Raw genomic sequence first — 56,012 nt, 5'->3', positions numbered from 1 at the left:
GCCTGAAAAAGAAGAAACTCATGATCCGCGACCGGATCGCCATTCTGGAAGACCAGCTTTTCCCGGACATCATCGCCTGATCCTCAGGGGCTGAAAAATGCCGGATCGCAGGCCCTTGCGGCCTTGCGCCACGCCTTGCCGTGCCTATAATCCGCGCCTTCTCAAGGCTTGATGCGCCAGCATCTCAGAGGCTTGGCATAAGGAGACAGCATGGCAAACGGGCCCGCACCGGTCGCAATCATCATGGGCAGCCAGTCCGACTGGCCGACCATGAAACACGCCGCAGATACGCTTGACCGTCTGGGGGTCGCCTATGAGGCCCGCATCGTCTCCGCCCACCGCACGCCCGAGCGCATGTTCGACTTCGCCAAGGCCGCCCGCGGAAACGGGGTCAAGGTGATCATCGCAGGTGCAGGCGGAGCCGCCCATCTGCCCGGCATGACCGCCGCCCTGACGCCGCTGCCGGTGTTCGGCGTTCCGATCGAGTCACGCACCCTGAAAGGCGAAGACAGCCTTCTGTCGATCGTGCAGATGCCTGCGGGCATTCCGGTTGGCACGCTGGCAATTGGCCGCGCCGGCGCCGTCAACGCTGCCCTGCTTGCTGCCTCCGTTCTTGCCCTCACCGATGAGGGCCTCGCCGTCCGGCTCGACAGCTACCGCGCCGAACAGACGGCTTCCGTTGCCGATTTCCCGAGCGACGAGGCCTGAACCCGGATGAGCCACTTTCCTGACGACGGCCGCATTCTGAAGCCCGGCAGCACCATCGGCATTCTCGGCGGCGGCCAGCTGGGCCGCATGCTGGCCCTTGCCGGTGCCAGCCTTGGCCTGAAGAGCCATATCTATTGCCCCGAGGCAGGCAGCCCTGCCTTCGAGGTCGCGGCAACGCACACGCAGGCGGCCTATGAAGACCTTGACGCACTTGAGGCCTTTGCCCGCAGCGTCGATGTGGTGACCTACGAGTTCGAGAATGTGCCCGGCCCAACGGCGGCGCATCTCGCCTCCTTTGTGCCCGTCCGCCCTGGCCCGCGCGCGCTTGCCGTGTCGCAGGACCGGCTGAGCGAAAAAGACTTTCTCTCTGGGGCAGGCATTGCCCTTGCCGGTTACGCCGCTGTCGACAGTCTTGCGGATCTGAACGCCGCGCTCGACCGGTTTGGCGGCCAGGGTGTGCTGAAGACCCGGCGCTTCGGTTATGACGGCAAGGGTCAGGCCATGATCCGCGACCGTGCCACGGCGGCCGATGCGCTGGCGAAGCTCGGCGGCAAGGATCTGGTGCTGGAACAGCTCATCCCCTTCACACGTGAAGTCTCTGTCGTCGCCGCACGCGGCATCAACGGGGATATTGCCTGCTACGACATCACCGAGAACCATCACGAGCACCACATCCTGAAGACCTCTACCGTTCCGGCCAATGTCACGGCCGCCACGGCGGCAAAGGCTGTGGAGATTGCCCGGCGCGTGGTCGATAGTCTCGGCTATGTTGGCGTGACGGGCGTGGAGATGTTCGTCACAGGCTCCGGTGCGGACGAAGACCTTCTGGTCAACGAAATTGCCCCGCGCGTGCACAACTCAGGGCACTGGACACAGGACGCCTGCCTCGTGTCACAGTTCGAGCAGCACATGCGCGCCGTTGCAGGCTGGCCGCTGGGCAATCCGGCGCGCCACAGCGATGTGGTGATGGAAAATCTGATCGGCGCCGATGCCGAAGGCTGGGCCGCAGTCCTTGCCGAGGCCGGTGCGCGGCTGCATCTGTACGGCAAGGCCGAAATCCGCGCGGGCCGCAAGATGGGCCATGTCAACCGCATCCGCCCGATGGCAGGTGGCTGACGCAGGCCGCCAGCATTCAAGCCCCCCAAAAGGCCCGGCGGAACGCTCCACCGGGCCTTTTTCTGTTTCATCAAACTTGCCTGATCATGCTCCGGGCACCAGTCCCAGCCGCTCGCGTTGCGAGAAGCGCCAGATGGCCAGAGTTGCTGTAAAGGCAAGGCCCGTCGCCAGACCCCACCAGATGCCGACACCACCAAGCCCCACCACAAAGGCCAGCACGTAGGCCGTGGTCATGCCAACGGCAATGTAGCCGAGCAACGCCAGGACGAAAGGCACCATGGTGTCGCCAAGACCGCGCAAAATGCTTCCGCCGGCCACCTGCGCCCCATCAGCCAGCTGGAACACCGCAGCAACGCCCAGGAACACGGCTGCCAGCTCCAGAACCGGGGGGGTATCGGGCAGGTTCTCATCCAGGAACAGGCCAACGAGAAAATCCGGTATGGTCCAGAAGGCGATCGCAGCACAGGACATGGTGACGAGCGCCAGGCCAAGTGTAACCCAGCCAGCCCGAGCCACACCTGCCCTATCCCGCTGACCAGCGGCAATGCCAATGCGGCTCATGCCGGCCTGGCTGATGCCCATCGGTATCATGAAGGTGATGGCTGCCAGCTGCAGCGCAATGCCGTGTGCAGCGAGCGGGATCGTGCCAAGCCAGCCCATCATCAGCGTAGACCCGGAGAACAACAGCCCCTCAGCGACAATTGTTGCCCCAATCGGCGTTCCCAGCTTGATGATTGTGAAGAAGTCCGGCCAATCCGGACGCCAGATGCGGCCGAAAATGGCAAAACGGCGCAGGCGCCGGTGACGGATCACATAAAGCCCGAGCAGCAGAAAGCCGAAGGTCGAAGTCGCCACTGAGGCAATGGCCGCACCCACCAGCTCCAGACGGGGAAAGCCGAAATTGCCAAAAATCAGCAGATAGTTGAACCCGCCATTGAGAAAGGCGGAAAGCACCGTCACCCAAAGCACCACCTGCGTCAGGCCAGTGACCGTCAGGAAAGAGCGAAGCGCCATCACAGCCAGAGCCGGGAACAGCGACCACTGCATCACCCGGACATAGGCCCCGGCGGCTGCAGACACTTCGGGCTCCTGCCCCAGAACCAGCAGGATATCTTCGCTAAACCATAGAAGCAGCCATACCGGCACACAGTAACAGGCCACGATCCACAGCCCCATGCGCACGGAGCGGCGCATGGCACGGGCATCCTTGCGCCCGCGAGCGGCAGCGGCCAGCGGCACGATGGCCTGACACACGCCCATGCCGAACAGCCAGAACAGGATATAGACATTCTGGGCCAGCACCACGGCACCCAGCTCGATAGCACCCAGCCAGCCCACCATGATCACGTCAGTGGTGTTGATGGCCATCTGTGCCAGCTGGGCCCCCGCCAGCGGCAGGCCCAGCACGAGTGTCGGGCGGATATCACTGAGCCAGAGGCTTTTTGCCGGAAGAGCGGCAGGAGTGTTCGGGGATGAGGTCTGCATGACAGGCTCCGGAAAGCGCGGCAGGCACGTCTCCCGTCAGATCAATGGCATGCGGGGGCGGTGCGATGAAGGAACTCCCCACCGGCATGAAAAGCATGCCTGTTTGATGGGCAGAAAGACGTAGACCCTTTGGCAGCCCCTGTCTACCCGCAATGCTGGCGCACCCGCCGCACAACCAGTTCTGCCGCGGCGGTATCCGCCTGGCTCTTTTGCAAGCCCAGAACGCAAGCAGAGTGGACATTGCGGCCAAATTCTGATAACACGCGCGCCAGTGAGCGGTAGTGGCTGCGAGAATAGGCCTTTCAGGCCGGGGCGCGCCACAAGCCTAGCTTTCTAAACATCATGTCTACAGCACTCCTGCCTCAGGCGGGACGTGGAACGATAGGGTCAGACGCGTGCAGGTTCTGGTTCGCGACAACAATGTTGATCAGGCGCTTCGTGCGCTGAAGAAAAAGTTGCAGCGTGAAGGCGTATTCCGCGAAATGAAGCTTCGCGGCCACTACGAGAAGCCTTCCGTGAAGAAGGCGCGCGAGAAGGCCGAGGCTGTCCGCCGCGCCCGCAAGCTTGCGCGCAAGCGTGCCCAGCGCGAGGGCCTTGTGCCCGGCCGCGCCACGCACTGAGAACTGGTGATACACCGGCCAAGCGTGCTGCGCCTCTCCAAGGCACAGCTCTAACATTTTGGAAAAGACCGGCTGGTTCTCCGGCCGGTCTTTTCGTGTTTGCGCAAGTCCGTGAGAACCTTACGGCAGATGCTCAACACTAGCATTGTCAAAGCGTGTTTAAGACGGCAGGGTGAAGCCTCCTTGAGGCCTCTGTATCAGGACGGATGATTCGGATGGGCATTTTTGCAGGCATTGTTCCCCCGGCCAGCATCAAGCTGGCAGCGCGGCTGACGGGTGCTGCGGCACTCTGCCTTGCTCTAGCGGCCTGCCAGACCTCGGACATCTACACCAATGTGCCCATTGACCGGGCGGCCGGGTCCAGCGCCAATATCGATTCATTGACGGCGGTGATCCAGTCAAACCCGCGTGACGCCAGCGCCTACAATACGCGCGGCATTGCCTATGGCCAGGCCGGCCGTCTCGACAAGGCAATGGAAGATTTCAACGCCGCGCTGAAGCTTGATCCCAATTCCTATCAGGCGTTTGCCAACCGGGCGCTTGTCGAGCGCCGCCGAGGCAACATGCCCAACGCCGTTGCGGACTATGACCGCGCCCTGCGCATTAACCCCGGTTATGACACCGCGCTTATCGGGCGCGGCAACACCTACCGGCTTATGGGCCGCTACAACGAAGCCCTGCGGGACTTTGACGAGGCGATCCGCCGCAATTCCTATGACGCCCGCGCCTTCCACAATCGCGGCCTGATCTATCAGGCGCAGGGACAGCACAGCTTTGCCATCGAGGATTTCTCGACGGCGATCGTGCTCAATCCCAAGGCCGAAGAGCCCTATACCGCACGCGGCATCTCCTACCTGAAGATGAACGACCCTGCGGCAGCCCTTTCGGACCTCTCTGAAGCTGTCAACCTCGACAAGAACTCCGCCATGGCCTGGGCCGGACGCGGTGTGGCGCTGGAGATGCAGGGCAAGTACACCGACGCGGTGCGCAGCTACAATCGCGCCCTCGGCCTCGACAGCAACAACGACCTTGCCCGCGAAGGCCTTGGCCGCGCCCAGCGAGCCCAGCAGACCGCCTCGCGCTAACCCTGACCCTCAGAACGGCGCGGGCGCCTCGAACCGCAGGCGCTCGCCCGTGACCGGATGCGTGAATTCCAGCATCTGCGCATGCAGCGCCAGACGCGGGGAGGCCTTGCGGGCGGCCTCATGAGCATAAAGGCTGTCGCCGATAATGGGATGGCCGAGGCTGAGCATATGCACCCGCAACTGATGCGACCGGCCCGTTATGGGCGTCAGCAGCATGCGGGTGAAGCCGCCCTCAATCCCGCCATTGCGCCACAGGGTCACCGCCGGGCGGCCTTCCTCAAAGCAGATCTTCTGCTTCGGCCGGTTCGGCCAGTCGACGATGAGCGGAAGGTTCACTTCCCCCGCCTCATCTTCGACATGGCCATAGACCAGCGCCACATAGGCTTTGTCCGTCTCCCGCCTTTCGAACTGCATCGAAAGCTGCCGGTGCGCTTCCGCATTCAGCCCCATGACCATGATGCCGGATGTGTCGAGATCCAGCCGGTGGACGATCCTCGCCCCGCGCACCATCCGCGACACGCGGGTGGCGAGGCTGTCATCGCGCCCCTCCCCCTTGCCGGTGACGCTGAGAAGCCCGTGCGGTTTGACCACGACAAGCACATCCCTGTCCTGAAACAGGATCTGCAGGGGGCCTTGTGGCGGCGCATAATCAAAGGGGAGTGGCTGGCTCTGGTCCATGCCAGAGCGTATGGCGCGGCGCATGCCCATTTGCAAGAAAAAGCAGCCGCAAGCACCACCTTGACATGACAAAGCCCGCAGCACCGGCTGCGGGCTTTGCAGTATCCCATAGGGGGATGATCAGACGGTCAAGATCGCCAGAATACACGTCAGGGCGAAGACGGCAGCGGGCGGGATCCAGCCCTTTTCACCAAGGGCGAAGCCGATGCCGACAGTTACGAGATTGGCAATCAGCATGATCCAGCCGAGAACCAGAGCAGCCGTGCCGCCAAAGGCGAACATGAGCAGCGTCACGACGATGGACAACACCGAGATCGTGCCGATCTTCGAGGCGTTGATGAAGCCTTCGTAGGTACGCTCGTGCTCGGCGTAATCCATGGAAGAAGAAGAAGTGGAGTTGGACATCAGATTCCCCCGGTTCCGGTCATCCTTTTCTGCATGCATCGCTCTCACGACCGGCGCTGCCAGTCAAGCCCTGTGGTGCAAAGATATGAGACTGAGAGGCGACGGCTTTGCAGCCGTCAAGAATTCACACTCCAATTCATCCCCCTGGCACCAGCCCCGCGCTTTCCAGTGCCGCAGCCTGACGGGCGGCGACCGTTTCAACCTTGAAACCGTCGATCTGTTCGTTGAACAGGCGGAAGAAATTCAGCTCGGCGCGCAGATGCAGGAAAACTCCGCCGAGACCGATGGCGGCGCGGTCCATGAAGACGAACTCACGTGGCACGGTGACAGGCCCCAGCTTCTTCAGCGACTGCTGCACACGGAAAGCCTCCTTGCGGCCATATTCAGCCGGACTCACCCCGTCAGCGATGGAGCGCACGCGGTCGGTCAGGAGCGGGCCATAAATGAAACGGGCCCAGATGTTCAGCACATCGATCAGCTCCCGCGTCAGCCCCTTGAAACCCCAGCGCTCATAAGCCGAGACCACCCGTGCCTCATCCTCATGCAGGAGACCCAGATAGAGATCCACCACTCCTTCGACAAAGGCAGGCGGGAAGATGCGGATGCAGCCATAGTCGAGCAGGTTGATGCCTGCCGCCTCGCCGTTTTCCTGAAACACGGTGTAATTGCCAAGATGCGGATCGCCATGGATGACGCCGAAATGGCTGAACGGATGCCACCAGGCATGGAACATGGTGGAGGCCAACCGGTTGCGCGTCTCCAGATCCGCGTCCTTCCAGTCAAGCAGCGGCCCACCCTCCAGCCAGCCCATGGTCAGCAGGCGGCTTGTCGAAAGCTCCGGCACCACTTCCGGCACGCGGATGCGCGGCTCATCGCTGAAGATGGCGCGGTAAACCGCCATCTGCTGAGCCTCTCGCTGATAATCGAGTTCCTCGCGCAGCCGCTCGCCGATTTCCTTGGCGATCTCACGAGTGTCGATGGCCGACTGCATGCGCCGGTGCAAGGAGAAGAGCACGGAGAGCTGGCTGAGATCCGCCTCAACGGCAGAAGCCATGTCCGGATATTGCAGCTTGCAGGCCAGAGCGCGGCCGTCCTTCGCCTCGGCACGATGCACCTGCCCTAGGGACGCGGCCGCCGCAGGTTCCTTCTCGAAGATGGCGAAACGCTGCTCCCAGTCCGCGCCCAGTTCGGCACGCATGCGGCGCTTGACGAAGGCCCAGCCCATCGGCGGCGCATTGGCCTGAAGCTTCGCCAGTTCCGCAGCATATTCAGGCGGCAGCAGATCCGGGATGGTGGACAGAAGCTGCGCCACCTTCATCAGCGGGCCCTTCAGTCCGCCCAGCGCAGCAGCAAGGCTCTCGGCATCCTTCCTGTTGTCCGCCGCAAGACCGAAAAGCTTCGCTCCCGCCAGCTTGGCGGCGACGCCGCCCACATTGGTGCCCACGCGGGCATAGCGGCCAACGCGGGCCGAAAACCGGTTGGCTTCCCTGTCATTACCTGCGGACATCAAGGCTTCCTGACACACTGAACTCTCGTTCTGATCCCATATGGGATGCTGGCCTGTTTCAGCAAGTCAGATACCGTCTGCCATCAAACAAGACTGCCAAGATCTCTCACAAGCTGGTCGCGGTGCAGCATCAGGCCCTTGTAGCGCAATTGCGCCTCATCAAGGCTGCCAAGCTGCTCCGCCAGCCCTGCGGCCAATTCCCGCGCCCGTGGTTGCGCGGCAAGCAGGCGCAGCGGATCGTGATGGATCTTGATGGTGAACAGCAGATCGCCGCTTTCCGGCAGGCGGGAGAGTGTCTGCCGCTCCACCCGGATGAACGCGCCCGCCAGCATCGCGCCTTCGCCTTCCGCCATCTGCGGGGACATCTGCTTGGGACGGGAGTGGTGCAGCTCCGGGCTGTCATAGACCGACCAGTTGAGCCGGGCCACCAGCTGGCCGGGTTTCAGATTGTCGAAGATGCGGTCAATCGTCTGGCCCATGCGTCCGGCATAACCGGGCACATGCTCATGGATCTCAGCCATCGGTTTTGAGGCCTTGGCCACCAGCGACCAGGAGGACGGGAAACAGAGCGAGGCCGCAGCCAGCCGCCAGCCACCCTCCCCCTTGCGCATGAGGACAAGATCTTCCTGAACCGCCCGGCTGATGGTCTGCAGCGGCGGTTCGTCCGGCGTCATGTGACAGACCGTGCCATCCGCCTGCAACGCAATGCCGCCGCCCTCAGCCCGGTAGAGATCTGGATGCGCCACAGGCAGATGTGCCGCAACAAGCCCAAAGGCCTCCGCCTGCGCGGCCAGCGTCTCCGGCTCGCTGTGGATCACCACATCCGCCATAGCATCCATCAGCTCGCGCTTGCGCGCCAGCTGTTCGGCAAAACGCTCGTCCGGATCAAACCAGCGCTCCTGCGGCACCGGTTCAAGACCGATGGAGAAGGGACGCTTCGAACCGTCATAAGGCGTGTAACGGAACATCCCCTCTCCTCATTTTATCAATGGAAAACCGAACCTCAGTCTTCCATTGCCTCCAGCTCGTCGATGATGCGTTCGATCACCGACAGACCCTTCTTCCAGAACCCCGGATCGCTGGCATCAAGGCCAAAGGGCGCCAGAAGCTCCGAGTGATGCTTGGTGCCGCCGGCTTTCAGCAGATCGAAATACTTTTGCTGGAACCCGGCCTCGGCTTCCTCATAGACCGCGTAGAGCGAATTCACGAGGCAGTCGCCGAAGGCATAGGCGTAGACATAGAAGGGCGAATGGATGAAGTGCGGGATATAGGTCCAGAAGGTCTCGTAGCCCTCGCCCAGATGAATGGCGGGCCCAAGGCTTTCGCGCTGAACATCCATCCAGATCTCACCGATACGCTCCGCCGTCAGCTCCCCGTTCCGCCGCTCGGAATGGATGCGGCGCTCGAAGCTGTAGAAGGCAATTTGCCGCACCACCGTGTTGATCATATCCTCGGCTTTGGAGGCGAGCATGATCTTGCGGGTGCGCTTGTCTTCGGCCTTGTCCAGCAGCGAGCGGAAAGTCAGCATCTCGCCGAAAACACTCGCCGTCTCGGCCAGCGTCAGAGGCGTCGGAGCCATCAGCGGACCGTTGGGAGCAGCCAGTACCTGATGCACGCCGTGGCCCAGCTCATGGGCCAGCGTCATCACGTCCCGCGTCTTGCCAAGATAGTTGACCAGCACATAGGGATGTGCGCTCGGCACGGTGGGATGGGCAAAGGCACCCGGTGCCTTGCCGTCGCGCGCAGGGGCATCAATCCAGCCCTTGTCGAAGAAGCGCTGCGCGATCTCTGCCATCTCGGGCGAAAAACCAGCGTAGGCTGCAAGCACCGTATCGCGTGCCTCGCTCCAGGGGATAACCCGGTTGTCCGCCTTCGGCAGGGGTGCGTTGCGGTCCCAGTGGTTCAGCTTGTCCATGCCGAGCCAGCGGGCCTTGAGCGCATAATAGCGGTGTGACAGGCGCGGATAGGCATCGCGCACGGCGGCCACCATGGCATCCACCACCTCGCGCTCCACCCGGTTGGCCAAGTGCCGGCTGTCGGCAATGTCCTCGAACTTGCGCCAGCGGTCGGAGATTTCCTTGTCCTTGGCCAGCGTGTTGGTGATCAGCGTGAAGACGCGCAGGTTCGCCTTGAAGGTTTCGGCCAGCGCATCGGAGGCTGCCTTGCGCTTTGCCGGATCGGCATCCTGCAACAGGTTCAGCACCTGCTCCATGGCAAGGCTTTCCCCGCCAACGGTGAAACGCAGGGAGGCGATCGTCTCGTCAAACAGCCGGTTCCACGCGCCGCGTCCGGTGACGGACTTCTCGTGGAACAGCTGCTCCACCCGGTCTTCCAGCTGGAACGGCTTTTCCTTGCGCAGATCCTCGAACCAGGGGCGGTAATGCTTCAGGCCCGGATCTTCCAGCGCGGCCTCGATTACCGCATCATCAATGGAGTTGATCTCCAGTGTGAAGAACAGAAGGTGCGAACTGGCAGACGTGATCTTTTCCTGCACGTCGCCATAGAATTTCTGGCGGACCGGATCGGTGGTGTTGCCGGCATAAACGAGGCCCGCGAAGGAAATCAGCTTGCCGAGCAGGTCTTCCAGATCCTCAAAAGACTGGATCGCAGCAAGAAGGCCCTCTCTGTCTTCTGCGGCAAGCCGGGCGAGATGCCCCTTGTACGCGCCTTCAAACTGACGGGAGCGCTCGAGAGACGCAGCCAGATCGGCCTGAACCTGCGGCGCGTCCGGTGCCGGATAGAGGTCTGTGAGATCCCATTCCGGCAAGTCGCCCAGCCCTGTTGCGGTTGCGCGGGAGCTGGCGGCTTCAATACCCTTCATAAATCCTCCGGTTGCATCCGTGCGATGCGTCAAAGACATGTCTGCAAGACTATGCTTGCTGAAATTAGGGCGCAAACCCCGTTACAAGCAATCATCATTCTATCGAATGACGCCATGATTATGGACGATTTGTTTACTTGCGGCTGCGAATGATGACCCGAATTGAGACAGGTAAGGCCAGAACGTAAAATGGTAGCAGCCAGCGGACGCATCCTTGTTGTTGATGACGACCCGATCCAGCGCCGCCTGTTGCAGGAGGCCATCACCCGTTTTGGTTACAGGGTGAAGCTGGCCGAGAACGGCGCCGAAGCGCTGAAGATCATGACAGGTGCGGAAGGCGCAGACATCGACCTTGTCGTGATGGACATGGTGATGCCGGAGCTGGATGGCCTTGGCGCCCTGCGCCAGATGCGCACCCAGAAGATTGCGGTGCCAGTGATCATGCAGACTGCGCACGGCGGCATCGACACGGTCGTCAATGCCATGAATGCCGGCGCACAGGATTTCGTCGTCAAACCTGTCTCGGCGGAGCGGCTGGAGGTTTCCATCCGCAATCTGATGAAGGTCTCAGCGCTTGAGAGCGAAATCACCCGCCTCCACAAGCGTGCGTCCGGCACGCTGACCTTCAACGAGATCATCACCCGCTCGGCCGCCATGGAACGCGTGCTGCGCCTTGGCCAGCGGGCCGCCTCGTCCAACATCCCGATCCTGATCGAAGGAGAAAGCGGCGTCGGCAAGGAATTGATCGCCCGCGCCATCCAGGGCACCAGCGACCGCAAGTCGCGGCCCTTCATCACGGTCAACTGCGGTGCCATTCCTGACAATCTGGTGGAATCGATTCTTTTCGGCCACGAGAAAGGCGCCTTCACCGGCGCTGTCGACAAGCATGTCGGCAAGTTCCAGGAAGCCCATGGCGGCACGCTGTTCCTTGATGAAGTTGGCGAGCTGCCCATGGAAGTCCAGGTCAAGCTTCTGCGAGCCCTGCAGGAAGGGGAGATCGACCCCATCGGTGCACGGCGTCCGGTGAAGGTGGACTTCCGCCTCATCTCCGCAACCAACCGGCGCCTGCTGGATCTGGTAAAGGAGGGCGGCTTCCGCGAGGATCTCTACTACCGGCTCAACGTCTTCCCGATCTGGATTCCGCCGCTGCGCGACCGGATCGAGGATATTCCGGCGCTCGCCCGCCATTTCCTCGCGCGCTTTGCCGCCGAGGAGGGCAAACCGCAGGTCCGGGGCATCTCGCCCGAAGCGCTGGCTTTGCTTCAGGCCTACAACTGGCCCGGCAACATCCGCCAGCTGGAAAACACCATCTTCCGCGCCGTCGTGCTATGCGATGGCGACCAGCTGGTGCCTGAGGATTTCCCGCAGGTGGCAGCCGCCCTCGATCATCCGCTGCCTGTGCCGGAGCTGAAGGGGCCTCCAGTCAATGCGGCTGCCAGCACAACGCCCGCAGCCGGAGCCGTCGCCACGTTTTCCACAGGTTCCCCACAGACGGCGCAATCTGCCCCGCCGCATCATCAATCTGCCACAAGCGCTCCGTACGGCTTCCTCCGGAGCCTCGACGATGAAGGCCATTTACGGAGCCTGACAGCTGTCGAGGAAGAAATGATCCGCACCGCGATCAACCATTACGGCGGCCGGATGACGGAGGTGGCGAAGCGGCTAGGAATTGGCCGCTCAACCCTGTACAGAAAGCTTAAGGACTATGGTCTGGAAGATGGTGCAGACCAGAGCGGAGACATGTGACGGCGTGACCGCGGCATAATGGCATCTGTCAATACAAGTTTGTTCAGGCCGTGCCCTGGGTGCCGCAGCGGAATCAGCTGGCGGGTAACTCCGCCTCAAAAGGACAAGGCAATGGGAATCAGCCAGTTACCAAACCCGGTATACGCAGAATCAGGGGCTGGATTCCTCGTTGCAAATTCGCCACTATGGTCCGTGAAATGAAATCACGGTAAAAACTTCTTAACCTCGGGCCGGTAACGTCTCCTTCATCATCGGGGGGAAGTTCCGGCCGCCAGGCCGACAGAATGCGAGAAGTGATTTGCGTACACGGTTTGCCCGAGACAACGCCCTGATACGACTGAAGCGCCTTGTGGCGCTCGTCTGTGTTTTTGGCGCCATGCTCCTTGCGCCTGCCCTGGTTGCACCCGGCCTGTCATCCGCACATGCTGAAACCCGCACCCTCAAGCTCTATAACGTGCACACCAAGGAAAGGGTTCAGCTCACGTTCAAAAAGGACGGCCGGTACATTCCGGGCGGACTTCGAGACGCCAACCGGTTCCTGCGGGACTGGCGGCGCAACGAGATCACCAACATAGATCCGAAGCTTCTGGATCTGGTGTGGGAAGTCTATCAGCAGGTCGGTGGCCGCGACTACATCCATGTCGTGTCAAGCTACCGGTCGCCGGCCACGAACAACATGCTGCGCTCCCGCTCCCGCGGTGTTGCACAGAAAAGCCAGCACATGCTCGGCAAGGCAATGGACTTCTTCATCCCCGGCGTTGACCTCGCCAAGCTGCGCGCCACAGGCCTGCGCAAGCAGGTTGGCGGTGTCGGCTTCTATCCGACGTCCGGCTCGCCCTTCGTTCACATGGACACCGGTAGCGTCCGCCACTGGCCGAAGATGAACCGTCAGCAGCTGGCCCGGGTGTTCCCCGATGGCAAGACTATCCACATCCCGTCCGACGGCAAGCCCATGCCCGGTTACCAGCAGGCGCTCGCTGAGCTGAAGTCTGGCAAGCGTTCCGCGCCGATCGTCGTGGCCAGCAACTCTGATGACGACGAAGGCGGCAGCAGCCGCATGAATACACGCGGGCAGACGCTGACCTCAGGCGACGACGGCCGGATTGTCCGTCCGGCTTCGACTGGCGGCCGCAACTTCCTGGCTGCGCTTTTCTCCGGCGAGGATGATGATGTCGAGGAAGCTGCAGCGCAGCCCGAGCGTGAACCTGCACAGGTCCGTCCTGGCGCAGTGGCAGCCCGTGGCACTCCGGCAGCGACACCGGTGGCAACGCCTGCCCCGGCTCCTGAGCGCGCTCCGGCCCCTGCAGCCGAGGCACCTGTCATCACCGCCGCGGTCACGCCCAAGGGCAAGCCTGAGGAACTGCGCGAGCCTTCCAATATTCCGTTCCAGGTCGCAGAAGCCGATGCTGGCGGGGTGAATGCAGATGAAGCGCTGCGGCAGCCGGTTGCCGTGACTCAGGCTGCCGTGCAGCAGGCCGCGCTTGTGGCCGTGCCGCATGCCAAGCCGCAGTCAGCTGCCGCAAGGGCTGTGGCTCAGGCCACCGACCCGGTCTCCGCAATCCTTGCAGCCACAGGCACTCAGCCGGCCCCGAAACCGCAAATGGCGGCAGCAGCCATGGCCTATGCCTCGCAGGCAGCCACCCAGCCGCAGCCGACCACACAGGACCTACTGCGCGCCAAGGCAGCAGAGGCCGCCGCCAGGATGGCCCGCGACAAGAAGAAGCCGGCCGCGCCTGCTCCGACCCTTGCCGGCCTGGTGCCCTCGCAGATCAAGGACCCGCTGGCTGGTTTTGCCCGCGCACCGGACAAGAACTCGACGGACTTTATCTCGTCTGAATCGACGCTCCGCACCGGTTCCTTCGCGAAGATGAGCCATCCAAACCAGCGCAAGCTCACCGAGCTGCTGGAACCCGGCAACCGTTTCCTGAAGAACAGCTTCTCCATGACCGCTCCGCAGGACATTCGTTCCGACACGTTCTCCGGAACAGCCGTGGCGGTCCTTCCGGTGATCTACACCCGCTGAGCCGGGCGGACGCACAATTTCTAAACACGAAGAGCGGCCTTGATGGGCCGCTCTTTTCATATCCGGTTACCGGAAAAAGAAACGGGCGGCACTGCCGCCCGTCTGCACGCTGGTGATATGCGCTCAGCCGTTGCCGCCAGAGTAGGCCGACATGCCAAGAGCCTGGAGGTACAGGTCGAGGATTGCTTCCTCTTCCTCACGCTCATGCGGCTGCTTCTTGCGCAGGGAGATCACCTTGCGCAGGATCTTGACGTCAAAGCCGTTGCCCTTGGCCTCCGCATAGACATCCTTGATGTCATCGGAGATCACCTTCTTCTCTTCCTCAAGGCGTTCGATACGCTCGATGAACGCCCTGAGCTGGTCTGCGGCAACGCCACCCGGATCTGACATGCTAGCACTCCTTCGTTTTTTTCAATTGCGCCTGCCCTGCCACGGCCTGAAGTCCGGGTCAAGCGGCGGCTTGAGGGGAAGCCCCAAAGTTTGAAGCCGGATCAGTGCTCCGGACGGCTGGCCTCGAAGGCTGCCTTCTGCCCGGCTGTTGCTTCGCGCTGATGAAGCCGCTTCCAGTCTTCATAAGGCATGCCATAAACAAGTTCCCTTGCCTCATCCTTACTGAGGGTGGCACCGGCCTTGCCTGCCTCTTCCGCCATCCAGTTGGACAGGCAGTTGCGGCAGAAGCCTGCGAGATTCATCAAGTCGATGTTTTGCACGTCCGTGCGCTTGCGCAGGTGCTCCACCAGCCGCCGGAACGCTGCAGCTTCCAGCTTTTCCTGCGTTGCTGCATCAAGATCCATCTCTGTCTCTCCGCTTGTTTCAATCCGCCCGCGACCCGTAGTGCCGGATCTGGCGCAAGTCCGCCATCGCTGTCATACCGCGCAGAATGGGTTCCAGCCGGTCAGCCCATTCCAGCACGCCCGCTTCATCGCCGATCAGATCCTGCCGGACTTCAATCAGCACATGGGCAAGCCCGCGCCGGGTGCAGTGGCGGTACATTGTGTCGTTTTTCAGGGCTCCATCGTAAGGCTCGTTGTCGCCTACCACCAGCGTTCCATCCGCAGACAGGGCTTCGATGACGGGCTTCACGGCCCGTGGATCCTTGTCCCACAGGAGGCCTGCATGCCAGGGCCGGGGTGTGCCGCGCCAGACCGGCGTATAACTGTGGATCGACACGACGACAGGAGGTGCGGCCTGTTCCAGCATGGCGTCCAGCGTTGCAGTGATGCGATCATGATAAGGGCGGTGATAGAGCGCAATGCGGCGTTCCCGCTCGGCCGCATCATGGCTGGAATTTCCCGGAACAACGGCACCATCCGACAGCCGCATCACCAGCGTCGGATCGTCCTCCCCACGGTTCGGATCGATCAACAGGCGCGAAAAGGTGGTCATCAGCGCCGGGGCCGACAGGCGCCGCGCCAGCTCCAGCGTCAGCGGACGCACGCCGATGTCATATGCGATATGGCGTTCGAACTGCGCAGGAGGCAGGCCCAGATCACCATATTCGGGCGGCAGGCTGTTGCGGGCATGGTCACACAGCAGCAGCAGGCCACAGGCAAGGTTCCCGTCAATGGCTTCGACAGGCTCAAATGCGGAAGGGTTCAAGTGCATTGCTCGGGGATGACGGTTGAGAGGATGCGCAATTCGGATGACGCAAGCATTTTGCTTGCGTAAGAAATAGAACATAGAGGCGCCTCTACCAACAGGTTTTCGATGCCCGTCCCAGCACACACCGCTTCCTTTCTCGAAACCTTGTTTCAGGCGGCCGTTGATGCCGCGCTGCCGGGACAGTGCCTTCCTCCACATTTGCCAGAACCTGTGGAAAGCGGGCGGATCATTCTGCTGGCGGCAGGCAAGGCGGCGGGCTCCATGCTGGAAACGGCCGAGCGCCATTACCGGAAAGACCGCGGCCTTGGGCCGGACCGGCTTCTGGGCCTTGGCGTCACCCGCCATGGCTACGCCCGCCCCACCGGCACCATTGAACTGATCGAGGCGGGCCACCCCGTACCGGATGAAGCCGGCGTTGCTGCCACTTTCCGCTGCCTGGATCTAGCTCGCAGTGCAAAACCCGGCGACCATGTGGTGGTGCTGCTGTCCGGCGGAGGATCGGCCAACTGGATTGCTCCGGCCGGGGGCATCACGCTTGCCGACAAGCAGGCACTGACCAAGGCACTTCTGCGCTCCGGCGCGACGATCGACGAGATCAACACAATCCGCAAACACCTTTCCCGCATCAAGGGCGGACGGCTTGCACAGGCGATACGTCCGGATGTGCAGCTGACGACGCTGGCCGTCTCGGATGTGCCCCGTGACGACCCGGCCGTGATTGCCTCCGGCCCGACAGTGCCGGATCCGACCACGCTGCAGCATGCGCGCGGCCTGTGCCTTGCACGTGGTATCAGCCTCCCGCCATCCATTCAGGCCGCACTGAACGACCCGGCCAACGAAAGCGTCAAACCGGGCGATGCCGCTTTCGAGGGGCGCAGCTACAGGCTGGTGGCAACGCCAATGCAGTCCATCGAGGCCGCAAGGCGCGTGGCCGAGGCTGCAGGTTACGAGACCATTATCCTAGGCGACAGCCTAGAAGGCGAAGCGCGCGATGTTGCAGCTTCGCATGCCGCGCTTGCCATGGACCTGAAACAGAGCGGCCGCAAGTGCGTGCTTTTATCTGGCGGTGAGCTGACCGTGACTATCCGGGGCGATGGGCGCGGCGGGCCGAACCAGGAATATACACTGGCGCTGGCACTCGCTCTTGGCGGGGCAGAGGGCATTTCGGCTGTTGCAGGGGATACGGACGGCACGGATGGCGGACGCGGGCTCGCAGACGACGCAGCAGGCGCCATGCTCGATTCGTCCACCCTCGCCCGTGCATCGGCTGCGGGTCTTGATACTGCCGCATTTCTGGCGAGAAACGACAGCACCGGCTTCTTCGAGAAGCTTGGGGATCTGCTAACCCCCGGGCCAACTTTCACCAATGTCAACGACTTCCGTGCCGTTGTCATTGACAGAACATGACCCGGACCGCAAAAGTCCTCACAAATTATCGGATTAAATCGGTTTAATGATCACGGACAAGGAACGCAGGGCATGAGAGATCCGGCATGGACCGGCACAGGCTTTGCGCGTGCAGCTCTTGCATTTGCAGCTTTTGTTGCTGTTGCCCTCCTCAGCGATACGGCAAAAGCTGACTTACGTCTGTGTAATAAGACCGAAAGCAACGTCGGCGTTGCAATTGGATACAAGGACAAGACTGACTGGGTGACCGAAGGCTGGTGGAACCTGGCAGCCAACAGCTGTGAAACGCTTGTGCCTGGGGCTCTTGTGTCACGCTACTATTACATTTATGCCGTCGATTACGATCAGTTTGGCGAATGGGGCGGCCGGGCGTACATGTGTACGCGCGAAAAAGAGTTCACGATTCGCGGAATTGAAGACTGTGTGGCGCGCGGCTATGAGCGCACCGGATTTTTCGAAATCGACACAGGCGAGCAAAGCAACTGGACGGTTCAGCTGACTGAGCCGGTACAACAGGGAACGGGTGCACAATGAGGCGAAATCGGCGCGTTAAAATTCTTGCAACTCTGGGACCGGCCTCTTCCACCCAGGAAATGATCGAGAAGCTGTATATGGCTGGCGCGGACGTGTTCCGCATCAACATGAGCCATGCTGACCACGATCTGATGCGCGAACTGGTGCGCCGCATCCGTGCGGTCGAGGAGAAGGTCGGCCGGCCGATCGGTATTCTCGCCGATCTCCAGGGCCCGAAGCTGCGCGTCGGCAAGTTCGCCGAAGGTCCGGTGATGCTGGAAGACGGCGCGGACTTCGTCCTGGACTCCGATCCGGCCCCGGGCAACGTTTCCCGCGTCTATCTGCCCCATCCTGAAATCCTCAAGGCACTTCAGCCGGGCCACCGCCTTCTGCTTGACGACGGCAAGATCCGCCTTGTTGTCACCGAATGCACTGCCTCGCGCGCCATGACCCGCGTGGAAGTCGGCGGCAAGCTGTCAGACAAGAAGGGCGTCAGCGTTCCGGATTCGGAAATCGGCATGAGCGCCCTCACCGACAAGGACCGCACCGACCTGACCGCCGTGCTGGAAACCAGCGTGGACTGGATCGCCCTCTCCTTCATCCAGCGTCCCGATGACATTGCCGAAGTGCGCAAGATCGTGCGCGGCCGCGCCGGTATCCTTGCCAAGATCGAAAAGCCGCAGGCAATCGACCGTCTGGCGGAGATCATCGAGCTGTCCGACGCACTGATGGTGGCCCGTGGCGATCTTGGCGTGGAGATGCCGCTGGAACAGGTCCCCGGCCTCCAGAAGCGCATCACCCGTGCTGCCCGCCGTGCAGGCAAACCGGTCGTTGTCGCGACCCAGATGCTGGAATCCATGATCACCGCTCCGGTGCCGACCCGCGCCGAAGTGTCTGACGTGGCGACTGCCGTGTTCGAAGGCGCCGATGCCATCATGCTGTCGGCCGAGTCTGCTGCCGGCCAGTTCCCGGTGGAAGCGGTGAGCACCATGGACCGGATCGCCCAGCAGGTGGAAACGGACCAGAACTTCCGCACCATCATTCACGCACAGCGGACCGAGCCGGAAGCCACCGGCGCCGATGCCATCTCGGCAGCAGCGCGGCAGATCGCCGAAACGCTCAACCTCGCGGCTGTCGTCTGCTACACCTCGTCGGGCGCAACCGGCCTGCGCGCAGCGCGTGAGCGCTGCGCGACACCGGTCATAGCGCTGTCGCCGGTTGCCTCCACGGCCCGCCGTCTTGCCCTTGCCTGGGGCTTGCACTGCGTTGTCAGCGAGGATGCCAACGACGAGAACGACATGGTGAACCGCGCCTGCAAGATCGCCAGCCAGGAAGGCTTCGCAAAGCCCGGCCAGCGCGTAATAGTGACGGCTGGCGTGCCCTTCGGCACCCCCGGCTCCACCAACATGCTGCGGATCGCCTTCGTCGGCAGCGACGGCAAGACCGGCCTCTAAGGCCAGTCACATACCAGACAACATATGGCCCGCCTCTGGCGGGCCATTTTGTTTTGCAAGGCTCGCTTCCACTTCAGAGATGCCGGATCAGGGCTGCGATCTCTTCTGTGTGCGTATGCTGGGGCATGTGACCGGCGCCGGGCAGTTCGATGAGCCGGCAGTTGGGAAGGTCCCGCTCCAGCCCCTTCGAGTGAATACTGGGCCAGACGACCGTATCCTGATCACCGGTGATGGCAAGCGCGGGCTGGGTGATATTGCCATAGTAACGGGACTGCTCCGCGAGGTGACGGTTGAAAGCGGCAAGGTCCATGGCGTTGGACCGGAAGCTGCCCGGCCGGAACAATAGATCCACACCGATGGCAGCGTCATAGCCCTCCGGCACCGCAGCAGGAGCAAAGACATGACGCATGGAAGCAGGAGCCAGGCGCTCTGCAGCCGGCAAGGCCAGCGTGCGGCAGAACAGCTCCCCGACCACCGGCAGTGCCGCAAGCCGGTAATACCAGGCGACACCACCATTCCAGGGATGCGTAGCGGGCGCAAGAAAGACGAGGCCCTTCACCCTGTCAGGTGCTTCCAGAGCCAGTGCTGCCGCAACCGAGGCACCAAAAGAATGGCCGATGACAACGGCCGGCCCGAAGTCCAGCCGCTCCAGCAACGCGGCTATGCGCCGGGCCTGGTCCCGCGGCGAGGCATCCGGCGGAAGATTCCGTTCGGAGAAGCCAAGGCCCGGCCGGTCCACGAACAGCATCTCATGCGTGTCCGCAAAATGAGAGGCGAAGGCGAGGCGCAGATCGAGGAGATTTCCACTCGCTCCATGGATGAAAAGCAGGCGGGGTGCATCCTCAGACGCTGCAGATGGCCGTGAATGGACATAGTGCACATGTGCACAGTCAACAAAACCAAGTGTTCCAGCCGGTTGGTAACGGGCATTGATGCGCCTGCGGCGCAGTTCGGTATAAAGGGCGAGGAGAAGAAAAACGGCGAGGACAATCAGCAACAACAACACTCCGGCAGCCGGTTGAGCCTGAGTGCAGCGGCAAGGGAATGGCGCCGGGCCTCAGATGGGCTCGCCCGCCAGCTCCTTCTCAAGCTCTTCGATAGCTTTACGTGCGCTGTCGAGCCCTGGATGAATCTCCGCTACGCGGCGGAACGTGGAGAGGGCCTTTTCCTTCTGATCCAGCTGGCGCTGGATGATCGCCAGACCGGACAGAGCACCCCAATGGCGGGGTTCAAGCGCCAGGACATGCTCGATGTCGGCGAGTGAGCGGCCGTAGTCGCGTTTGACGTAGTAGATGGTCGCCCTGCGGTTCCACCCCTCGGCAAAGTCCGGCTTAAGGCGCAGCACAACATCCATGAGATCGAGGGCCAGACCGTAGTCTTCGGCCCTGAGAGCAACGGCCGCACGCTGCATCAGGAGGTTGACCGTGTCGCTACCGGACTCAAGATGAGCCCTCTGGATCTTGCGCGCGATAGGAGCAGCATCGCTGTCCGACTTTGCAGCAGCAAGGTCACGGTAAAGACTGTCCAGTGGCTTCTCGTCAGCCTGGCTTTCAGGCGCCCTCGCAGCATCAGACCCGCCCTCATCGCCTTCCGGCGGCAGAGTGTTGAGATCCTCTGCAGAAGGCGGTGGCGTGCCGGGCGTCACTTCCTGCGCCAGCGAGGGCTGGAGCGGAAGGGCAAGAAGGGAAGCTACAAACAGGAAAAGCCGCATGCTGACAAGGATACCTTGCTGCACGCGGCCGTCAATCCTGCAAGTCAAGAAGGGGCTCACGTTCCCGCGAGCGCCAGCAACTCAGCCCTGACGGGCCTTGAAGCGCGGGTTCTTCTTGTTGATGATGTAGACGCGGCCCTTACGGCGAACCATGCGGTTTTCCCGGTGACGGGCCATCAGCGCCTTGAGAGAGTTCTTGATCTTCATCGTTCTGTCCCCGGAAGGGCCCTGCTGTTCTACTCAAAAGAAACGGGCGCCTGGGCGCCCGCATGGACTTGGTTTCTGGCCAAAAGCCCCGGCGCGTGTATCGCGCCTGAGGCCTCTTTCCTCACCTGCAACAGACCGGCCCCTCGCCTTGCCTGCTGCAATAATGGTGGGCGTGACAGGGATTGAACCTGTGACCCCTACGATGTCAACGTAGTGCTCTCCCGCTGAGCTACACGCCCGAAATCTTCGGAACCAAGCGCCGGAGCGCTGCGGTGGTCAGCGATATAACGGGGATCGCCGGACTGTGCAAGACCCCAATCTCAGAACCGTCAAACAATTTTTCAGACGGCACTGACCTGTGGAAAGACGCCTTTCCAAATCGCCGGCCGGCAGCCCTCAGGCTGCCAGCATGCGTTCGACTTCCTGCACAAGGTCCTTCAGGTGGAAGGGCTTGGACAGAACCTTGGCATCTTTCGGCGCATTGGAATCCGGGTTCAACGCCACGGCGGCAAAGCCGGTGATGAACATGACTTTGAGGTCCGGGTCCAGCTGCGTGGCACGGCGGGCCAGCTCGATGCCGTCCATCTCCGGCATGACGATATCCGTCAGCAGCAGGGCGAAAGGCTCTTCCCGCAGGCGTTCATAGGCACTCTTGCCATTATCAAAGGACACGACATCATGGCCGGCGTTTTCAAGCGCCTTGGCCAGAAAGCGCCGCATATCATTGTCGTCTTCCGCCAGAAGGATTCGCGACATGGTGGACAACCGTCAAACTCCGAAACTCAGGGAAACCACCGCCGGGGGTGGGTGCTCGATGCCAGTTATAATTCCAATCCGCCGTAAAGATAGAGTGAAGCCAGCTTGAACACCGCGCTTTCGCTCATTTGTGGACAGGACTGTTGATTCCTTGGCAAGATAAGGAAACGGCAACCCTGCGCTCAGGCGAGCGCTGCCGGTCAAGCGGAAAGCGGTCAGCCCATGCGCATCATAACCGGCTTCGGAGCGGAGCCCGTATTTGAACCAGCCTTCGAGATCCTCGCGCCTGCCGACCAGCGCCTGCCGTTCGTGTTCAATTCGCCCCATTCCGGCGTATGTTACCCGCAGAGTTTTCTCGATGCCTCCCGCCTGGACCGGCTGACGATCCGCAAGTCGGAAGATGCCTTTGTGGATGAGCTCTTCGCAGGCGTGGTGCCCATTGGGGCACCGTTGCTGCGCGCCCATTTTCCCCGCGCCTATCTGGATGTGAACCGGGAGCCCTATGAACTCGATCCGAAGATGTTCGAGGGGCGCCTGCCCGCCTATGCCAATGTGCGCTCCTTGCGGGTGGCCGGAGGCCTTGGCACCATTGCCCGTGTCGTCAGCGAAACCCAGGAAATCTACGCCCGCCGCCTGACCGTGGAAGAAGGCATGGCGCGGATCGAGGCCATCTACAAACCCTATCATTCCACTTTGCGCCGCCTTCTGGCCCAGACCCACGTGGCTTTCGGCTACGCGGTGCTGATCGACTGCCACTCGATGCCCTCCTCCGTGCGCTGCCAGACCTCCGGCATCCGGCCGGATTTCATCCTGGGCGACCGTTATGGCACCTCCTGCCCCATCGAGCTGACGGATATGGCGGCGGATCTGCTCCGCTCCAAGGGCTATACCGTCAGCCGCAACAAGCCCTACGCAGGCGGCTTCATCACCGAACATTACGGCCGCCCGGCCAAGGGGCTGCATGCCCTGCAGGTGGAAATCAACCGCGGCCTCTATATGGATGAGGAAACCCATGAGCGGGGGGCGGATTTCGTCCGCGTCGCAGCCGATCTCATGGACTTTGTCCGGGAATTGACCGCCATGCCCGACAGCGCCTTCTCGGCGTGGTCCATTGCCGCCGAGTAACGCACCTCAAGACAACCCGGACTGAAGCTGCCCAGAAAAAAGGGCCGCACTCAAAAGAGGCGGCCCGAGTCTAGGGAGGAAACGCCCAAGGAGGGCGGCGCTACAACGCAACGCGTCGTATCGCGCTGCAATAAGGTCGCATTGCAGCGCACAAACGTCAAGAGGTCCCGCACCTTTCCAAGCGGTTCCCTTTGACGGCATGGGGTGGCAGAGGCTAAGGACGCGGGCACTGCAGCATTTATTAAGTCGCTGAAATAAATGGAAGTCTCCGCGAAAACCCGTATGTTGCGCGGCAGAATGGGCCTCAAACAGCAAGACATGCAAGGAAGGCATATCAGACATGCAAATATCACATGACTTCTATCCCTTCCTCGAAGAGTTGGCCAAAGCCTCCAGCGCCGCAATCCTCCCGCATTTCCGCACCAGCCACGGGGTGGAAAACAAACTCAGTGGCGGTTTTGATCCTGTGACGGTGGCCGACCGGGGCGGCGAAGAGGCCATGCGTGCCCTGATCAACGCCCGGCACCCGGAGCACGGCATTCTGGGCGAGGAGTTCGGCAGCGAACGCACGGATGCGGAGCATGTCTGGGTGCTGGACCCGATCGATGGCACCCGATCCTTCATTACCGGCCTGCCCACCTGGGGCACGCTGATCGGCCTGACGACCCACGGCAGGCCCAGCCTTGGTATGATGGTGCAGCCCTATGTGAACGAGATCTATGCCGGCGATACCAAGTCTGCATGGTACCGTGGCCCGCTGGGCACGCGGCAGCTGAAGTCCCGTGCCTGCGGCAGCCTTGCCGATGCGGTTCTCTTCACCACCAGCCCGCGCATTTTCAAGCCGGTGGAGAAGCAGGCCTATGACCACATCGAGAAACAGGTCCGCCTCGCCCGTTACGGCACCGATTGCTACGCCTATTGCATGGTGGCGGCCGGGATGGCCGATGTGGTGATCGAGGCCGGTCTGCAGGCCTATGACATTGTGGCCCTTGCCCCAATCATCGAAGGGGCAGGCGGCGTTGTCACCACCTGGACCGGCGGATCACCGTCCAGCGGCGGGCGCATCGTCGCCAGCGGCGATCCGCGCCTGCATGAAATCGTATTGAAGCAGCTTGCAGATGTGCCGCAGAACTGATCCCTGTTACCCGCGCCTTTATTCCTCACCAGGAATAAAGGCGTCGAAGGCGGCCCAGAACTGCTCACGGTAGAAGTTCTGTTCCATCAGCAGCTCGTGTTCTGCGCCCGGAATCTCGATGAAGCCCGCGGCGCGGATGCGGGTGGACAGCTCTTCCGTTGCCCGGCTGGAGACGATCCGGTCCCGTCCCGCGGTGATCATCAGCACCGGCACGGCCACGGACGGGCCAAACCGCAATTCGCGGAACGACATCAGGCAGCGTACTGCGGCCGCCAGCCAGCCAATGGTGGGCGGCCCGATCTCGAGAGCGGGATTCGCCTTGCCGATCTCCACCATGCGCTCAAAGCGCCGCCGGTCACTCGTCTGACGGTTGGTCTCGAAGGTTTCGGCCTTGCCGTTCCCACGCCCCGGCACAGGCGCAAGGGCAAGCCCCAGCATGGCCAGAAGCCGCGCCAGCCGGAAGATCATCCGTTCCTTGCGGCCAAAATCGCTCAATCCGGTGAAAGGCGCCGAAAGCACGGCGCGGGAAATCTGCGTGCGCAGGCGCTCTGTTGCCGAGAGGAAAACCGCACCACCCGTGGAATGGGCCAGCACATAATGCGGCCCAGGACAGTCGGCGAGCGAAATACGGCTCACCACGGTCTCGAGATCGGTACGGTAGCGGGAAAAGCTGCTGACATTGCCGCGCTTCAATGAGCCGGGGTGGCTGTCGGAACCGCCCTGCCCGCGCCAGTCGAAAGTCACCACGTGGAAGCCGCGCTCCTGCAGCTCCGTGATGACCTCGAAATATTTCTCGATGAACTCCGCCCGCCCCTGCAACAGGGTGACGGTGCCTTTAAGCTTGCCCGGCCTCGCAGGAAAACGGGCATAGCGCAGTTTGACGCGATCCGGCGTTTCTATAAGACCGGCCACCGCCCCATCAGGGATCGGATTGCCAGGAATTTCGGTCAGCGTCATCTGGAAAGCCTCGGGCGCAACAAGCAGGCCTGCCAGAGTTACCTTGACCAGCGCCGCAGCTCAACAGTCTTGGACAGGGAACCGCATAAGCAAGGGCCCGGAGAGCGATACCCTCCAGGCCCCAGGATTGACCGGCAGCGGTTACCAGCGGCGGCCGAGACGCTGGCGGTCAATGATGTTGCCGTTATAAGCGTTGACTGTCAGTTTGACCGGCATGCCGCGGCGGCCCGTGGCAAACACGACATAGACCGGGCCGCGTGCACCGCGCACGTCGATGTTCTCAAAGCCCCGGTGGCGAAGGCTGCGGTGGATGTCACGCGGAGACAGACGGGCATCCCGGCGGCCCCAATCGCGTCCATAGTGACGGCCATGGTGGCCACGATCGCGGTGCCAGCCCCAGTCGCCGCCACGGCCATCAATATGGACGGTTGGGGCGCCCTGGCCGGAACGCAGTTCGATGGAGAAGCCGGAGCCAGCCTGTGCCGGAACGGTGGCGAGAGCGGCCGTGGCGGCAATCACGGTGGCGGAGATGAGGGTCTTCAGCATGGTATGCTCCTTTCTTCCTGTCTGGGGCCGGCGGCGTTGCTCTTCAGTGCCAGCCTGTTGAGAGGAAGATGCGCCCTGGCGCTTGAACCGAAACGGAAGGTGCTGTTCATCCGCCGTTCATCTGCACCGGCAGGGGCGGAAGACAGGTCTTGAAACCGCCAGAGCCCCTCCCCACCTCATTGCTGCAGGCGCCAGACGGGCCTGCAGAACGGCCGGTTTCCCGCCAAGAATGGGGGAGCACCGGCACATGCATTCAGTTGCTCATGAAGAGGACAGAACCATGCGTCATTTTGATCTCAGCCCGCTTTACCGCTCCACCGTCGGCTTTGACCGGCTGCTTTCGATGCTCGACAGCGCCACCTCCGACACCCCGAGCTATCCGCCCTACAACATCGAGCGGACGGGCGAAAACACCTACCGCATCACCATGGCCGTCGCAGGTTTCAGCAATGACGATCTCTCGATCGAAGCCAAGGAACATGCGCTGACCGTGAAGGGCGAGAAGAAGTCCGAGGAAACCGCCGGTGAAGTGCTTTACCGCGGCATCGCCTCGCGCGCTTTCGAGCGCCGCTTCCAGCTCGCCGAATATGTGAAGGTGGAAGGCGCCCATCTGGAGAACGGCCTGCTGCACATCGATCTTCTGCGCGAAATCCCCGAAGCCATGAAGCCGCGCAAGATCGAGATCAACGCCGGCGGCACGCCGAAGCAGATCGAGGCGAAGGCCCACTGAGGCCATCGTTCAAAACGCTCCCCAATGCGCGGGGACAAGAGACAGGACAGAAGCGCCCGGCCACGCCGGGCGCTTTTCCGTTCAGCGTGCCAATTCAAACTGGATCTCGATACGGCCAAAGCTGGCACCAGCACCGCGCCAGTCATGATAGATTTCCCGGCTCTGGCCTGAAAGAACGTAGCGGGACGCCTCGATATCCTGCAGCAGCGGACGGTACCCTTGGGTAAAGAGGCTTCGCAACGGCCCCATATGCACTGCTGAAGCCACCATGACCGGCTCAAGATGCAGCAAATCCAGCTCCCCGTCATAGGTTTCAGCACCGGTGACGGGCAGACAGATACGCCAGTCAAACTCCGTCTTTCCATCGCGCGGCAGGCCCTGTGCAATGAAGACCCAGGGACCGGCAGCAGAAAATCCATACCGGCGGCAGTCAGTTTCAATCAACGGCGCCAGCTCTGCAGCAGCGGCTCCCACATCGGGAATCCGCAGCCGCCGGGCAATCGACAAGACACGCATGTCTTCGGTTGGGTGAATCTTCATGGCACGATCCTTACTGGCCGGGCGGACCGCATGGGGATCCGCACCGCAACGACTCAAGACCTGCAAGGCTAGAACAAGATTGGAAAAGGCAAACCGGCAGCGCAGAATGCAATTCCAAACTTTCGGCAAGAGCCCAAGTTTAAGGAAAAACCATTCCAGATACGGAGCAAAACGCTCTGCCGGCGTCTCAGCCTGCAGCCAGTGCCAGGAATCGCTCGACTTCTTCTTCCGTCGTGGCGAAGGAGCAGACAAGACGCAGCAGTGCTTCATCGGCGCCCGGTGCGGTGTGCCCTTCAAGACCGGCGGGCGGCCATTCGCGGATGACGGCGCCTTCGGCCCTCAGCCGGTTGATCACATGGGTTGGAAGCACGGGGAAGACTTCATTCGCCTCAACCGGCCATGCGAGCCGGGCAAAGCCCGAGCGGACAAGACCATCGGCCAGACGGCGGGCCATGGCATTGGCATGGCGGGCATTGTCCAGCCAGTGTCCATCTTCCAGATAACCCTCGAACTGCGCCGCCACGAAGCGGCTCTTCGACAGAATGTGCCCGGCCCGCTTGCTGAGATAGCGGAACTGGCTGCCCTCGCCCGGATTGAAGAAGATCACAGCTTCGGCGCACCAGCAGCCATTCTTGGTGCCGCCGAAGGACAGAACATCCACGCCCGCGCGCCAGGTGATATCCGCTGCCGAACCGCCGCTGGAGATCAGCGCATTGGCAAAGCGGGCACCGTCCATGTGCACAACGATGTCACGGGATTTGGCCACATCGGCCAGAGCACGGATTTCCTTGGCGGTATAGACGGTGCCGCATTCGGTTGCCTGGGTCAGGGAGAGACCCGCAACCTGGCCGCTGTTGAGATCCCCATCCGGATGCTCGGCCATGGCACTTGCCAGAACGGCCGGTGTCAGCTTGCCATTGGCGCCGGGAAGGCCGCGAATCTTCTGGCCCATGGTCAGAAACTCGGGCGCATTGCATTCGTCATTGGCCACATGCGCCGTGGCATGGGCAAAGACCACGCCGCCGGGCTTCGCATAGGCCGAGAGCGCCAGCGCGTTGGCAGCCGTGCCGGTTGGCACAAAGAAGACCTCGACATTGCATTCGAAAAGCTCGCTGAAACGGGCCTTGACCGAAAGCGTCAGCGGATCTCCTCCATAGGCCGGAACGAGCCCGGTGGAATGGCGGGAGAGGGCGGCGGCGACCGGCGCGCTGGCACCGGCCCAATTGTCACTGGCAAATATCATGCAGGCACACTATCCGCCGCAGCCGCTGCCTTGCAACAGCTCTCAGTAATATCGCGCCCGCCGGGCAAGGACGCGGCGCAGGACCCAGTCGATGGAAAAACGTCCCGGCCCATAGATGGTCAGCACCAAAAGCAGGAAGCCCCAGAGCAGGCGCTGATCGGCAATCATCGACGAAGGATTGCCATCAAACATGGCGCCTATGGCCGTTGCATCAGCCCCAAGCTGATAGACATCCACGTAGGACATGACCGCAATGAAGCCGATCATGCCGAGGCTGGCTGCACGGGTGAACAAACCAATCGTGATCAGCGCCGGCAGGATGAACTCGGCCCATGTCCCGGCAATCACGATCACATGATAGGGAAAGAAAGCGAGTTTGCTGGTGTCATAGCTCACCGCCTCCATCATGGATGGCAAGATCTGCGCAAAAGCGCCATCAGACGGATGAAGGAACCCCAGAACGCCCGGCCCGATCTTGGTAAGGGCGGAATTCCAGAAGTAAAACAGAAGCACGCTGGCAAAGACAAAGCGCCCGGCAAGGCCAATCAGCCAGCCGTGGGTGGCCCGTTCCAGCCCGGCGAAAAAGCCATTGTACATACGGATGAAGAAATCAAACATTGTGTCCCTCCCGGACAGTTCCGGGTATCAAATCAGGCCCGAGCATCTTCTGAGCATTTTTCGAGGCGTGATGCGTCAGCGTGGCAAGGCCTGATCTTAGAGTGCATCCGGATAAAATTTACGCAAGGTCAATTTGGCATTCACAAGCTGCGCCGCTGCGCAGCAACAACCCGATGGCAGCAGCGAGATCAAAGGCCGGGTCCACAGCCAGCGCGCTGCCTGCCGCCTCCGCAAGATACTCGCCAGCCGTCAGCGCTGTCATGAAAGCTGCCTCCCCCTCTTCCAAGGGGTGAAGAATGACATCAATACGGGGCCGGGTGAGAAGTACACTCTGCCCCTGCCCCGGATCAACCTCTACGCCCCCTTCAAGTTCGAACCGGTTGGCCCTGACCAGATCCAGCACTGGATAAGGCGAGACAACCAGATGGCAGGACGGGTGCAGCGTGAAGCGCAGGGCGCCCAGCTGCTCCGGCGGCACAGCTGCAAGCTGGCCCGGATCAAGCGACGTCCGGTCTGCCGCGTGATAGGCCTCGAGCCAGGCCCATTCCAGCCGGGCCACATCCGGCAGATAAGGATAGCCTGCCAGTGGCGGAAACCCTGCAATGAAGCTGGAAAAGCTGCCGCCATAGGTCAGAAGCACGGGCGAGGACGGCGGTTCGGCGCTCACATAAAGCCTCGCAAGTGCCCGGAAATACTCCTCTCCCAGCAGCCGCACCAGCGCCGGATAGGTCGCCATCAACGCTTCGGTCAGGCTGACGATGACATTGTTGCGATAGACGCCGAAACGCTTGGGGGCGGGAGCGCCGTCCGGGCCGGTCACATCCTGCGGCACCGGCAGATCGGCCCGCATCAGCGCCGCGGCAAAGGCTGCACCGGAGACAGAGGCCTGCTCAGCCATGACGCAACAGTCCGTGCGGCCGGGCCTCATGCCGGAGTTGGGCCATGATCTGCTCCGCCTCCTGCACCTGCCCCAGCAGCACCGGCCAGGATGGCACGTTGTTGTCCCACTCGATCAGCACTGGCAGCGGCCCGGTTCGCGCCATGAGATCTGCGAAGAGGCTCCAGACCGCTTCGTCCACCTCCCGGTCATGGGCATCGATCAACAGAGGCCCGCCCTCGTCGTCGGTGTCCGGCGCATGGCCGCCGAGATGAATCTCGCCCACATGTTCAATGGGAAAAGCCGCCAGATAGTCCCGCGCATCGCGGCGGTGATTAACGGCGGAAACATGGACATTGTTGACGTCGAGCAGCAGCCCGCAGCCGGTGCGCCGGACAATCCCGGCCAGAAAGCTCAGCTCGTCCATCTCGCTGGAGGCAAAGGCCACGTAGGTGGACGGGTTTTCCAGCAGCATGCGCCGCCCCAGCACCTCCTGCACCCGGTCAATATGATCACAGACCACATCCAGCCGCGCCTGTGTGTAGGGCAGCGGCAAGAGATCGTTCAGGAAAATGGTGTCATGGCTGGACCAGGCCAGATGCTCGGAGAAAGCAGCCGGCTCATAGCGCGCGCAAAGATGCTTCAGCCGGGCAAGATGGGCTTCATCCAGCGGGCCATCGCCGCCAATCGACAGTCCCACACCATGCAGCGAGAGGGGATAGTCCGCCCTGATCCGCTCCAGATAATGATGCGGCGCGCCGCCTGCGCCCATGTAGTTTTCGGCGTGGATCTCGAAGAAGCCGATATCGGGCTTCTGCGCCAGAATTTCGCTGTAGTGCTCTGGCTTCAGCCCTGCACCGCCGCGCTGCGGCAGGGTGAAACTGAGGTCCGCCTTGTCCTGCAGCCCGGTCATGATGGCTACCGCTCCCCCGCAATGCGGCTTCCGGCAGCGACTGCCGGAAGCCTTGATCCTTCATTCCGGTCCCGCCGCCTCAGGACTTCGGCAGATCGCGCTGCAGCTCGGTCAGCGAGCCCATGCGGCCGTCAGGCAGCTTCATCTCTGTGCAGGTACCGGCGGGCACCAGCGTCCAGGCATTGCCCTGGTAGTCGACCGTAGACGTACCGGCGCAGGTCGTGCCCGGGCCAGCCTTGCAGTCATTCTTGCCGGCGAGCGACACGCCGTAGCACTTTTCCTTTGCCTGTGCGCCAGCTTCCGTCGATGCGGTCACGCCTGCCACTGCCGCCGCCACGGCACCTGCCACCATTGCCGCAGAAAGAAGGGTCTTGCTCATTTTCCTACCTCACTTGATCCGTCCCGGCTCCCCCGATGGCGCCGTTTCCCGGATGGCTGCATCCTGCTGCATTCCCCCGCCGCCGGGAAATCAAAGGCCCGTGACGGCGGAACCGGCTGCTGATGCCGGGAGTGTGAACTCCAATCATGAAACTTTGTTGCTCATTCCGCCGCCACCCGTTCCGAAAATGAACCTGACGCTGCAAATGGCGAAACAAAATGAATTTTAATCCTTATAAACGGTCTTGCCCCCCCGGGGGAAATCTGGCATGTTCCCCCAGCTCGGAATAGGGCAGGAATACTGTCCCTTTTTTGAGCCACGAGGTTACTCGCTGGGCCGTGGCCAATCCGCGGCAATCGCCGGATATGGGGGAGGCACCACAGACACCGGCACCTCATGCGAGAGCCTGCGGACAGGCTCACGACTGCCTTGCTGCCCCGTGCGGCAGGCAGAAACAGGGCATCACCGGCGAAGCGGGAGGCTTGCTTTCGCCACAAGACGATTCGCTTTGTGGAAGCGAAGCGTTAAAACTACGACAGAGCCGCGGCACAGGCTGAGGGAGATCTGCGTGTCTTGCCCCCAAGAGGGGGAAGGTGTGCGCATGCGACCCAAGGACGGCTGCGGAAACACTGGATTACAGTGAGGGCGCATATGATGAAGAGTGAGCTGACCACCAGCACAGCCATGGCCGTAGCAGGGCGCAAGGAAGCGGACAAAGCCCGCACCGCGACCACTATCGCCACGCGTCTGCGCGAGGCGGCAGATAAAGGGCTCTACAATCCTTCTCGCGAACACGACGCCTGCGGCGTCGGCTTCATTGCGCATCTCAAAGGTCAGAAATCGCACAAGGTCGTCGCGGACGGCCTGAACATCCTCGAAAACCTCACCCACCGCGGTGCGGTTGGCGCCGACCCGCTGATGGGCGACGGCGCGGGCATGCTCGTGCAGATCCCGCATGACTTCTTCAAGGCCGAACTGTCGGCGCAGGGGGTAGCCCTGCCGGAGCCGGGCCAGTATGGCGTCGGCTTCCTGTTCCTGCCGCAGGACGCAGCACTGCGCGCCAAGTGCGTGGCGATCGTCGAGCGCGTTGTTGCCGCCGAAGGCCAGAAGGTGCTCGGCTGGCGCGACGTGCCGGTCGACAATTCTTCCCTGTCCAAGGCGCCGGACATCGCCGCCACCGAGCCCTATTCAAGCCAGCTCTTCATAGGCGCGGCTGATGGCATCGACCAGACCACCTTCGAGCGCCGGCTGTTCATCCTGCGCAAGGTGATCTCGAATGTCGTGCGCGCCGAGAGCGATGCGGTGAAGCACGGCTTCTACGTGGTCTCCATGTCCAGCCGCACCCTGGTCTACAAGGGCATGTTCCTCGCCTACCAGCTGGGCGCCTATTACAAGGACCTGAAGGACGAGCGCTTCACCTCTGCCCTCGCCCTCGTGCACCAGCGCTTCTCCACCAACACGTTCCCGTCCTGGGATCTCGCCCACCCCTACCGCATGGTGGCGCATAACGGCGAGATCAACACCCTGCGCGGCAACGTCAACTGGATGGCCGCCCGTCAGGCGTCCGTGTCCTCGCCGCTGTTCGGCGACGACATCACCAAGCTGTGGCCGATCTCCTACGAAGGCCAGTCGGACACCGCCTGCTTCGATAATGCGCTGGAATTCCTCGTCATGGGTGGCTACTCGCTGGCCCATGCGGCGATGATGCTGATCCCGGAAGCCTGGGCCGGCAACCCGCTGATGGACGAGAACCGCCGCGCTTTCTACGCCTATCATGCAGCCATCATGGAGCCGTGGGACGGCCCGGCCGCCGTGGCCTTCACCGATGGCCGCCAGATCGGCGCGACGCTGGACCGCAACGGCCTGCGCCCGGCCCGCTATATCGTCACCGATGATGATTATGTCATCATGTCCTCGGAAGTAGGCGTTCTGCCCATTCCGGACGAAAAGATCGTCAAGAAGTGGCGCCTGCAGCCGGGCAAGATGCTGCTCATCGACCTGGAAGAAGGCCGCATCGTCTCCGACGACGAGATCAAGCGCCAGCTTTCCACCGCCAACCCCTACAAGGACTGGCTGCACCGTTCGCAGATCGTGCTTGAGGACATGCCGGGCGTGCGCGAGCGCGCTCCCGTGGCCGGTGAAAGCCTGCTCGACCGCCAGCAGGCCTTTGGCTATACCCAGGAAGACATCAAGCTGTTGATGCAGCCGATGGCGACCGTGGGTCAGGAAGCCGTGGGCTCCATGGGCACGGACACGCCGATTTCGGCGCTCTCCGACAAGTCGAAGCTGCTTTACACCTACTTCAAGCAGAACTTCGCCCAGGTAACGAACCCGCCGATCGATCCGATCCGCGAAGAGCTGGTGATGAGCCTCGTCTCCTTCATCGGCCCGCGCCCGAACCTGTTCGACCTCAAGGGCCTGTCGCACGCCAAGCGCCTGGAAGTCCGCCAGCCGATCCTCACCAACGAGGATCTGGAAAAGATCCGCCGCATTGGCGACATCGCGGACAACCACTTCTCGGCCAAGACGCTCGACATCACCTATTCCGCTGCCCGTGGGGCTGACGGCATGGAAGATGCGCTGGAGGAACTGTGCCAGCGCGCCGAGAAGGCCGTGCGGGACGGTGACAACATCATCATCCTGTCGGACCGCCTGATCAGCCGTGCCCGCATCGCCATTCCGGCGCTGCTGGCCACCGCCGCCGTGCACCATCACCTGATCCGCAAGGGCCTGCGCACGTCTGTGGGCCTCGTGGTGGAGACAGGTGAAGCACGCGAAATCCATCATTTCTGCGTGCTGGCAGGCTACGGCGCCGAGGCAATCAACCCGTATCTCGCCTTCGAGACCCTGCTCTCGATGCACCACGAGATGGACTTCCCCGAGGAAGTCGATGCCGATGAAGTGGTCTACCGCTACATCAAGTCCATCGACAAGGGCATCCTCAAGGTCATGTCCAAGATGGGCATCTCGACCTACCAGTCCTATTGCGGCGCACAGATCTTCGACGCCATCGGCCTGTCGTCCGCCTTTGTCGAGAAGTACTTCTTCGGCACGGCAACGACCATCGAAGGCATCGGCCTGAAAGAAGTGGCGCAGGAAACCGTCATGCGCCACCAGATGGCCTTCGAGGATGTCGCCATCCTGCGCCGGTCGCTGGAAGTGGGCGGTGAGTACGCCTACCGCATCCGTGGCGAGAGCCACATGTGGACGCCGGACTCCATCGCCACCCTGCAGCACGCCGTGCGCGGCAACCTGCCGGACAAGTACCGCGAGTTCGCCGAGCTTTCCAACAAGGAAACCGGCCGCTTCTCGATCCGTGGCATGTTCCGCATCAAGAGCGCGGAAGAGCTGGGCCGCAAGCCCATCTCCATCGGCGAGGTGGAACCGGCCGAAAAGATCGTCCGCCGCTTCGTCACCGGCGCCATGTCCTTTGGCTCGATCAGCCGCGAGGCGCATACGTCGCTGGCCATCGCCATGAACAAGATCGGCGGTAAGTCGAACACCGGTGAAGGCGGCGAGGAAGCCGAGCGCTTCAAGCCGCTGCCGGACGGCTCGATGAACCCGCAGCGTTCCGCCATCAAGCAGATCGCGTCCGGCCGTTTCGGTGTCACCACCGAATATCTGGTCAATGCGGACATGCTGCAGATCAAGGTGGCACAGGGCGCAAAGCCCGGTGAAGGCGGCCAGCTGCCGGGCCACAAGGTGGATGCGGTCATCGCCAAGGTGCGCCACTCGACCCCGGGCGTGGGCCTGATTTCGCCCCCGCCGCACCATGACATCTACTCGATCGAAGATCTGGCGCAGCTGATCTACGACCTGAAGAACGTGAACCCGGAAGCCGACATCTCCGTGAAGCTGGTGTCGGAAGTGGGTGTGGGCACGGTGGCTGCAGGCGTTGCCAAGGCCCGCGCCGACCACATCACGGTCTCCGGTTATGACGGCGGCACCGGCGCTTCGCCGCTGACCTCGATCAAGCACGCCGGCAGCCCCTGGGAAATCGGCCTTGCCGAAACCCAGCAGACGCTGGTGCTGAACGGCCTGCGCTCCCGCGTGGCGCTGCAGGTGGACGGCGGCCTGAAGACCGGCCGTGACGTGCTCATCGGCGCCCTGCTGGGTGCGGACGAGTTCGGCTTTGCCACCGCGCCGCTGATCGCCGCAGGCTGCCTGATGATGCGCAAGTGCCACCTCAACACCTGCCCGGTTGGCATCGCCACCCAGGACCCGGTGCTGCGCAAGCGCTTCAAGGGCACGCCGGAGCATGTGATCAACTACTTCTTCTTCGTCGCGGAAGAGCTGCGCGAACTGATGGCCTCTCTCGGCGTTGCCGACCTCAATGAGATCATCGGCCGCTCGGACTTCCTCGACAAGGAAACCGCCATCGACCACTGGAAGGCGAAGGGCCTCGACTTCGGCCGTATCTTCTTCCAGCCGGAGGCAGCTCCGGAAGAAACCCGCTGGACCCAGCGCCAGGAGCATCCGATCACGGATATTCTGGACCGCCGCCTCATCGCGGCTGCCCGTCCGGCGCTGGAAGACAAGACGCCGACCATCGTCGAGGAGACCATCTGCTCGGTCGACCGGTCTGCCGGTGCCATGCTCTCGGGCGAAGTGGCCAAGCGCTACGGCCACAAGGGCCTGGCGGCGGATACGCTGAAGATCAACCTGAAGGGCACTGCCGGCCAGGCCTTCGGCGCCTTCCTCGCCCGCGGCATCACCATGGAGCTGCGGGGCGATGCCAACGACTACGTCGGCAAGGGCCTGTCGGGCGGCAAGATCATCGTGCGCCCGTCGGACAAGGCGCGGATCGTGCCGGAAGAGTCCATCATCGTCGGCAACACTGTGCTTTACGGTGCGACCGAAGGTGAGTGCTACTTCCGCGGTGTTGCGGGCGAGCGTTTCGCCGTGCGCAACTCCGGTGCGATTGCGGTGGTCGAGGGCGTGGGTGACCACGGCTGCGAGTACATGACTGGCGGCATTGTCGTCGTTATCGGCCAGACCGGACGCAACTTCGCAGCCGGCATGTCGGGCGGCATCGCCTACGTGCTGGACGAAGACGGCACCTTCTCGTCGCGCTGCAACCTCGCCATGGTCGACATCGAGCCGGTCGCCGAGGAAGACGATCTGCTGGAGAAGCTGCACCACCATGGCGGCGACATCGAGCACAAGGGCCGCGTGGACGTGACGGGCGACATGACCCGCCATGACGACGAGCGCCTGCGCCAGCTCCTGTCCAATCATGTGGCCCACACCGGCTCCACCAAGGCTCAGGCGATCCTGGATGCCTGGGATGTGTACAGGCCGAAATTCGTCAAGGTGATGCCCGTCGAGTACCGCCGGGCCTTGCGCGAGATGGAAGAGAAACGGCTCGGCATGGTGGCGGCGGAATAAGCCCGCCACCTGCACCCGGCCCTCGCGGGACACGCTGAGGGCCGGCACCACCCGGCAACAGAGCCGTCTCCCTGAAAACAGGTCGAGGCGGCTGAGGATGAAACGAGTTTTGAGGAGGTCACCTTGGGCAAGGTCACCGGATTTTTGGAAATCGACCGGCAGGAGCAGAAGTACCAGCCGGCATCAGACCGTATCCGCCATTTCCGCGAGTTTACCCTGCCGCTGAACCAGGGCGAAGTCGAGCGTCAGGCGGCCCGCTGCATGGATTGCGGCATCCCCTATTGCCACGGCCCCACCGGCTGCCCCGTGCACAACCAGATCCCGGACTGGAACGATCTGGTCTATCAGGGCGACTGGGAACTGGCGCTGCGCAACCTGCATTCGACCAACAACTTCCCGGAGTTCACCGGCCGCGTCTGCCCCGCCCCGTGCGAGGAAGCCTGCACGCTGAACCTTGAGGACGCGCCGGTCAACATCAAGACGATCGAGCAGGCGATTGCCGACAAGGGCTGGAAGGAAGGCTGGATCCGCGCCGAGCCCTCCGCCACCAAGACCGGCAAGACGGTTGCCATCATCGGCGGCGGACCGGCCGGCATGGCCGCAGCCCAGCAGCTGGCCCGCGCCGGACACACCGTCCATGTCTACGAGCGCGAGCCCAAGGCCGGCGGCCTGCTGCGCTATGGCATTCCGGACTTCAAGATGGAAAAGCGCCACATCGACCTGCGCGTCAAGCAGCTGGAAGAAGAAGGCGTCACCTTCCACTATGGCGTTAACGTCGGTGTCACCGTCACCATGGAAGAGCTGTCCGAGCGCCATGATGCGGTGATCATCTGCGCCGGTGCCGAGCGTCCGCGTGATCCGGGCGTCTCCGGCATGGAGCTGGAAGGCTGCCACTGGGCGATGGACTATCTGGTCCAGCAGAACCGCCGCGTCGGCGGCGAGGATGTATCGGGCGAGGCTCCGATCTGGGCTGCGGGCAAGCATGTGGTCGTCATCGGCGGCGGCGACACCGCCTCCGACTGCGTCGGCACGGCCTTCCGCCAGGGCGCCCTGTCGGTGACCCAGCTCGACATCCGCCCGATCCCGCCGCTGAAGGAAGACAAGCTGACCGTGTGGCCCTACTGGCCGACGAAGTTCCGCACCTCTTCCTCGCAGGCCGAAGGTGCCGAGCGCGAATTCTCCGCCGCCACCCTCGGCCTTGTGGGCGAGGACGGGCACATCGTTGGCGTCAAGTGCGCCCGCGTGGACGAAAAGCGCAAGCCGATCCCCGGCACGGAGTTCATCCTGCGTGCTGATCTGGTGATGGCCGCCATCGGCTTCTCCGGCCCGCGCCTCGACACCTTCATCGCCGAGCTGGACGGCAAGCTGGAGCTGGATGGCCGCACCAACGTGAAGGCCAACACCGAGGACTACAAGACGAGCTATGCCAACGTCTTTGCCGCAGGCGACGTGCGCCGCGGCCAGTCGCTGGTCGTCTGGGCCATCCGCGAAGGCCGTCAGGCCGCCCGCGCCGTGGACGAGTTCCTCACCGGCTCGTCCAACCTGCCCCGCTGAGCGGCAGCCCGAACAGCAACACCCTCAGAAGCGGCCCCCGGGCCGCTTCTTTTGTTTTGGGAAACAGAAAGGCTCAATTCGGCAAAACGCCCGTAAAATCCACGCGGCCGGGGATGGGGGTGCCGGTGTCGCCTGTGGCAAGGAACTCGCGGGCAAGACGGGCGGCGGCTTCGGTTTCCACTGGGGGCAGGATCTGGGGTTCGCTCGCATCGCCCGCCAGATGGTCCTCTGCCGACAGGGCACGGCCGGTCAGGACGATGAAGTTCGGATCGTCCGCCACGCCTTCAAAGGCCAGCCCGCCATAGCCGCCGAGCATACGGGCAAGCTCTCTCTCGACGAAAAAGGCCACTTTGCGGGCGCCAGCCCATGTAAAGCCGACGCCATCATTGGCGCGCAGGCGGCGGCGCTGACCGTCCACATCCGGCCCGAAGGCGGTGTAGGCTTCATTGTCATCCAGAAACACCTTCCAGATGTCCACATAGGCCGAGCGTGTCATGGCGGCTTCACCCTGGAGCAGGTCGTTGATCAGGGTGAAGCCCGGATCAAGCCGTGCCGCCTCGGTGGGCGGCAGGCCCACCAGCACAAGCGGCTTGCGCTCCTGCCGCATGGCCAAAGCCAGGGTCCGCAGCTTCTTGCGGTACTCCGTCTTGAACGCATCGCTGCCAAAGGGCACAAGCGAGCCATCCGGCTGCGGCAGATCCTTGAGATCAGCATAGCCGAAGACAGCAACAACTGCCTTTACGCCGCCGCCACGGATGCGTGAGACCGCCCGTTCCGTCCATGCCGGATCCGGCTCGCCCATAAGGCCATCAGGCAAGGCCGCAGGCTGTGCTGCCGCCCCGCCCTCGGGAGACGCGGCCTGTGAGGAAGCAGGCGCCGCGGCGAGAAGCTCGACCCGGATCATCGGCTTTTGTGCGAAGATGAAGCTCAATCCTTCCGCGAGACTCGCAGCCGTTGACCCACCGAGCACGAGAACCACGCCAGCGTCCGGCTCCTTCGGCTCTTCAGTGACCTTTGGCGGGCCACTGGGGGCCGATGGGGCCTTCTTGCGCACCACAGGCTTGGCTTCCTGCACCCGCTCCTCAGGCCGGGACACGCCGAACAGGCGCATGAGCGGGCGCAGCGGGTTGAAGCCATTTTCAGACGGCGGAGGCGGAATAGGGCTGCCCTGCGCAAGCACAGGCCCATGCAGCACTGGCAGAACAACCAGAGCGGCAACAAGCATGGCAAGCCAGCGCATCCTGAACGAAAGAAGCGGCACCCGGAAACCTCCATCTGAACAAGGTCAGACTATAGGCAATCCGGTGCCGCTCCGGAAGTGTCAGCTGCCGCTGCCAATCCTGGACAGCAGCATGACAGAGGCATAGCCGTCCGGGATCAGGCCCCGCGACTTCTGAAAGGCACGGATGGCCTTGCGGGTGGTGGGACCAGCCAGACCATCCGGCTCACCGGCCTTGAAGCCCTTGCGATTGAGCGCCGCCTGCAGCTGCATGGTCTGATCCTTGTTGAGCGGCAGATGCTCTCGCGACCAGGACCCTGCAAAGGCGTCCCCGCCGCGGACACGGTCGGCAAGATGCCCGACAGCCAGCGCATAGGCGGTCGCGTTGTTATAGCGCTTGATGACAAAGAAGTTCTTCAGCATCAGGAAGCCCGGACCGGCTGCACCTGCGGGAAGCACGAGCACCGCATTGTCATCCGGACGGGGGAACCCGCGCCCGTTTGCACGCACGACACCCAGCTTCGCCCACTCACCCAGTGTCTTGGTGGTGCTTTCGTCAGCCAGCGAGTAATCGAAACCGCGCGGCAGAGAGATCTCATACCCCCAGGTCTTGCCCGGCTGCCAGCCGTGTTCCTTCAGATAATTGGCAGTGGAAGCCAGAGCATCGGGAACGGAGGTCCAGATATCGCGGCGGCCATCACCATTGAAGTCGGCGGCATAGCGTTTCCAGCTTGAGGGCATGAACTGGGTGTGACCCATGGCACCGGCCCAGGAGCCGATCATGTCCTTGTGGCGCACGTGCCCGGCCTGAATGATGCCGAGGGCCGAGACGAGCTCGTCCTGCCAGAACTCCCGCCGGCGCGGCGCCTCATAAGCGAGTGTTGCCAGAGCCCGGATTACGTCATGGCCACCCATGAAGTTGCCGTAGTTGGTTTCCATGCCCCAGACGGCCAGAACCACTTCCTTCTGCACGCCGTAGCGGGCCTCGATTTCGCGCAGGACAGCCGCGTGCTCGCGCAGCATCTTCTGGCCATTCTCGATACGCGCATCGGAAACGGCGCTTTCGAGATAATCCCAGACCGGCTTCACGAATTCGGACTGTTTCGACATCAGCCGCACCGTGTCCGGATCAGGCGTCATGCCGGTGAAGACGGCGTTGTAGGTCTGGCTGCTGATCCCCGCCGCCTGTGCCTGCGGCCAGAAATTGCGGACCCACGACTGAAAGCCCGCATCCGCGAGCGCAGAACCGGCCGGCATCATCCCTCCAGCAGCGAGCAGCATGGCAGCGGCAAGGCCGCGAGCCTTTCTGGCGATCCGGCCCATTGGCCGGGACACCGTCTGTCCGGTCAAACCGTTTTTCGTCATTCAGGCCTCCTTAATGCCCGGAATGCCCCCGCACCCCATGTTGGCAAGCTGGTCATCTGGCCTCATCTGCTCACCGGCGTATCCGGACACCCGCCTGGATGCGGTTTTCATCGTAATCCGCACCGGCGATCGAGCTGTCAAAGGTCCGATAGGTATATGTCCCCGTCAAGGCAACGTTGCGTGTCAGGGCATAGGTTGCTCCCGCCAGCGCGCTGGTGGTGGCCTCTTCAATGCCCACCCCCTGATAGTGACGCCGCGCATAGCCAGCGCCAGCCTGGGCAACGAGGCGTTCCGAAAGAGCATGCGAGACACGCAAATCCGCGCTGTAGAGGATCGAGCCGGAAGATCCGGCCAAGTCCGAGGGGCTGAGCGTTGTGGTCAGGCCTGCCGTGACGGTCGTGAGGCGCGTTGGTGACCAGACGAGCGATCCGTCGATGGTCAGGCCCGCCAGATCCTGAAGCTGGCGGCTGTCCAGACGCTCCACCCGCCATCCGGCGGCCACTTCGCCCGCAAGCTTCGGCCCGGCGGCAATCGTGACACCACTGCGCAGGGCATAGCCGCTGGCATCCCGGCGGATGCAAGGGGCAGCGCAATCCTCATCGAAGGAGCGGCGCAGGCCAGTCACTTCGGCAAAGGGCTGCAGCATTGCGCCAGTGCGGGCATCCAGCCGCAGTGTCGCAGAATAGAGCGTGTTGTCCCGCCCGCTGCGGCCCTCGCGGCTCTGCCCTTCCGAATACATCGTCCGGGCCACATCGCCGCGCAGGGTGGCCGCCACAATGCCCGCCTCGCGGGTCACGCCCAGGGAGGCGTTCACCACGTTGACATCGCCCTCCCCATTCGGGTTCTCCGCCGTGGATGTGTCTTCACGCGAATAGGAATGGCCAAGTGAGCTGTTGATCTGCGTGCTGTCCCCGGCATCCAGCCGCAGCGCTGCTCTGGTGTCGATGCTGGGCTGGCTCTGCACGCTGCTGCCGGGATAGGCCGCATAGGAGCCGCGCAACGATACATCCAGCTGATGCCGGGACCAGTCCGAGCGGATCTGCAGATCGGGTGCAACAGAATAGAGCGCGTTGGCACGCCCGCTTGAAGAGCCGGCCGCATTGTCCGACCAGCCCCCCGAGACCGTGAGTTGCGGAACAACCGTAAAGGTGCCAACCCGCAGCCCCAAAGGCGCGTCATAGGTGGTTTCGCCGTCGAACACGTCGTTACCCAGGGCGCCGCCCTGTCCGCCATTGGCGCTGACCCGGCGAACGGCGTTAACCCGGTCGGAAAAGGGCCGCGTCTGGCTCTGGCGGCCGGTGCCGACAAGCCCGGCAGAACCGCCGTCTTGCGTGCCGCCAGTCAGGGAATAAACCTGCGCCTGCGTGGGATTGACCGGTGGCAGGGAGCCCGTTGCCCCCGGAGCCGAACCGCCTGCCGGCGGCAGCAGCTGTCCGCCGGTGCTGTCCATGGTCTGGCCGCTGCCATCGAAGGTACCGGTGCGCAGCCCCGTGGCGCCCGTGGACGCGCTGCCGGCCACCTGCGCAGCCGCAGGCAGCGCGCTCAAGGCGCTCACGAGCAGACAGGAGAGGAACTGGCGCATCATCAAAAGCCGGACCGGGACCCAATTGGTACAATTCCTTTCAAATTGCAGGATACATGGTTAACCACGGGTTTCCGTCCGGGCATTTGGCAGCGCGGGAAGGCACCGCAGCCGCCTTGCACAAGCCATCATCCACCCGGATGCTTGCGCCTCCGTCACGGCTGGCTTAGACAGACGCCAGTCCGCAAAAGGGGCTCAGCCCGCAAACGGGCTCAGGTCCGCAGCGCAGAAGGACAAGCCATGCACAGCGCCAGCCTTACCGGCACCGATCCCTCATCACTTTCCAGTGAGGACCGCGAGACTTTAGCCTCGGCGGACCGCACACTCGGCACGGAGCTGGCAGCTCTGACCTCTCTGCGTGATGCCCTGCAGGACAGCCTGGCCCAGCCCTTCGCCCGTGCGGTGGCGCTTCTGCATGGCATTGCCGGCCGCGTCATCATCTCAGGTATCGGCAAGAGCGGCCATATCGGCACCAAGATTGCCGCCTCAATGGCCTCCACAGGCACGCCCGCCTTCTTCGTCCATGCCAGTGAGGCCAGCCACGGCGACCTTGGCATGATCACGCAGAATGATGCGGTGGTTGCCCTGTCCTGGTCCGGCGAAACGCCGGAGCTGGCCAGCATCATCGCCTATACCCGCCGCTTCAAGGTTCCGCTGATCGCCGTCACCTCGTCGGGCACCAGCGCCCTCGGGAAGGCTGCCGATATCGTCCTTGCGCTGCCGCAGGTCACAGAAGCCTGCCCGCATGGTCTCGCGCCGACATCCTCAACACTACTGCAGCTGGCCATCGGCGATGCGCTGACCGTGGCTCTTCTGGAGGCGCGCGGCTTCACCGCGCAAGACTTCCGCGTCTTCCATCCGGGCGGAAAGCTGGGAGCAAGCCTCCGGCTCGCCCGCGACATCATGCACAAGGGCGATGCCATGCCACTCACGGTGGAGGGGACCCGCATGCGCGATGCCATTGTGCTGATGACACAGAAGGGCTTTGGCGTTGCCGGTGTCACCGATCAGGCCGGCAATCTCACCGGCATCGTCACCGACGGCGACCTGCGCCGCCACATGAGCAGCAACTTCCTCGACAAGACCGTCGATGAAATCATGACCCGGCGGCCCAAGTCTGTTCCGGGCGACATGCTGTCAGGTGCGGTGCTGGAGTTCCTCAACACGGCGGCGATCACCTCGATCTTCGTGGTGGAAGATGGCAAGCCTGCCGGTATCATCCACATGCATGACCTGCTGCGCATCGGCGCCGCCTGACGCTAGGGTTGCTTAACGCAGAAACCTCAATTCGCAGCTTGATTAGGGATTGATTAGCCTAGTTTCTCTAAGCTCCCTCTCCAGAGTGTTCGGCCTCTCCGGCCTTTGGAAACGGTGCTAGGAATGGATCTGGGTTCAATTATCGGAATTGTCGGCTCTTTCGCGATCGTCATGGTCGCGATCCTGATGGGCGGCAGCTTCGGTCAGTTCATCGATATTCCGTCCGTGCTCATCGTGGTCGGCGGCGGCCTGGCAGCAACCCTCATCCGCTTTTCGCTTGGTGGCATCGTCAGCGCCTTTGCGGTTGGTGCAAAGGTCGGCTTTGGTGCCAAGAACATCAAGCCGCGCGACCTCATAGAGGAAATCAGCGGCCTGGCCGAAATCGTGCGCAAATCCGGGCCGCTTGGGCTGGAAAATGCCGCTGTTTCGGACCCAACCCTTGCAAAGGGCGTGCAGTACATCGCCGATGGTTATGAGATCGAGTTCATACGCGAGGCGATGATGCGCGAGCGGGACCTGACACTCTCCCGCCTTTCCGAAGGCAAGCGCGTGTTCAAGGCTCTTGGCGACAGTGCCCCGGCTTTCGGCATGATCGGCACGCTCGTCGGTCTGGTGCAGATGCTGGCCAACATGGATGATCCTTCCGCCATCGGCCCCTCCATGGCCATCGCCCTTCTGACGACCTTGTATGGCGCCCTCATTTCGAACTGCTTCTGTCTGCCGATGGTGGACAAGCTTGATGCCAAATTCGACGTGGAAGAGGTCAACCAGACCCTCATTATCGACGGCATCCTGCAGATCCGCGAATCCAAGAGCCCGGCACTGATCCGCGAGATGCTCATCGCCTATCTGCCGGAAAGCGCTCGTGCCGGCCTGATCGACGCGGCATAAGGCAAAGGCCGGAAAGGGAACACAGGTCATGGCACGCAAAAAGCCTGCAGGCGGTGGCGGCGCCCCGGAATGGCTGGTGACATTCGCCGACCTTATGTCCCTGCTCGTCTGCTTCTTCGTGCTGATCATCTCCTTCTCGGTCCAGGACAAGCAGAAACTCCAGATCGTCGCCGGCTCGATGAAGGATGCCTTCGGCGTCAAGGAGAACTCGCGGCGTCTTGGTGTGATCGAAATGGAAGGCATTCCGATCCGCGACTATATGAAGCAGGTCTCACAGGTCCCGCAGGAACTGGATTCGGACTTTGCCAGCGAGCGCCACGAGAAGAACACCAAGCAGGGACCGGAAGCCAACACCCACGACACGGTGGAGGCTGACATCGAGCGTTCCCGCCAGTTCGCCACAGCGGCGGCGACCCTGCGCCAGGCATTGCAGGAAATGCCGGAGATCACCGAAATCTCCCAGCACATCATTTTCGAGGAAACCGAAGAGGGCCTTAACATCATGATCGTGGATCAGGATGGGCGGTCAATGTTCCGCGAAGGCTCGAAATATCCCTACGAAACAACCCGGCGGATTCTGGCAAAGATTGCCCCGGTTCTGGCCGACATGCCGAACCGGATCGAAGTCACCGGCCACACGACAACCGGCAGCGCCGCCACGGACCCGAATTACACCACCTGGGAGCTGTCGACAGACCGGGCGAACATCGCCCGGCAGATCCTCAATGAATATGGGGTACCGTCAGACCAGATTTTCTCGGTGGTGGGCAAGGCCGATACGGAACCTCTGTTCCCGAACGACCCCTTCCTGGCTGCAAACCGGCGCATCAGCGTCTTGCTGATGCGCGAAGCCCCGCCAATCCCGCCTGGCAATCCGTAAGCTGCCCGGACTTGGGCTGCTCTTGCGCTGCTGGCGCAGCACGGTTTGAAACGGCTCAAGCGCTGTACGTCTTGAGCCGTTGTCAATTGGAATTGGCTCAGTCCGCCTGCCTGACCCGCAGGCGCACACCTTCCACGCCTTCCACAAGCACTCGGGCTCCGGCGGGCAGATCCGGACCGGTGATCTGCCAGACCGTATCATCAACGGAAAGCCAGCCTGTCCCTGAGACAATCGGGTCCTTCAGAACATAGATGTGCCCGGCATAACGGCTGCCACGGCGGTTAAGGCCGGGATCGCCAAAGGCGCTCTCCCGCCGGCGCATGAACCAGCGTCCGGAAATGACGCTGATGACCGACAGAACGGCGAAGAGGATGATGTTCGTCTGCCAGACGAGCGGTTCGATCAGATTGACAACACCAACCAGAATAGCTGCGACGCCGAACCAGAGGAAGAAGGTGCCCGGAACGAGCACCTCCACGCCGAAGAGGATGATCCCGGCAAACCACCAGCCCCAGGTGCCAAGGCCCTGGAAGAGCTGTTCAAATGCGCTCATGCGCCCTCACTCTGCCCGGTTCGGGGCACAGACGGCAGGCCGGAACCCGAGCCAGACCGGCCCTCGCTGTCCTTGTTGCCAAAGGCCTCACGGGCAATTTCGCCGATACCGGTCAGGGCCCCCAGAAGCGAAGTGGATTCCATTGGCAGGATCAAGGTCTTCTGGTTGCGCGAGGTCGCCAGCTCCTTGAAGGCTTCCACGTATTTCGTGGCGACGAAGTAGTTGATCGCCTGAACGTCACCAGCCGAAATCGCCTCACTGACGAGACGGGTTGCCGTTGCCTCGGCCTCGGCTTCACGCTCACGCGCTTCGGCGTCGCGGAAAGCAGATTCGCGGCGGCCTTCGGCCTGCAGGATCAGTGCCTGCTTCTCGCCCTCGGCCTTGAGGATTTCAGCCTGCCGCTTGCCTTCGGCTTCCAGAATCGAGGCGCGCTTGTCACGCTCGGCCTTCATCTGACGGGCCATGGAATCCACCAGATCGCGCGGCGGGTTGATGTCCTTGATCTCGATGCGGGTGATCTTCACGCCCCAGGACTCGGCGGCAGCATCCACCACGCGCAGCAGGCGGGTGTTGATCTCGTCACGGTTGGACAGAAGCTCATCCAGATCCATCGAGCCCATCACCGAGCGGATGTTGGTCATGGTGAGGTTGAGAATGGCGTTTTCCAGCCCGGCCACCTCATAGGCAGCACGGGCGGCATCCAGAACCTGATAGAACGTGATGCCATCCGCCGTCACCGTGGCGTTGTCGCGGGTGATGACCTCCTGGGAGGGGACGTCGAGCACCTGTTCCATCATGTTGAGGCGGCGGCCGATCTTGTCGATGACCGGAACAATCAGATTGAGGCCCGGCGAGAGGGTGCGCCGGTAGCGGCCGAAGCGTTCGACCGTGAGGTTATAGCCCTGCGGAACAGTCTTCACGCCCGCAAAAATCAGCAGGATGACAAAGAAAAAGAGTGCAACTAGAACAATGTTGAAACCGTAATCGGCCAAGGGCATGCGAGGCTCCCGTCTTATCTGCCTTTCAAAACGGGCAGAGTATGCGACGGATCAGCCTGCGATGCCACCAGGAAAGAGCCGGGCAGCACCGCCACCCGGATCAGGCGCATTCCCGTTGAGGACGGGAGGCTTCAGAGCCAGCCGGACAGTTCGCGCTGCACCACCTGTTCCAGCACGGCCATACCCAGATCGCTGTCATTGAGGCAGGGAATGTGGGTGAACTCGCCGCCGCCATTCTCATGGAAGATCTCGCCGGCTTCTCCGGCAATTTCCTCCAGCGTTTCAAGGCAGTCGGCGACAAAACCCGGGTTCATCACGGCGATATTTTTCACGCCTTCCTTCGCCAGCGCCTCCACGGTCTTGTCCGTATAGGGCTGCAGCCACTCTTCCGGGCCGAAGCGGGACTGGAAGGTAACCCGCAGCTTCTCCTTGCTCATGCCCAGCCGCTCGCGCATCAGCCGCGTCGTCTTCATGCAGTGGCAGTGATAGGGATCGCCCTTCTTGAAGTAGGACTGCGGAATGCCGTGATAGGAGGTCAGGATCACGTCCGGCTCGAAATCGAGCCCGGCAAGATGACGCTCAACCGACTGGCTCAGAGCCTCGATATAGGCCGGGTCGTCGTGATAGGGCGGCACGGTGCGGATGGCCGGCTGCCAGCGCATTTCCAGCAGGGCGCGGCAGACTTCGTCATTCACCGTCGCCGTGGTCGAGGCGGCATACTGCGGATAGAGCGGGAACACCAGAATGCGGTCGCAGCCATCGGCCTTCAGCGCTTCAAGGCGCGAACGAATGGAGGGCTGGCCATAGCGCATGGCCCAGTCGATCTTCAGCCGTCCGCCGTGATCTCCCATCATTTGCGCCAGCTTGTCCGACTGGCTGCGGGTGATGGTGCGCAGCGGCGATTCGTCCAGTTCCTTGTTCCAGATCTCGTCATAGGCCTTACCGGACTTCTTCGGCCGGGTGATCAGGACGATGCCGTAGAGGATTGGGTACCACAGCGCCTTCGGCCATTCGATGACGCGCTTGTCGGACAGGAACTCGCGCAGATAGCGGCGCATCGGCCAGTAGCTGGTGGCATCCGGGGTGCCGAGGTTTACGAGAAGCACGCCGATCTTGCCCGCCTTCACCGGCGGGTGGGCCTCCGGCAGCTTGATGCTGCGCATGGATGGGCCGGCTTCAGCCAGGGCTTCAGGGGAAAACTGGACGGTCATGACAACTCCGGAAACGGGCAGGCGTGCAAACGCGCACATTTGGCCGGAACATAAGACACCAGCCAGCCTTGTCCAGTACGTCAGAACTCACAGTCCGGATCATTACTGCCCAAAGAAGCGGAAGAGGCGGTTCAGGCCGCCTGTCCCCCATAGTCGCGCTCATCGGAAATGACCTTGCCGTCATTCGGCAGGCTGCCTTCGGCCATGCATTCAACGGCGCCCTTCAGCTTGGTCACCTCCCGAAGGGTTGCGGCGATGGCAGAGGCCGTTTCCGAAGTGGCTGTTTCCACCTGCAGGGTCATCACGTCCTGCTCGCTGGCGCGTGTGACAACGAGCCGCGCCTTGCGGATTTCCGGATGACGGGCGAGCACATCGGCGATCTGCACCGGATCAACGAACATGCCCTTTATCTTGGTGCGCTGATCGGCCCGGCCCATCCAGCCCGCAATGCGCTGTCCTGTGCGCCCGCAAGGCGACTGGCCGGGCAAAACAGCCGAAAGATCCCCCGTGCCGAAGCGGATCATCGGATAGGTCCGGTTGAAATTGGTGACCACCAGCTCGCCAACCTCACCATCAGCCACGGGCGTTCCCGTACCGGGACGCACGATCTCGACGATATAGTCCTCGTTGACGATCATGCCGCTGCCAGCCTCGCTCTCATAGGCAATGACGCCCAGTTCCGCCGTGGCATAGCACTGAAGAACCGCAATGCCGCGCGCCGCATAATCCGCCCGCAGCGAGGGAAACAGCGCGCCGCCGGAGACAAGCGCCCGCTTGAGGCTGGACATATCCCGCCCCATCTCGGCTCCCTTGTCGAGCAGCACCTTCAGGAAGTCGGGCGTGCCGACATAACCGGACGGCTTCAGCGTTTCGACGGCCTCCAGCAGCATTTCCGTGTTGCCGACGCCGCCGGGGAAGACAGTACAGCCGAGCGCACGCGCACCGTGGTCGAGCAGAAAGCCGCCCGGCGTCAGGTGATAGGAGAAAGTGTTGATCACAACATCACCCGGCCGGAACCCTGCTGCTTCCAGTGCCCGGGCCACGTTCCACGGGTCCTGCCCTTCCGGCTGCGGCTCCCAGATCGGCCCCGGAGACATGAACACCCGCTGCACGCCCCTGAGGGAGCCGGCCAGAAAGCCGCCAAAGGGCGGCTCCGCCTTCTGGTGCTGCAGCAGATCCGACTTGCGCAGAACCGGCACGGATGCCAGCGCCTGCCGCGAGGTCACGGCTGCAGGGTCCACGTCCTTCAGATGACGGGCCCAGCCGGGCGCTTCCTCCCGCGCGTGGCGCAAGATTTCCGGAAGCCGGGCAAAAAGCTCCGCCTCGCGCTGATCCGGCGACCGCCGTTCGCGCGCTTCACGATGTTCCGCCGTCATAGCCTGTCCTCGCTTGCTTCGCCTTGAAATACCTGCGCTGGTTACGCCAGCCACCGCTTGCGGCGCTTGTAATGCTTCACATCGCGGAAGGACTTGCGGCCCTCACCGCCAACACCAAGGTAGAATTCCTTGACGTCCTCATTTTCGCGCAGCGCCTTGGCCTCGCCATCGAGCACGATACGGCCCGATTCCACGATGTAGCCGTAGGTGGCGTAGCGCAGGGCGATGTTCGTGTTCTGCTCGGCGAGAAGGAAGGACACACCCTGCTCCTCGTTGAGCTGCTTCACGATCTCGAAAATTTCTTCCACCAGCTGCGGTGCCAGTCCCATGGAAGGCTCGTCCAGCAGGATCATGCGCGGCCGGCTCATCAGCGCCCGGCCGATGGCGCACATCTGCTGCTCGCCGCCGGACGTATAGCCCGCCTGACTGCGCCGCCGCTCCCGCAGGCGGGGGAAGTAATTGTAGACCATCTCCAGATCAGCCTTCACCGCCCCGGCCCCATCGCGCCGCGTGTAGGCGCCGGTGAGCAGGTTTTCCTCGATGGTCAGATGGCCGAAGCAGTGGCGGCCCTCCATGACCTGAATGCAGCCGCGCCGTACCAGATCGTTGGGAGAGAGGTCCTGCACCTGGTCGCCCTTGAAGGTGATGCTGCCCTTGGTCACATCCCCGCGCTCGGCGCGCAGCAGGTTGGAAATGGCCTTCAGCGTCGTGGTCTTGCCTGCGCCATTGGCCCCCAGAAGGGCAACAATGCCGCCTTCCGGCACAGTCAGGGACACGCCCTTCAGCACCAGGATGACGTGATCATAGATCACCTCGATGTTGTTCACAGACAAGATGGGGCTGCTGGCCGCAGCCGGGCTGGAAGCTTGAAGCACGGGTCTGATCCTCTTTCGGCATTTCCCTGCCGCGGGCGGTTCATGCCCGCGGCAGAAAGCATCCTTGAACTGACGTCAGTTCGGGCAGGGCTCCGTCCGGGCCGGCCAGGGGGCGTTCTTTTCCGTGTACTCCTTGGCAGCGGCCTCAAGCAGCGGGCGCACGACATCCTTCATCGGCTCGATCCAGTCCGAAGCCTTCACCCACTTGGTGCCATCCCACTCCTGGATGTAGACCGGGTGCGAACCAGCGTGATCTTCGCAGGTGACCTTCATCGGATGAGCGAAACCGGCGAGGCCGATCTCCTCGAGACGCTCTGCCGTGATATTCAGCGATTCAAGGCCGATGCGCACATCTTCGCCGGTCAGAACGGTCTTGCCGGTCTTTTCCTGCGCGGTGCGAATGGCTTCAGCCATCAGCACAGAATTGAGGACGCCGCGGTTGTAGAGGACATTGCCGAAATTGGCTTCGGTGGTCTGCGACTTGCCGGCGTCAACGACCAGCTTCTTGATGTCGGCCAACGCCGGATAGTCGGTGCCGAGGCCGGAGATGTTCAGCGCCTTGTAGCCTTTGGCACCAGCCCCGCCGGCAGCTGCATCATCATCGCCGGCCGACCACCAGACGCCGATCATCTTGTCCATCGGGAAGCGCGTCTTGACCGCTTCCTTGATGGCGGTCGGGTTCATGGCGCCCCAGCCCCACATGATCACATAGTCAGGACGGTCGCGGCGGATGTTGAGCCACTGCGAAGACTGGTTCTGCATTTCCTTGGCTGGAACCGGATACTGGGTCACCTCAAAGCCGTAGTCCTTCGAGAGCTGTTCCAGCAGCGGGATCGGCTCGCGGCCGAATCCGGCGTCGAGGAAGATGTAGCCGATCTTCTTGCCCTTCAGCTTGTCCATGCCGCCTTCCTGCTCACCAATGTACTTGATGATCACGGACAGGCCGTCCCAGTAGGTGTCCGGCACGTTGAAGACCCAAGGGAAGGTATTGCCGATGGCGGCTGCCGACAGACCATAGCCCATGGACAGGACAGGGATCTTGTCGACGCCTGCTTTCGGGATGATCTGCAGCGTGGTGCCGGTGGAATACGGATTGTACATCAGGGCGCCCTTGCCCTTGGTCGCCTCGTAGCACTCCATGCCCTTCTGCGGATCGTATCCCGTCTCGCATTCCTCCAGAATGATCTTGACGCCGCCGATGCCGCCATCGCGCTCGTTCAGCATCTGCAGATAGTCATACATGCCGTTGGCAATGTGGATGCCCGAGCCTGCAAAGGCGCCGGTCCGGTAGGTGAGGAGCGGGATGTAATTGCCATCCGCCGCCGCTGCGGGCTGGGCCGCGAAGGGCGCGGCCACCCCCAGCGCAAGGACGGTGCTCAATGCGATTGCCTTGAAGTTCATGTTGCTTTCCTCCCAAAGAACGGCTGGAGCCCGTATCCGCTTGTCTTTGCCTTTGTGGCGGTTGCCGGGTCCGGCCGGATTTGATTGCGTATGGCCATCAGTATGGGAACGGCCACACCCGAAGCTTCTGCTTGCCGATCTGCCACAGCCGGGCGAGACCATGCGGTTCCACGATCAGGAAGAAGATGATCAGCGCGCCCACGATCATGTGAGCCAGATGCTGGATCGTCTCGGCCCCCACCTCGATGCCTGTCATTGCCGGAATGGCGCGCAACAGGACCGGCAGGATCCAGATGAAGGCGGCCCCCAGAAACGACCCGCTGATGCTGCCAAGCCCGCCCAGAATGACCATGAACAGAATCTGGAACGACAGGGCGATCGAGTAGGACGAGGGTTCGGCTGCATTGAGCCAGAAGAACACCATCATCGCACCCGCCACGCCGCAGATATAGGACGACACCGCGAAGGCCAGCAGCTTGGCCCGGAGCGGGCGGATGCCGATCAGTTCCGCCGCAATGTCCATGTCGCGGATCATCATCCAGGACCGGCCGATGCGGCCGCGGATCAGGTTCGACACCAGCACCGCAATGGCGAGCGTGATGCACAGCACGATGAAGTAGCGCGTCAGCGGCGCGGCCTCGGCCCCCGCAATGGTGATGCCGAACATCGTGCGGTGCGGGATCTCGATGGCGCCGGAGGCGTTGTAATTGTAGAGCCAGCCGATGCGGATGAAGCACCATTCCAGGAAGAACTGCGCCGCCAGTGTCGTCACCGCCAGATAGAGCCCCTTGATGCGCAGGCTCGGCAGGCCGAAGATCGCGCCGATGCCAGCTGAAAACACGCCCGACACCAGCACCAGCAGGATCACGTTCACATCCGGAAAGATGGAGGTGAGCTTGTAGGCCGCATAGGCGCCAACACCCATGAAGGCACCGGAGCCGAGGGAAAGCTGTCCGGCAAAGCCCGTCAGCACGTTGAGCCCGATCGCCGCCAGCGAGAACACCAGGAACGGGATCATGATCGAGCTCAGGAAGAAATCATTAGCCAGGTAAGGAACAGCAACGAAGGCACCAAAGATGAGGATCGCAATGCCGATCCGGTCCTGCCGGATCGGGAACAGCGCCTGATCCGCCTCGTAGCTCGTCTTGAACTGGCCTGCCTCACGGTAAAACATGGGACCTCACACGCGCTCGATGATGCGTTCGCCGAAGAGACCTTGCGGACGGAACAGAAGGAAGATCAGGGCGATGATATAGGCGAGCCAGGATTCGATGCCCCCGCCCACCAGCGGACCCCAGTAGATCTCGCCGAGCTTCTCGCCGAAGCCGATGATCAGCCCGCCGATGATGGCGCCGGGGATGGAAGTGAAGCCGCCAAGGATCAGCACCGGCAGAGCCTTGAAGGCGACGATCTCCAACGCGAAGGACACATCCGAACGCGCGCCCCACATGATGCCTGTCACCAGCGCCACGATGCCGGCGGCAAACCACACGATGGCCCAGATCTGGTTCAGCGAGATGCCGACGGAAAGCGCTGCCTGATGGTCATCGGCCACCGCCCGCAGCGCCCGGCCGATGCGGGTCTTGTTGAAGAAGATGCCGAGGCTTGCCACCATCAGCATGGCGATCACCGCTGCCGCAATGTCGATGTGCTGCAGGATGACGAGACCGCGCTCGCCGAACTCGATGGCGGTGGAGCCCGTGGGCAGCCACAGCTCTTCGGTGATCATGCGCTTCGGCTCGCCGCCGAAGATGAACTCGCCAAAACCGATGAGGAAGTAGGTCATGCCGATGGTCGCCATCAGCAGGATGATTTCCGGCTGGTTCACCAGCGGCCGCATCACCACCCGCTCGATCGTATAGGCCAGAAGCCCCATCACACCGATGGTCAGCAGCAGCGCCAGAAACGCGGGGACCCCGTGCTCATAGAGCCCGACAAGTGTCAGCCCCGCGAACACCACCATGATGCCCTGCGCGAAATTGAAGACGCCGGACGCCTTGAAGATCAGCACGAAACCGAGGGCAATCAGGGCGTAGAGAATGCCCGCCACAAAGCCTTCCCACAGCACCTGCAGCAGGAAGTCCGGCTGCTCGGCCATCTGCGCAAAAGGCAGGATGAAGATATCATAGAGCATCGCCGCCTCCTTAATGCGCCACGCCGAGATAGGCGTCGATGACTTCCTGACTGGCCTGCACCTCGGCAGGGGGCCCATCGGCGATCTTCTTGCCGTAGTCGAGCACGACCACCCGGTCGGACAGGTCCATGACCACACCCATGTCATGCTCGATGAGGGCGATGGTGGTGCCGAACTGCTGGTTCACGTCGAGGATGAAGCGGCTCATGTCCTCCTTCTCCTCAAGGTTCATGCCGGCCATCGGCTCGTCGAGCAGCAGAAGCTCCGGCTCCATGGCCAGTGCACGGCCCAGTTCCACCCGCTTCTGCAGGCCATAGGGCAGCTTGCCCACCGGCGTCTTGCGGATGGCCTGGATCTCCAGAAAGTCGATGATGTCCTCGACCTTGCGGCGGTGCTCGATTTCCTCGTCCCGCGCCGGGCCGTAATGCAGGAGCTGCCAGAAGAAGTTGCGGTGCATCTTCAGCGACCGGCCCGACATGATGTTGTCGAGCGTGCTCATGCCCTTGAACAGCGCCACGTTCTGGAAAGTGCGGGCGATGCCCTGCGCCGCCGCATCATAGGGCCGCATCTTGCTGCGGGTCTGCCCTTTCCAGGTGATGGTACCTTGCTGGGGATGGTAGAAGCCGTTGATGACATTGAGCATCGACGTCTTGCCCGCCCCATTGGGGCCGATGATGGCGCGGATCTCCCCCTTGCGGATGTCGAAGGAGATATTGGTAATCGCCTTCACACCGCCGAAGGAAAGCGAGACGTTCTCGATCTTCAGCAGCACCTCCGGTGCGGGTGCAACTTCGGCTTCCGGCTCCACCGGCTGCATGCTGGTTGCTGTCATGGCGTTCATTCTGCAGCCTCCCGCATGGCCTGCACCGGGGCGTGCGGCGTCATGTCCCTGATCTCGACCGTGGCCTCGATAACGCCCGTGCGGCCATCCTCGAAGGTGACTTCAGTGCGCACATGGCGCGAGGTGGAGCCGTCATAGAGCCCCTCGATCAGCGGGGCGTAGCGCTCGGCAATGAAGGACCGGCGGACCTTCTGCGTGCGCGTCAGCTCGCCGTCATCGGCATCAAGCTCCTTGTGCAGAATGAGGAAGCGGTGGATCTGCGCGCCTGCCATCATCGGCTCTGCCGCCAGATCCCGGTTCACCTGGTCCACATGCTGCTGGATCATCCGGTAGACGTCCGGATGGGCGGCAAGCTCCTGATAGCTGGCGTAGTTGACGTTGTTGCGCTCCGCCCAGCTGCCCACCGCCGTCAGGTCGATGTTGAGAAATACGCCGACGAAATCCCGCTCATTGCCGAAGGCGACCGCCTCCTTGATGTTGGGGAAGAACTTCAGCTTGTTCTCGATGTATTTCGGCGCAAACAGCGCACCGGTGTTGAGCTTGCCCACATCCTTGGCGCGGTCGATGATCTTGAGGTGGCCGTTGGGGGCAATGAAGCCAGCGTCACCGGTGAAGACCCAGCCATCTTCCGTCTTTGTGGTGCGGGTGGCCTCGTCGTTCTTGTAATAGGCGACGAAAGTGCCCGGCGAGCGGTAGAGCACCTCGCCATTCTCCGCGATCTTCAGCTCCACCTGCGGGGCGGGCTTGCCGACCGTATCGGCAAAGATCTCGCCATCCGGCTGCAGGGTGATGTAGACGCTGGCTTCCGTCTGGCCGTAGAGCTGCTTCAGATTGAGGCCAAGCGAGCGGTAGAAGCTGAAGATCTCAGGCCCGATGGCCTCACCCGCCGTGTAGCCGACCTTCAGCCGGGTCAGGCCGATGCGGTTCTTCAACGGGCCATAGACAAGCACCTCACCAAGGCCATAGAGCAGCCGGTCCATCAGCGGCACCGGCTGGCCATTGAGTATCTTCTCGCCAGACCGGCGGGCAACGCCCATGAAATAGTCGAACATGGCCTTCTTCATCCGGCCCGCGTCTTCCATGCGCACCATGATGCGGGTGAGCATGCTCTCGAAGACGCGCGGCGGGGCGAAGAAGTAGGTCGGCGCGATCTCCAGCCGGTCCAGATCCACCGTGTCGAGGCTTTCCGGGCAGTTGACGCAGTAACCGGCCGTATAGGCCTGGGCCAGCGAGAACACGTGGTCGCCGATCCAGGCAAGCGGCAGATAGGCGAGGATATCCTCGCTCTCATCCAGCTTGTCGAAGGCATTGGCGTTGCGCGCCGAGATGATCAGATTGTCGAAGGACAGCATCACGCCCTTGGGGCGGCCGGTGGTGCCGGAGGTGTAGAGCATCACGGCAATGTCACTGCCCCTGCCCTTTGCCAGCCCCTCTTGCCAGGCGCTGAGCGCCTTCGGGTCTGATGCCATATGCTGTCGGCCAAGATCCTGCACGCCGGTGAAGCTGTGAAGGCGGGTATGATCATAGTCCCGCAGGCCACGCGGATCGTCATAGATCAAGGCACTCAGGCTCGGCACGCT

52 protein-coding genes and 1 tRNA gene (2 of these 53 only partly in view) are annotated in these 56,012 nt (G+C 62.5%); 18 read left to right on the top strand and 35 right to left on the bottom strand.

Going from position 1 to position 56,012, the window contains the following annotated elements:
- The 3 genes from V6L75_RS12785 to V6L75_RS12775 all read left to right on the top strand — a co-directional run.
- Positions 1-80, top strand: partial view of a YdcH family protein gene (locus V6L75_RS12785; protein ID WP_019965137.1) — the 3' portion only. It extends 127 nt beyond the left edge of the window; the window shows 80 of its 207 coding nt (coding positions 128-207); its start codon lies off the left edge, out of view; its stop codon occupies positions 78-80.
- Positions 81-210: 130 nt separating this feature from the next.
- Positions 211-708 carry a 5-(carboxyamino)imidazole ribonucleotide mutase gene (gene purE, locus V6L75_RS12780; RefSeq protein WP_334251889.1) on the top strand — a complete coding sequence of 166 codons (498 nt, stop codon included), beginning with the start codon at positions 211-213 and terminating at the stop codon, positions 706-708.
- Between the two features lie 6 nt (positions 709-714).
- On the top strand, positions 715-1,824 hold the full coding sequence (locus V6L75_RS12775) for a 5-(carboxyamino)imidazole ribonucleotide synthase (protein ID WP_334251888.1): 1,110 nt from the start codon (positions 715-717) through the stop codon (positions 1,822-1,824).
- 84 nt (positions 1,825-1,908) lie between these two features.
- Here the strand turns inward: V6L75_RS12775 and V6L75_RS12770 are convergent, their stop codons facing one another.
- Positions 1,909-3,309, bottom strand: coding sequence for an MATE family efflux transporter (locus V6L75_RS12770; RefSeq protein WP_334251887.1), 1,401 nt, complete (start codon positions 3,307-3,309; stop codon positions 1,909-1,911).
- 395 nt (positions 3,310-3,704) lie between these two features.
- Here V6L75_RS12770 and rpsU point away from each other — a divergent pair, with 395 nt between their 5' ends.
- Positions 3,705-3,929, top strand: coding sequence for a 30S ribosomal protein S21 (gene rpsU, locus V6L75_RS12765; protein ID WP_040678867.1), 225 nt, complete (start codon positions 3,705-3,707; stop codon positions 3,927-3,929).
- Between the two features lie 215 nt (positions 3,930-4,144).
- Positions 4,145-5,014: a tetratricopeptide repeat protein gene (locus tag V6L75_RS12760; protein WP_334251886.1), complete on the top strand. Its 870-nt coding sequence runs from the start codon at positions 4,145-4,147 to the stop codon at positions 5,012-5,014.
- Positions 5,015-5,023: 9 nt separating this feature from the next.
- Here V6L75_RS12760 and V6L75_RS12755 read toward each other — a convergent pair whose 3' ends face one another.
- The 5 genes from V6L75_RS12755 to V6L75_RS12735 form a co-directional block, all read right to left on the bottom strand.
- Positions 5,024-5,716 carry a pseudouridine synthase gene (locus tag V6L75_RS12755; RefSeq protein ID WP_334251885.1) on the bottom strand — a complete coding sequence of 231 codons (693 nt, stop codon included), beginning with the start codon at positions 5,714-5,716 and terminating at the stop codon, positions 5,024-5,026.
- 96 nt (positions 5,717-5,812) lie between these two features.
- On the bottom strand, positions 5,813-6,097 hold the full coding sequence (locus V6L75_RS12750; RefSeq protein ID WP_050472553.1) for an aa3-type cytochrome c oxidase subunit IV: 285 nt from the start codon (positions 6,095-6,097) through the stop codon (positions 5,813-5,815).
- A 136-nt stretch (positions 6,098-6,233) separates the two neighbouring features.
- The gene (locus tag V6L75_RS12745; RefSeq protein WP_334251884.1) at positions 6,234-7,604 is read right to left on the bottom strand and encodes an ABC1 kinase family protein; all 1,371 of its coding nucleotides are present in this window, start codon (positions 7,602-7,604) and stop codon (positions 6,234-6,236) included.
- A gap of 83 nt (positions 7,605-7,687) precedes the next feature.
- Positions 7,688-8,572, bottom strand: a complete 885-nt coding sequence (locus V6L75_RS12740) for a heme-dependent oxidative N-demethylase family protein (RefSeq protein WP_334251883.1) — start codon at positions 8,570-8,572, stop codon at positions 7,688-7,690.
- A 35-nt stretch (positions 8,573-8,607) separates the two neighbouring features.
- On the bottom strand, positions 8,608-10,425 hold the full coding sequence (locus tag V6L75_RS12735) for a M3 family oligoendopeptidase (RefSeq protein ID WP_334251882.1): 1,818 nt from the start codon (positions 10,423-10,425) through the stop codon (positions 8,608-8,610).
- Positions 10,426-10,614: 189 nt separating this feature from the next.
- On the opposite strand from V6L75_RS12735, the gene V6L75_RS12730 reads away from it, so the two are divergent.
- Complete coding sequence (locus V6L75_RS12730; RefSeq protein ID WP_334251881.1) at positions 10,615-12,171, top strand: sigma-54 dependent transcriptional regulator; 1,557 nt, start codon at positions 10,615-10,617, stop codon at positions 12,169-12,171.
- 376 nt (positions 12,172-12,547) lie between these two features.
- Positions 12,548-14,194, top strand: a complete 1,647-nt coding sequence (locus V6L75_RS12725; protein WP_425498734.1) for a peptidoglycan L,D-endopeptidase MepK — start codon at positions 12,548-12,550, stop codon at positions 14,192-14,194.
- 123 nt (positions 14,195-14,317) lie between these two features.
- On the opposite strand, the gene V6L75_RS12720 is transcribed toward V6L75_RS12725, so the two are convergent.
- The 3 genes from V6L75_RS12720 to V6L75_RS12710 all read right to left on the bottom strand — a co-directional run bounded on the left by V6L75_RS12720 (position 14,318) and on the right by V6L75_RS12710 (position 15,799).
- A complete protein-coding gene (locus tag V6L75_RS12720; RefSeq protein ID WP_334251879.1) occupies positions 14,318-14,584 on the bottom strand; it encodes a DUF2312 domain-containing protein in 267 nt (88 codons plus the stop codon).
- A 101-nt stretch (positions 14,585-14,685) separates the two neighbouring features.
- Positions 14,686-14,988, bottom strand: a complete 303-nt coding sequence (locus V6L75_RS12715) for a DUF1244 domain-containing protein (protein WP_334251878.1) — start codon at positions 14,986-14,988, stop codon at positions 14,686-14,688.
- Between the two features lie 19 nt (positions 14,989-15,007).
- On the bottom strand, positions 15,008-15,799 hold the full coding sequence (locus V6L75_RS12710) for an N-formylglutamate amidohydrolase (protein ID WP_334251877.1): 792 nt from the start codon (positions 15,797-15,799) through the stop codon (positions 15,008-15,010).
- A 102-nt stretch (positions 15,800-15,901) separates the two neighbouring features.
- On the opposite strand from V6L75_RS12710, the gene V6L75_RS12705 reads away from it, so the two are divergent.
- The 3 genes from V6L75_RS12705 (at position 15,902) to pyk (ending at position 19,170) form a co-directional block, all read left to right on the top strand.
- Entirely contained in the window at positions 15,902-17,203 is a 1,302-nt protein-coding gene (locus tag V6L75_RS12705; protein WP_334251876.1) for a glycerate kinase type-2 family protein, read from the top strand.
- A 72-nt stretch (positions 17,204-17,275) separates the two neighbouring features.
- The gene (locus V6L75_RS12700) at positions 17,276-17,737 is read left to right on the top strand and encodes a DUF1036 domain-containing protein (RefSeq protein WP_050472437.1); all 462 of its coding nucleotides are present in this window, start codon (positions 17,276-17,278) and stop codon (positions 17,735-17,737) included.
- Positions 17,734-19,170 (top strand): pyruvate kinase, encoded by a 1,437-nt coding sequence (pyk, locus tag V6L75_RS12695; RefSeq protein WP_334251875.1) that lies wholly within the window; start codon positions 17,734-17,736, stop codon positions 19,168-19,170. Before V6L75_RS12700 ends, pyk begins: the two co-directional genes overlap by 4 nt.
- 73 nt (positions 19,171-19,243) lie before the next feature.
- Here the strand turns inward: pyk and V6L75_RS12690 are convergent, their stop codons facing one another.
- From V6L75_RS12690 to cpdR, 5 genes are all read right to left on the bottom strand, one after another.
- Positions 19,244-20,176, bottom strand: a complete 933-nt coding sequence (locus tag V6L75_RS12690) for an alpha/beta fold hydrolase (protein WP_334251874.1) — start codon at positions 20,174-20,176, stop codon at positions 19,244-19,246.
- A 51-nt stretch (positions 20,177-20,227) separates the two neighbouring features.
- Complete coding sequence (locus tag V6L75_RS12685) at positions 20,228-20,905, bottom strand: tetratricopeptide repeat protein (RefSeq protein WP_334251873.1); 678 nt, start codon at positions 20,903-20,905, stop codon at positions 20,228-20,230.
- A gap of 57 nt (positions 20,906-20,962) precedes the next feature.
- Positions 20,963-21,088: a type B 50S ribosomal protein L36 gene (ykgO, locus tag V6L75_RS12680; RefSeq protein WP_019964836.1), complete on the bottom strand. Its 126-nt coding sequence runs from the start codon at positions 21,086-21,088 to the stop codon at positions 20,963-20,965.
- A 164-nt stretch (positions 21,089-21,252) separates the two neighbouring features.
- A tRNA-Val gene (locus V6L75_RS12675) sits at positions 21,253-21,327 on the bottom strand.
- A gap of 157 nt (positions 21,328-21,484) precedes the next feature.
- Positions 21,485-21,844, bottom strand: a complete 360-nt coding sequence (cpdR, locus tag V6L75_RS12670; RefSeq protein ID WP_019964837.1) for a cell cycle two-component system response regulator CpdR — start codon at positions 21,842-21,844, stop codon at positions 21,485-21,487.
- Between the two features lie 222 nt (positions 21,845-22,066).
- Between cpdR and V6L75_RS12665 the strand changes: the two genes are divergently transcribed.
- Together V6L75_RS12665 and hisN are read left to right on the top strand one after the other, a co-directional pair.
- Positions 22,067-22,969, top strand: a complete 903-nt coding sequence (locus V6L75_RS12665) for an N-formylglutamate amidohydrolase (protein WP_334251872.1) — start codon at positions 22,067-22,069, stop codon at positions 22,967-22,969.
- Between the two features lie 340 nt (positions 22,970-23,309).
- A complete protein-coding gene (gene hisN, locus V6L75_RS12660) occupies positions 23,310-24,104 on the top strand; it encodes a histidinol-phosphatase (protein ID WP_334251871.1) in 795 nt (264 codons plus the stop codon).
- A gap of 18 nt (positions 24,105-24,122) precedes the next feature.
- On the opposite strand, the gene V6L75_RS12655 is transcribed toward hisN, so the two are convergent.
- Positions 24,123-25,061 (bottom strand): alpha/beta hydrolase, encoded by a 939-nt coding sequence (locus V6L75_RS12655; RefSeq protein ID WP_334251870.1) that lies wholly within the window; start codon positions 25,059-25,061, stop codon positions 24,123-24,125.
- Positions 25,062-25,202: 141 nt separating this feature from the next.
- Entirely contained in the window at positions 25,203-25,607 is a 405-nt protein-coding gene (locus tag V6L75_RS12650; RefSeq protein ID WP_334251869.1) for a hypothetical protein, read from the bottom strand.
- 280 nt (positions 25,608-25,887) lie between these two features.
- Here V6L75_RS12650 and V6L75_RS12645 point away from each other — a divergent pair, with 280 nt between their 5' ends.
- Positions 25,888-26,337: an Hsp20 family protein gene (locus V6L75_RS12645; RefSeq protein ID WP_334251868.1), complete on the top strand. Its 450-nt coding sequence runs from the start codon at positions 25,888-25,890 to the stop codon at positions 26,335-26,337.
- A gap of 81 nt (positions 26,338-26,418) precedes the next feature.
- Here the strand turns inward: V6L75_RS12645 and V6L75_RS12640 are convergent, their stop codons facing one another.
- The 6 genes from V6L75_RS12640 to V6L75_RS12615 form a co-directional block, all read right to left on the bottom strand.
- The gene (locus V6L75_RS12640) at positions 26,419-26,877 is read right to left on the bottom strand and encodes a GyrI-like domain-containing protein (RefSeq protein WP_334251867.1); all 459 of its coding nucleotides are present in this window, start codon (positions 26,875-26,877) and stop codon (positions 26,419-26,421) included.
- A 187-nt stretch (positions 26,878-27,064) separates the two neighbouring features.
- Positions 27,065-28,120, bottom strand: a complete 1,056-nt coding sequence (locus V6L75_RS12635) for a threonine aldolase family protein (protein WP_334251866.1) — start codon at positions 28,118-28,120, stop codon at positions 27,065-27,067.
- A gap of 42 nt (positions 28,121-28,162) precedes the next feature.
- Entirely contained in the window at positions 28,163-28,738 is a 576-nt protein-coding gene (locus V6L75_RS12630) for a hypothetical protein (protein WP_334251865.1), read from the bottom strand.
- Between the two features lie 118 nt (positions 28,739-28,856).
- The gene (locus V6L75_RS12625; protein WP_334251864.1) at positions 28,857-29,636 is read right to left on the bottom strand and encodes an HvfC/BufC N-terminal domain-containing protein; all 780 of its coding nucleotides are present in this window, start codon (positions 29,634-29,636) and stop codon (positions 28,857-28,859) included.
- Positions 29,629-30,528, bottom strand: a complete 900-nt coding sequence (bufB, locus tag V6L75_RS12620; RefSeq protein ID WP_334251863.1) for an MNIO family bufferin maturase — start codon at positions 30,526-30,528, stop codon at positions 29,629-29,631. The genes V6L75_RS12625 and bufB overlap by 8 nt, the downstream gene beginning before the upstream one ends.
- A gap of 79 nt (positions 30,529-30,607) precedes the next feature.
- Positions 30,608-30,907 (bottom strand): BufA1 family periplasmic bufferin-type metallophore, encoded by a 300-nt coding sequence (locus tag V6L75_RS12615; RefSeq protein WP_334251862.1) that lies wholly within the window; start codon positions 30,905-30,907, stop codon positions 30,608-30,610.
- 651 nt (positions 30,908-31,558) lie between these two features.
- Here V6L75_RS12615 and gltB point away from each other — a divergent pair.
- Together gltB and V6L75_RS12605 are read left to right on the top strand one after the other, a co-directional pair.
- Positions 31,559-36,295: a glutamate synthase large subunit gene (gene gltB / locus V6L75_RS12610; protein WP_334251861.1), complete on the top strand. Its 4,737-nt coding sequence runs from the start codon at positions 31,559-31,561 to the stop codon at positions 36,293-36,295.
- Positions 36,296-36,418: 123 nt separating this feature from the next.
- Positions 36,419-37,849, top strand: coding sequence for a glutamate synthase subunit beta (locus V6L75_RS12605; protein WP_334251860.1), 1,431 nt, complete (start codon positions 36,419-36,421; stop codon positions 37,847-37,849).
- 73 nt (positions 37,850-37,922) lie between these two features.
- Here V6L75_RS12605 and V6L75_RS12600 read toward each other — a convergent pair whose 3' ends face one another.
- From V6L75_RS12600 to V6L75_RS12590, 3 genes are all read right to left on the bottom strand, one after another.
- Positions 37,923-39,110, bottom strand: coding sequence for an SGNH/GDSL hydrolase family protein (locus V6L75_RS12600; RefSeq protein ID WP_334251859.1), 1,188 nt, complete (start codon positions 39,108-39,110; stop codon positions 37,923-37,925).
- Between the two features lie 60 nt (positions 39,111-39,170).
- Positions 39,171-40,433, bottom strand: a complete 1,263-nt coding sequence (locus tag V6L75_RS12595) for a lytic murein transglycosylase (RefSeq protein WP_334251858.1) — start codon at positions 40,431-40,433, stop codon at positions 39,171-39,173.
- A gap of 70 nt (positions 40,434-40,503) precedes the next feature.
- Positions 40,504-42,018 carry an outer membrane beta-barrel protein gene (locus V6L75_RS12590; RefSeq protein WP_334251857.1) on the bottom strand — a complete coding sequence of 505 codons (1,515 nt, stop codon included), beginning with the start codon at positions 42,016-42,018 and terminating at the stop codon, positions 40,504-40,506.
- 237 nt (positions 42,019-42,255) lie between these two features.
- On the opposite strand from V6L75_RS12590, the gene V6L75_RS12585 reads away from it, so the two are divergent.
- The 3 genes from V6L75_RS12585 to V6L75_RS12575 all read left to right on the top strand — a co-directional run bounded on the left by V6L75_RS12585 (position 42,256) and on the right by V6L75_RS12575 (position 45,043).
- On the top strand, positions 42,256-43,272 hold the full coding sequence (locus V6L75_RS12585) for a KpsF/GutQ family sugar-phosphate isomerase (RefSeq protein WP_334251856.1): 1,017 nt from the start codon (positions 42,256-42,258) through the stop codon (positions 43,270-43,272).
- Positions 43,273-43,395: 123 nt separating this feature from the next.
- Positions 43,396-44,163: a MotA/TolQ/ExbB proton channel family protein gene (locus V6L75_RS12580; RefSeq protein WP_334251855.1), complete on the top strand. Its 768-nt coding sequence runs from the start codon at positions 43,396-43,398 to the stop codon at positions 44,161-44,163.
- Positions 44,164-44,191: 28 nt separating this feature from the next.
- Positions 44,192-45,043: a flagellar motor protein MotB gene (locus V6L75_RS12575; RefSeq protein ID WP_334251854.1), complete on the top strand. Its 852-nt coding sequence runs from the start codon at positions 44,192-44,194 to the stop codon at positions 45,041-45,043.
- Positions 45,044-45,140: 97 nt separating this feature from the next.
- Here the strand turns inward: V6L75_RS12575 and V6L75_RS12570 are convergent, their stop codons facing one another.
- The 10 genes from V6L75_RS12570 to V6L75_RS12525 all read right to left on the bottom strand — a co-directional run.
- Complete coding sequence (locus tag V6L75_RS12570) at positions 45,141-45,596, bottom strand: NfeD family protein (RefSeq protein ID WP_334251853.1); 456 nt, start codon at positions 45,594-45,596, stop codon at positions 45,141-45,143.
- Positions 45,593-46,594 (bottom strand): SPFH domain-containing protein, encoded by a 1,002-nt coding sequence (locus V6L75_RS12565; protein ID WP_334251852.1) that lies wholly within the window; start codon positions 46,592-46,594, stop codon positions 45,593-45,595. The genes V6L75_RS12570 and V6L75_RS12565 overlap by 4 nt, the downstream gene beginning before the upstream one ends.
- 131 nt (positions 46,595-46,725) lie before the next feature.
- Positions 46,726-47,805 (bottom strand): ferrochelatase, encoded by a 1,080-nt coding sequence (hemH, locus tag V6L75_RS12560; protein ID WP_334251851.1) that lies wholly within the window; start codon positions 47,803-47,805, stop codon positions 46,726-46,728.
- 131 nt (positions 47,806-47,936) lie between these two features.
- Positions 47,937-49,181, bottom strand: a complete 1,245-nt coding sequence (locus tag V6L75_RS12555) for a phenylacetate--CoA ligase family protein (protein WP_334251850.1) — start codon at positions 49,179-49,181, stop codon at positions 47,937-47,939.
- 41 nt (positions 49,182-49,222) lie between these two features.
- On the bottom strand, positions 49,223-50,056 hold the full coding sequence (locus V6L75_RS12550) for an ABC transporter ATP-binding protein (RefSeq protein WP_334251849.1): 834 nt from the start codon (positions 50,054-50,056) through the stop codon (positions 49,223-49,225).
- Positions 50,057-50,131: 75 nt separating this feature from the next.
- Positions 50,132-51,457: an ABC transporter substrate-binding protein gene (locus V6L75_RS12545; protein WP_334251848.1), complete on the bottom strand. Its 1,326-nt coding sequence runs from the start codon at positions 51,455-51,457 to the stop codon at positions 50,132-50,134.
- A gap of 97 nt (positions 51,458-51,554) precedes the next feature.
- Positions 51,555-52,631: a branched-chain amino acid ABC transporter permease gene (locus V6L75_RS12540; RefSeq protein WP_334251847.1), complete on the bottom strand. Its 1,077-nt coding sequence runs from the start codon at positions 52,629-52,631 to the stop codon at positions 51,555-51,557.
- A 6-nt stretch (positions 52,632-52,637) separates the two neighbouring features.
- Positions 52,638-53,591: a branched-chain amino acid ABC transporter permease gene (locus tag V6L75_RS12535; protein ID WP_334251846.1), complete on the bottom strand. Its 954-nt coding sequence runs from the start codon at positions 53,589-53,591 to the stop codon at positions 52,638-52,640.
- A 10-nt stretch (positions 53,592-53,601) separates the two neighbouring features.
- Positions 53,602-54,423 (bottom strand): ABC transporter ATP-binding protein, encoded by an 822-nt coding sequence (locus tag V6L75_RS12530; protein ID WP_425498736.1) that lies wholly within the window; start codon positions 54,421-54,423, stop codon positions 53,602-53,604.
- 5 nt (positions 54,424-54,428) lie between these two features.
- Positions 54,429-56,012: the 3' portion of an AMP-binding protein gene (locus tag V6L75_RS12525; protein ID WP_334251844.1), read on the bottom strand. Its footprint extends 402 nt past the window's final position; 1,584 of the gene's 1,986 nt are visible here — the last part of the coding sequence; its start codon lies off the right edge, out of view; its stop codon occupies positions 54,429-54,431.

The sequence above is a fragment of the Pannonibacter anstelovis genome, assembly GCF_036881715.1.
Classification (GTDB): Bacteria; Pseudomonadota; Alphaproteobacteria; order Rhizobiales; family Stappiaceae; genus Pannonibacter; species Pannonibacter anstelovis.
This window is presented reverse-complemented; position numbering and strand designations above follow the sequence as displayed.

Excerpts from the sequence above, each read along its gene's own strand:
- V6L75_RS12655 (WP_334251870.1), bottom strand. The coding sequence starts at position 25,061 with ATGACGCTGACCGAAATTCCTGGCAATCCGATCCCTGATGGGGCGGTG.
- V6L75_RS12635 (WP_334251866.1), bottom strand. The coding sequence starts at position 28,120 with ATGATATTTGCCAGTGACAATTGGGCCGGTGCCAGCGCGCCGGTCGCC.
- V6L75_RS12615 (WP_334251862.1), bottom strand. The coding sequence starts at position 30,907 with ATGAGCAAGACCCTTCTTTCTGCGGCAATGGTGGCAGGTGCCGTGGCG.
- V6L75_RS12750 (WP_050472553.1), bottom strand. The coding sequence starts at position 6,097 with ATGTCCAACTCCACTTCTTCTTCTTCCATGGATTACGCCGAGCACGAG.
- V6L75_RS12585 (WP_334251856.1), top strand. The coding sequence starts at position 42,256 with ATGCACAGCGCCAGCCTTACCGGCACCGATCCCTCATCACTTTCCAGT.
- V6L75_RS12570 (WP_334251853.1), bottom strand. The coding sequence starts at position 45,596 with ATGAGCGCATTTGAACAGCTCTTCCAGGGCCTTGGCACCTGGGGCTGG.
- V6L75_RS12760 (WP_334251886.1), top strand. The coding sequence starts at position 4,145 with ATGGGCATTTTTGCAGGCATTGTTCCCCCGGCCAGCATCAAGCTGGCA.
- V6L75_RS12540 (WP_334251847.1), bottom strand. The coding sequence starts at position 52,631 with ATGTTTTACCGTGAGGCAGGCCAGTTCAAGACGAGCTACGAGGCGGAT.
- V6L75_RS12530 (WP_425498736.1), bottom strand. The coding sequence starts at position 54,423 with ATGACAGCAACCAGCATGCAGCCGGTGGAGCCGGAAGCCGAAGTTGCA.
- V6L75_RS12770 (WP_334251887.1), bottom strand. The coding sequence starts at position 3,309 with ATGCAGACCTCATCCCCGAACACTCCTGCCGCTCTTCCGGCAAAAAGC.
- V6L75_RS12745 (WP_334251884.1), bottom strand. The coding sequence starts at position 7,604 with ATGTCCGCAGGTAATGACAGGGAAGCCAACCGGTTTTCGGCCCGCGTT.
- purE (WP_334251889.1), top strand. The coding sequence starts at position 211 with ATGGCAAACGGGCCCGCACCGGTCGCAATCATCATGGGCAGCCAGTCC.
- V6L75_RS12630 (WP_334251865.1), bottom strand. The coding sequence starts at position 28,738 with ATGTTTGATTTCTTCATCCGTATGTACAATGGCTTTTTCGCCGGGCTG.
- V6L75_RS12640 (WP_334251867.1), bottom strand. The coding sequence starts at position 26,877 with ATGAAGATTCACCCAACCGAAGACATGCGTGTCTTGTCGATTGCCCGG.
- V6L75_RS12625 (WP_334251864.1), bottom strand. The coding sequence starts at position 29,636 with ATGGCTGAGCAGGCCTCTGTCTCCGGTGCAGCCTTTGCCGCGGCGCTG.
- V6L75_RS12645 (WP_334251868.1), top strand. The coding sequence starts at position 25,888 with ATGCGTCATTTTGATCTCAGCCCGCTTTACCGCTCCACCGTCGGCTTT.
- hisN (WP_334251871.1), top strand. The coding sequence starts at position 23,310 with ATGCAAATATCACATGACTTCTATCCCTTCCTCGAAGAGTTGGCCAAA.
- V6L75_RS12710 (WP_334251877.1), bottom strand. The coding sequence starts at position 15,799 with ATGCACTTGAACCCTTCCGCATTTGAGCCTGTCGAAGCCATTGACGGG.
- hemH (WP_334251851.1), bottom strand. The coding sequence starts at position 47,805 with ATGACCGTCCAGTTTTCCCCTGAAGCCCTGGCTGAAGCCGGCCCATCC.
- pyk (WP_334251875.1), top strand. The coding sequence starts at position 17,734 with ATGAGGCGAAATCGGCGCGTTAAAATTCTTGCAACTCTGGGACCGGCC.
- V6L75_RS12565 (WP_334251852.1), bottom strand. The coding sequence starts at position 46,594 with ATGCCCTTGGCCGATTACGGTTTCAACATTGTTCTAGTTGCACTCTTT.
- V6L75_RS12595 (WP_334251858.1), bottom strand. The coding sequence starts at position 40,433 with ATGACGAAAAACGGTTTGACCGGACAGACGGTGTCCCGGCCAATGGGC.
- V6L75_RS12730 (WP_334251881.1), top strand. The coding sequence starts at position 10,615 with ATGGTAGCAGCCAGCGGACGCATCCTTGTTGTTGATGACGACCCGATC.
- V6L75_RS12555 (WP_334251850.1), bottom strand. The coding sequence starts at position 49,181 with ATGACGGCGGAACATCGTGAAGCGCGCGAACGGCGGTCGCCGGATCAG.
- V6L75_RS12545 (WP_334251848.1), bottom strand. The coding sequence starts at position 51,457 with ATGAACTTCAAGGCAATCGCATTGAGCACCGTCCTTGCGCTGGGGGTG.
- ykgO (WP_019964836.1), bottom strand. The coding sequence starts at position 21,088 with ATGAAGATCAAGAACTCTCTCAAGGCGCTGATGGCCCGTCACCGGGAA.
- V6L75_RS12775 (WP_334251888.1), top strand. The coding sequence starts at position 715 with ATGAGCCACTTTCCTGACGACGGCCGCATTCTGAAGCCCGGCAGCACC.
- V6L75_RS12715 (WP_334251878.1), bottom strand. The coding sequence starts at position 14,988 with ATGGATCTTGATGCAGCAACGCAGGAAAAGCTGGAAGCTGCAGCGTTC.
- V6L75_RS12535 (WP_334251846.1), bottom strand. The coding sequence starts at position 53,591 with ATGCTCTATGATATCTTCATCCTGCCTTTTGCGCAGATGGCCGAGCAG.
- V6L75_RS12700 (WP_050472437.1), top strand. The coding sequence starts at position 17,276 with ATGAGAGATCCGGCATGGACCGGCACAGGCTTTGCGCGTGCAGCTCTT.
- bufB (WP_334251863.1), bottom strand. The coding sequence starts at position 30,528 with ATGACCGGGCTGCAGGACAAGGCGGACCTCAGTTTCACCCTGCCGCAG.
- V6L75_RS12590 (WP_334251857.1), bottom strand. The coding sequence starts at position 42,018 with ATGATGCGCCAGTTCCTCTCCTGTCTGCTCGTGAGCGCCTTGAGCGCG.
- V6L75_RS12650 (WP_334251869.1), bottom strand. The coding sequence starts at position 25,607 with ATGCTGAAGACCCTCATCTCCGCCACCGTGATTGCCGCCACGGCCGCT.
- V6L75_RS12725 (WP_425498734.1), top strand. The coding sequence starts at position 12,548 with ATGCTCCTTGCGCCTGCCCTGGTTGCACCCGGCCTGTCATCCGCACAT.
- V6L75_RS12720 (WP_334251879.1), bottom strand. The coding sequence starts at position 14,584 with ATGTCAGATCCGGGTGGCGTTGCCGCAGACCAGCTCAGGGCGTTCATC.
- cpdR (WP_019964837.1), bottom strand. The coding sequence starts at position 21,844 with ATGTCGCGAATCCTTCTGGCGGAAGACGACAATGATATGCGGCGCTTT.
- V6L75_RS12575 (WP_334251854.1), top strand. The coding sequence starts at position 44,192 with ATGGCACGCAAAAAGCCTGCAGGCGGTGGCGGCGCCCCGGAATGGCTG.
- V6L75_RS12755 (WP_334251885.1), bottom strand. The coding sequence starts at position 5,716 with ATGCGCCGCGCCATACGCTCTGGCATGGACCAGAGCCAGCCACTCCCC.
- V6L75_RS12735 (WP_334251882.1), bottom strand. The coding sequence starts at position 10,425 with ATGAAGGGTATTGAAGCCGCCAGCTCCCGCGCAACCGCAACAGGGCTG.
- gltB (WP_334251861.1), top strand. The coding sequence starts at position 31,559 with ATGATGAAGAGTGAGCTGACCACCAGCACAGCCATGGCCGTAGCAGGG.
- V6L75_RS12580 (WP_334251855.1), top strand. The coding sequence starts at position 43,396 with ATGGATCTGGGTTCAATTATCGGAATTGTCGGCTCTTTCGCGATCGTC.
- V6L75_RS12740 (WP_334251883.1), bottom strand. The coding sequence starts at position 8,572 with ATGTTCCGTTACACGCCTTATGACGGTTCGAAGCGTCCCTTCTCCATC.
- V6L75_RS12665 (WP_334251872.1), top strand. The coding sequence starts at position 22,067 with ATGCGCATCATAACCGGCTTCGGAGCGGAGCCCGTATTTGAACCAGCC.
- V6L75_RS12705 (WP_334251876.1), top strand. The coding sequence starts at position 15,902 with ATGCCCGTCCCAGCACACACCGCTTCCTTTCTCGAAACCTTGTTTCAG.